The organism is Candidatus Zymogenaceae bacterium, from assembly GCA_016931225.1.
Lineage (GTDB): Bacteria > Desulfobacterota > Zymogenia > Zymogenales > Zymogenaceae > JAFGFE01.
The window spans coordinates 1-55,378 of sequence record JAFGFE010000011.1 but is presented as its reverse complement, the minus strand read 5'-3'; the positions used below and the strand labels follow the sequence as shown (position 1 = coordinate 55,378).

General features: G+C 55.2%; 47 protein-coding genes. 33 read left to right on the top strand and 14 right to left on the bottom strand.

Features of this window, described 5'->3' with window-relative positions:
- The first annotated feature begins 709 nt into the window (after positions 1 to 709).
- The 4 genes from JW885_05020 to JW885_05005 all read left to right on the top strand — a co-directional run bounded on the left by JW885_05020 (position 710) and on the right by JW885_05005 (position 4,227).
- The gene (locus JW885_05020) at positions 710 to 1,315 is read left to right on the top strand and encodes a TetR/AcrR family transcriptional regulator (protein ID MBN1881516.1); all 606 of its coding nucleotides are present in this window, start codon (positions 710 to 712) and stop codon (positions 1,313 to 1,315) included.
- An 80-nt stretch (positions 1,316 to 1,395) separates the two neighbouring features.
- Positions 1,396 to 2,679, top strand: coding sequence for an aspartate aminotransferase family protein (locus JW885_05015; protein ID MBN1881515.1), 1,284 nt, complete (start codon positions 1,396 to 1,398; stop codon positions 2,677 to 2,679).
- A gap of 99 nt (positions 2,680 to 2,778) precedes the next feature.
- On the top strand, positions 2,779 to 3,636 hold the full coding sequence (locus tag JW885_05010; protein MBN1881514.1) for an aminotransferase class IV family protein: 858 nt from the start codon (positions 2,779 to 2,781) through the stop codon (positions 3,634 to 3,636).
- A 117-nt stretch (positions 3,637 to 3,753) separates the two neighbouring features.
- Entirely contained in the window at positions 3,754 to 4,227 is a 474-nt protein-coding gene (locus JW885_05005; protein MBN1881513.1) for a DUF3795 domain-containing protein, read from the top strand.
- Positions 4,228 to 4,355: 128 nt separating this feature from the next.
- Here the strand turns inward: JW885_05005 and JW885_05000 are convergent, their stop codons facing one another.
- A complete protein-coding gene (locus JW885_05000; protein ID MBN1881512.1) occupies positions 4,356 to 4,943 on the bottom strand; it encodes a hypothetical protein in 588 nt (195 codons plus the stop codon).
- A gap of 294 nt (positions 4,944 to 5,237) precedes the next feature.
- Here JW885_05000 and JW885_04995 point away from each other — a divergent pair, with 294 nt between their 5' ends.
- Together JW885_04995 and JW885_04990 are read left to right on the top strand one after the other, a co-directional pair.
- A complete protein-coding gene (locus tag JW885_04995) occupies positions 5,238 to 5,657 on the top strand; it encodes a hypothetical protein (GenBank protein MBN1881511.1) in 420 nt (139 codons plus the stop codon).
- A 287-nt stretch (positions 5,658 to 5,944) separates the two neighbouring features.
- On the top strand, positions 5,945 to 6,997 hold the full coding sequence (locus JW885_04990) for an acetoin utilization protein AcuC (GenBank protein ID MBN1881510.1): 1,053 nt from the start codon (positions 5,945 to 5,947) through the stop codon (positions 6,995 to 6,997).
- A 182-nt stretch (positions 6,998 to 7,179) separates the two neighbouring features.
- On the opposite strand, the gene JW885_04985 is transcribed toward JW885_04990, so the two are convergent.
- The gene (locus tag JW885_04985) at positions 7,180 to 8,691 is read right to left on the bottom strand and encodes an NAD(P)/FAD-dependent oxidoreductase (protein MBN1881509.1); all 1,512 of its coding nucleotides are present in this window, start codon (positions 8,689 to 8,691) and stop codon (positions 7,180 to 7,182) included.
- A gap of 207 nt (positions 8,692 to 8,898) precedes the next feature.
- On the opposite strand from JW885_04985, the gene JW885_04980 reads away from it, so the two are divergent.
- On the top strand, positions 8,899 to 9,267 hold the full coding sequence (locus JW885_04980; GenBank protein MBN1881508.1) for a response regulator: 369 nt from the start codon (positions 8,899 to 8,901) through the stop codon (positions 9,265 to 9,267).
- 243 nt (positions 9,268 to 9,510) lie between these two features.
- Here JW885_04980 and acs read toward each other — a convergent pair whose 3' ends face one another.
- The 4 genes from acs to JW885_04960 all read right to left on the bottom strand — a co-directional run bounded on the left by acs (position 9,511) and on the right by JW885_04960 (position 14,193).
- Positions 9,511 to 11,433: an acetate--CoA ligase gene (gene acs, locus JW885_04975; protein ID MBN1881507.1), complete on the bottom strand. Its 1,923-nt coding sequence runs from the start codon at positions 11,431 to 11,433 to the stop codon at positions 9,511 to 9,513.
- A gap of 41 nt (positions 11,434 to 11,474) precedes the next feature.
- Entirely contained in the window at positions 11,475 to 12,068 is a 594-nt protein-coding gene (locus JW885_04970) for a TetR/AcrR family transcriptional regulator (GenBank protein ID MBN1881506.1), read from the bottom strand.
- A gap of 565 nt (positions 12,069 to 12,633) precedes the next feature.
- Positions 12,634 to 13,521: a hypothetical protein gene (locus tag JW885_04965; protein MBN1881505.1), complete on the bottom strand. Its 888-nt coding sequence runs from the start codon at positions 13,519 to 13,521 to the stop codon at positions 12,634 to 12,636.
- Between the two features lie 258 nt (positions 13,522 to 13,779).
- Positions 13,780 to 14,193, bottom strand: a complete 414-nt coding sequence (locus JW885_04960; protein MBN1881504.1) for a CBS domain-containing protein — start codon at positions 14,191 to 14,193, stop codon at positions 13,780 to 13,782.
- 256 nt (positions 14,194 to 14,449) lie between these two features.
- Between JW885_04960 and JW885_04955 the strand changes: the two genes are divergently transcribed.
- The gene (locus JW885_04955) at positions 14,450 to 15,304 is read left to right on the top strand and encodes a class II fructose-bisphosphate aldolase (protein MBN1881503.1); all 855 of its coding nucleotides are present in this window, start codon (positions 14,450 to 14,452) and stop codon (positions 15,302 to 15,304) included.
- Positions 15,305 to 15,476: 172 nt separating this feature from the next.
- Here the strand turns inward: JW885_04955 and JW885_04950 are convergent, their stop codons facing one another.
- A complete protein-coding gene (locus JW885_04950) occupies positions 15,477 to 18,557 on the bottom strand; it encodes a CHAT domain-containing protein (GenBank protein MBN1881502.1) in 3,081 nt (1,026 codons plus the stop codon).
- Positions 18,558 to 18,787: 230 nt separating this feature from the next.
- Between JW885_04950 and JW885_04945 the strand changes: the two genes are divergently transcribed.
- From JW885_04945 to JW885_04860, 18 genes are all read left to right on the top strand, one after another.
- A complete protein-coding gene (locus JW885_04945) occupies positions 18,788 to 20,113 on the top strand; it encodes a family 1 glycosylhydrolase (protein MBN1881501.1) in 1,326 nt (441 codons plus the stop codon).
- A gap of 262 nt (positions 20,114 to 20,375) precedes the next feature.
- Entirely contained in the window at positions 20,376 to 21,680 is a 1,305-nt protein-coding gene (locus tag JW885_04940) for a family 1 glycosylhydrolase (protein ID MBN1881500.1), read from the top strand.
- 56 nt (positions 21,681 to 21,736) lie between these two features.
- On the top strand, positions 21,737 to 22,687 hold the full coding sequence (locus JW885_04935; GenBank protein MBN1881499.1) for a potassium channel protein: 951 nt from the start codon (positions 21,737 to 21,739) through the stop codon (positions 22,685 to 22,687).
- A 105-nt stretch (positions 22,688 to 22,792) separates the two neighbouring features.
- On the top strand, positions 22,793 to 25,024 hold the full coding sequence (locus JW885_04930) for a CHASE2 domain-containing protein (GenBank protein ID MBN1881498.1): 2,232 nt from the start codon (positions 22,793 to 22,795) through the stop codon (positions 25,022 to 25,024).
- A gap of 84 nt (positions 25,025 to 25,108) precedes the next feature.
- The gene (locus JW885_04925; GenBank protein ID MBN1881497.1) at positions 25,109 to 25,879 is read left to right on the top strand and encodes an ABC transporter permease; all 771 of its coding nucleotides are present in this window, start codon (positions 25,109 to 25,111) and stop codon (positions 25,877 to 25,879) included.
- A 65-nt stretch (positions 25,880 to 25,944) separates the two neighbouring features.
- On the top strand, positions 25,945 to 26,676 hold the full coding sequence (locus tag JW885_04920) for an ABC transporter ATP-binding protein (GenBank protein ID MBN1881496.1): 732 nt from the start codon (positions 25,945 to 25,947) through the stop codon (positions 26,674 to 26,676).
- 59 nt (positions 26,677 to 26,735) lie between these two features.
- Positions 26,736 to 27,566: an MCE family protein gene (locus JW885_04915; protein MBN1881495.1), complete on the top strand. Its 831-nt coding sequence runs from the start codon at positions 26,736 to 26,738 to the stop codon at positions 27,564 to 27,566.
- A gap of 1 nt (position 27,567) precedes the next feature.
- Entirely contained in the window at positions 27,568 to 28,923 is a 1,356-nt protein-coding gene (locus JW885_04910; GenBank protein MBN1881494.1) for a hypothetical protein, read from the top strand.
- On the top strand, positions 28,920 to 30,539 hold the full coding sequence (locus JW885_04905) for a DUF4445 domain-containing protein (protein ID MBN1881493.1): 1,620 nt from the start codon (positions 28,920 to 28,922) through the stop codon (positions 30,537 to 30,539). Before JW885_04910 ends, JW885_04905 begins: the two co-directional genes overlap by 4 nt.
- 221 nt (positions 30,540 to 30,760) lie before the next feature.
- Positions 30,761 to 32,692, top strand: a complete 1,932-nt coding sequence (locus JW885_04900) for a DUF2339 domain-containing protein (protein ID MBN1881492.1) — start codon at positions 30,761 to 30,763, stop codon at positions 32,690 to 32,692.
- Positions 32,679 to 34,055 (top strand): DUF3999 family protein, encoded by a 1,377-nt coding sequence (locus JW885_04895; protein ID MBN1881491.1) that lies wholly within the window; start codon positions 32,679 to 32,681, stop codon positions 34,053 to 34,055. The genes JW885_04900 and JW885_04895 overlap by 14 nt, the downstream gene beginning before the upstream one ends.
- Positions 34,056 to 34,402: 347 nt before the next feature.
- On the top strand, positions 34,403 to 35,965 hold the full coding sequence (purH, locus tag JW885_04890) for a bifunctional phosphoribosylaminoimidazolecarboxamide formyltransferase/IMP cyclohydrolase (protein ID MBN1881490.1): 1,563 nt from the start codon (positions 34,403 to 34,405) through the stop codon (positions 35,963 to 35,965).
- Between the two features lie 34 nt (positions 35,966 to 35,999).
- The gene (gene purD, locus JW885_04885; GenBank protein ID MBN1881489.1) at positions 36,000 to 37,277 is read left to right on the top strand and encodes a phosphoribosylamine--glycine ligase; all 1,278 of its coding nucleotides are present in this window, start codon (positions 36,000 to 36,002) and stop codon (positions 37,275 to 37,277) included.
- The gene (purE, locus tag JW885_04880; protein MBN1881488.1) at positions 37,267 to 37,767 is read left to right on the top strand and encodes a 5-(carboxyamino)imidazole ribonucleotide mutase; all 501 of its coding nucleotides are present in this window, start codon (positions 37,267 to 37,269) and stop codon (positions 37,765 to 37,767) included. Before purD ends, purE begins: the two co-directional genes overlap by 11 nt.
- Before the next feature lie 43 nt (positions 37,768 to 37,810).
- Positions 37,811 to 38,227, top strand: a complete 417-nt coding sequence (locus JW885_04875; protein MBN1881487.1) for a cytochrome c3 family protein — start codon at positions 37,811 to 37,813, stop codon at positions 38,225 to 38,227.
- A 22-nt stretch (positions 38,228 to 38,249) separates the two neighbouring features.
- Positions 38,250 to 39,566, top strand: a complete 1,317-nt coding sequence (locus JW885_04870; GenBank protein MBN1881486.1) for a cytochrome c biogenesis protein ResB — start codon at positions 38,250 to 38,252, stop codon at positions 39,564 to 39,566.
- The gene (ccsB, locus tag JW885_04865) at positions 39,560 to 40,381 is read left to right on the top strand and encodes a c-type cytochrome biogenesis protein CcsB (GenBank protein ID MBN1881485.1); all 822 of its coding nucleotides are present in this window, start codon (positions 39,560 to 39,562) and stop codon (positions 40,379 to 40,381) included. The genes JW885_04870 and ccsB overlap by 7 nt, the downstream gene beginning before the upstream one ends.
- An 11-nt stretch (positions 40,382 to 40,392) precedes the next feature.
- Positions 40,393 to 41,139 (top strand): glycerophosphodiester phosphodiesterase, encoded by a 747-nt coding sequence (locus JW885_04860; protein MBN1881484.1) that lies wholly within the window; start codon positions 40,393 to 40,395, stop codon positions 41,137 to 41,139.
- 262 nt (positions 41,140 to 41,401) lie between these two features.
- Here JW885_04860 and JW885_04855 read toward each other — a convergent pair whose 3' ends face one another.
- The 5 genes from JW885_04855 to JW885_04835 all read right to left on the bottom strand — a co-directional run bounded on the left by JW885_04855 (position 41,402) and on the right by JW885_04835 (position 47,600).
- Positions 41,402 to 44,524, bottom strand: coding sequence for a PAS domain S-box protein (locus JW885_04855; protein MBN1881483.1), 3,123 nt, complete (start codon positions 44,522 to 44,524; stop codon positions 41,402 to 41,404).
- Between the two features lie 662 nt (positions 44,525 to 45,186).
- Positions 45,187 to 45,396 carry a dodecin domain-containing protein gene (locus tag JW885_04850; protein MBN1881482.1) on the bottom strand — a complete coding sequence of 70 codons (210 nt, stop codon included), beginning with the start codon at positions 45,394 to 45,396 and terminating at the stop codon, positions 45,187 to 45,189.
- A gap of 162 nt (positions 45,397 to 45,558) precedes the next feature.
- Complete coding sequence (locus JW885_04845) at positions 45,559 to 46,449, bottom strand: alpha/beta hydrolase (protein ID MBN1881481.1); 891 nt, start codon at positions 46,447 to 46,449, stop codon at positions 45,559 to 45,561.
- A 60-nt stretch (positions 46,450 to 46,509) separates the two neighbouring features.
- Positions 46,510 to 46,875, bottom strand: coding sequence for a metallopeptidase family protein (locus JW885_04840; GenBank protein MBN1881480.1), 366 nt, complete (start codon positions 46,873 to 46,875; stop codon positions 46,510 to 46,512).
- Positions 46,872 to 47,600 carry a ChbG/HpnK family deacetylase gene (locus tag JW885_04835; protein MBN1881479.1) on the bottom strand — a complete coding sequence of 243 codons (729 nt, stop codon included), beginning with the start codon at positions 47,598 to 47,600 and terminating at the stop codon, positions 46,872 to 46,874. Before JW885_04835 ends, JW885_04840 begins: the two co-directional genes overlap by 4 nt.
- Positions 47,601 to 47,871: 271 nt before the next feature.
- On the opposite strand from JW885_04835, the gene JW885_04830 reads away from it, so the two are divergent.
- On the top strand, positions 47,872 to 48,681 hold the full coding sequence (locus JW885_04830) for a metallophosphoesterase (GenBank protein ID MBN1881478.1): 810 nt from the start codon (positions 47,872 to 47,874) through the stop codon (positions 48,679 to 48,681).
- Positions 48,678 to 49,478: a YmdB family metallophosphoesterase gene (locus JW885_04825; protein MBN1881477.1), complete on the top strand. Its 801-nt coding sequence runs from the start codon at positions 48,678 to 48,680 to the stop codon at positions 49,476 to 49,478. The genes JW885_04830 and JW885_04825 overlap by 4 nt, the downstream gene beginning before the upstream one ends.
- A gap of 80 nt (positions 49,479 to 49,558) precedes the next feature.
- Here JW885_04825 and JW885_04820 read toward each other — a convergent pair whose 3' ends face one another.
- Entirely contained in the window at positions 49,559 to 50,566 is a 1,008-nt protein-coding gene (locus tag JW885_04820) for a nucleotidyltransferase family protein (GenBank protein ID MBN1881476.1), read from the bottom strand.
- A gap of 268 nt (positions 50,567 to 50,834) precedes the next feature.
- On the opposite strand from JW885_04820, the gene JW885_04815 reads away from it, so the two are divergent.
- The 5 genes from JW885_04815 to JW885_04795 all read left to right on the top strand — a co-directional run bounded on the left by JW885_04815 (position 50,835) and on the right by JW885_04795 (position 55,028).
- The gene (locus JW885_04815; GenBank protein ID MBN1881475.1) at positions 50,835 to 51,920 is read left to right on the top strand and encodes a Gfo/Idh/MocA family oxidoreductase; all 1,086 of its coding nucleotides are present in this window, start codon (positions 50,835 to 50,837) and stop codon (positions 51,918 to 51,920) included.
- An 11-nt stretch (positions 51,921 to 51,931) separates the two neighbouring features.
- Complete coding sequence (locus JW885_04810) at positions 51,932 to 52,912, top strand: hypothetical protein (protein ID MBN1881474.1); 981 nt, start codon at positions 51,932 to 51,934, stop codon at positions 52,910 to 52,912.
- A 7-nt stretch (positions 52,913 to 52,919) separates the two neighbouring features.
- Positions 52,920 to 53,816 (top strand): CoA pyrophosphatase, encoded by an 897-nt coding sequence (locus tag JW885_04805; GenBank protein MBN1881473.1) that lies wholly within the window; start codon positions 52,920 to 52,922, stop codon positions 53,814 to 53,816.
- Between the two features lie 153 nt (positions 53,817 to 53,969).
- Positions 53,970 to 54,512, top strand: a complete 543-nt coding sequence (locus JW885_04800; GenBank protein MBN1881472.1) for a permease — start codon at positions 53,970 to 53,972, stop codon at positions 54,510 to 54,512.
- 21 nt (positions 54,513 to 54,533) lie between these two features.
- Complete coding sequence (locus tag JW885_04795) at positions 54,534 to 55,028, top strand: hypothetical protein (protein ID MBN1881471.1); 495 nt, start codon at positions 54,534 to 54,536, stop codon at positions 55,026 to 55,028.
- A 12-nt stretch (positions 55,029 to 55,040) separates the two neighbouring features.
- On the opposite strand, the gene JW885_04790 is transcribed toward JW885_04795, so the two are convergent.
- Positions 55,041 to 55,271: a hypothetical protein gene (locus JW885_04790; GenBank protein MBN1881470.1), complete on the bottom strand. Its 231-nt coding sequence runs from the start codon at positions 55,269 to 55,271 to the stop codon at positions 55,041 to 55,043.
- Positions 55,272 to 55,378: the final 107 nt, after the last annotated feature.

The following is a 55,378-nucleotide window of genomic DNA, read 5'->3' as shown; positions in this document are numbered from 1 at the left end:
ATCTGGATCGGCAGGTTATGACTGTGTAACCGCCATTGACATGCCGGGAGGTACGGCCACTGTCAACTCAAGTCTCGTTCAGGACAGCTATGCAGCTAGTTCTTATTCTTCATCGACTATTTTCTTTATATTATGAACGACCGCTAAGAGCTTTTGCTTGGCTAGTGTCTACCACTCTAATTTTCCCTTCACTCTATCTGCTGACTGGTGGTCTTATTATTAATGGAAATCCTATTGATTACAGAATCGCATTCACTCTTCAATTTATTTCTTCAAAATTCATATATGACTATATACATGCACTTATGTATAGTCTTGTTGTCATGACTATGGGAAAGTTTCAATATGATGTCCTACTTGATGGCACATCAATCTACTTTTTAACTTTTTTACAATTAAGTTTTTCAGCAATTTTCATCTATTTACTAATCTCGTCTATCAAACGCAAGTTTGAAAGAAGGAAAAATTAATATAGAGAATCCACGGACGAAAAAAAGGCGAAAAAATCTCGTGGACAATACATCTTCGTCCGATGATACACCTTGGGACTGTCACCAGGATTCCCCATACGCACGATTTCCTCGTGCCCCTCTCCCAATACGAAAAAACTAAAAAAACCATTGACAGCAATCAAAAACAGGCGTACGATTCACGAATAGTTTATACGGTCGGCCAACTAATTTATATAGAAAAACACACAAAGAACAACATGGGACGGAAAAACAGATCGGAACAGAAACGCCTGGAGCTGCTCGGGCATGTCTGCGATGTAATCAGGGATGACGGCATCGAGGGCGCCACCCTCTCCCGCATCGCGAAGCGGGCGGGGGTCCACAAGAGCCTCATCACCTATTATTTTTCCACCAAGGACGAGATGATCGTCTCCCTGGTCGATTTCATCACCGACCGATACGAGGAGGCGTTCGCCGGGCTGGTCGCCGGCATCGACGACCCGGACCGGCGCCTGGAGACATCCCTTGATATCATCTTCGGCAGACAATGGACGGAAATCGTCGACTACCGCGTCTTCTATTCCTGCTTCTACCTCTCATTGATGAACGAGCGGGTCCGGGAGCGGTTCAGCCTCATGTACGATCGGCTCAAGGGATTCCTCGTCCGGGAGATCGAGCTGGGGACGGCCCGGGGCGTCATAGACGTCGAGGAACCGGAGAAGGCGGCGGTCTTCGTGATGATGCTGCTGGAGGGATTCGACTACTACTGGGCCGTGGCGGGATACGTCCGGGACGTCGAGGAGTACGGCAAGTATTTCAAGACGCACATCAAGAAATTCCTGGGCATGAAACAGGATTTATAAATCAGTATCATATATCGCCGCCGGGACGGATCGTCGCCGGCGTTCACACAACCGTTTTGTGAATACCAAGGAGGCATGATATGGGTTATTTCGGAGAGGGACAGGACGTTGTTTTCGATCACCCGGTATTTCCCAATAAGGGAAAGAGCGCGGACGACGTCGAAAAAAGGCTGAACGATATCTACGACGAAGACGCGAAGCCGGTGGACGGCCACGTAATGATCTACGCCACCACGCTCCAGGATCATTACGAGGTCAACGAAGTCTCGAAGATGGCCTTCAACAAGTATCTGAAGAAGAACATGCTGGTCAAGGAGATCGCCCACGGCATGCAGACCCTCGAGCAGGAGGTCAAGCGGATGGTGGTGGAAATCCTGGACGCAGGCGACGACGCCCGAGTGAATATCACCTCCGGGGGTTCTGAGAGTCTCTACTGCGCCATCAACGCGGCTCGTCAGTGGGCCAAGGCCACAAAGCCCCACATCACCGCGCCTGAGATCGTGGCCCCCTATACCATCCACGCCGCGTTCAGCAAGTGGTGCCACTACACCGGCATCACCCTGAACCGCATCCCGGTGGGGCCGGACTTCCGGGCGGACGTGGCGGCCATGGAGGCGGCAATCAACGAGAACACCATCATGATCGCGGGCTCCTCCCCCTGCTGGCCCTACGGTCTCTATGATCCCATCGAGGAGCTGGCGGCCCTGGCCCGGAAACACGACCTGTGGATGCACTCCGACGGTTGCCTGGGGGGATTTCTGGCCCCCTGGGTGGAGAAGCTCGGCTTTCCCATCCCGACCAAGTGGAATTTCTCCGTCCCCGGCGTGATGAGTTTGTCTGCGGACCTGCACAAATACGGGTACTCGGCGAAGCCCTGCTCGGTCATCCTCTTCCGCAACAAGGAACTGCAGGAGCACCACTGGTGCCATCCGTCGGACTGGCCGTCCGGGCCCTACAACACCGAGGCGATCCTGGGGTCGTTTCCCGCCGGGTCCATCGCGTCGGCCTGGGCGGTGATGATGTACCTGGGCGAGTCCGGATACATGAATCTGGCGAAGCGTTTTATCGAGGTGAGGAAGCGCTACATCGACGGCCTCAACGCCGTCGAGGGCGTTGAAATATGGGAAAACGACCTGACTCCGCTGCTTCTGGACGTGGGCGATCACGACTACCTCTCCTTCATGGCGGGGCTGTTTGACCGCCAGAAGTTCGTGTTCCCGGTGTACGAGCCGATGCTCATCCAGTTCATCTGCGACCCGGTGTCGGACCAGGTCGTCGACAGCTTCATCAATGCGGTGGACGAGGTGGCCAAGGGCGTCCGCGCGGGCGAAATCACCTCGGAATCCATTCTGAAATATATGTGATTACAAAATCCGCCCGATGGAACATCGCCTCGGATTTCTTTCCAAATCGATACGCCGGGACGGCCCCGGAATAACGGGGCCGCCCCGATCCGGATATATATGACACCCACCGGTTTCCTCTCGGACGAGCCGATCGGCACCCACTTCATCGACAACGGCGACATCCGCCCCATCGATGAGCTGGCCGATCGCACAAGCAAGGTCATGGGCTTCGTCTACGAGGTCGTCAGGATCATCGATGGCGTCCCCCTCTTCCTGGAAGAGCACGCGGCCCGCCTGGTCCGCTCGGCGCGGCTTACCGACACGCATCTTAAAGTGCCGGCGGAGCACCTCTCCGATTTCATCGGCGAGCTTGTGCGACACACAGGGTTGACGACCGGCAATGTGAAGGTGGCCCTGGGAGGAGGCAATCCGTCGGAAGACGTCTGTCTCATCTCCTTCATCGCCAGCCGGTACCCCGCAGACGCCATGTATCAAAATGGTGTGAGCGTCGGGATCTTTTCCGGAGAAAGACACAATCCGACCGTCAAACAGTACAACCCTGAGCTCAGGCGAAGACTCCGGACAAAGCTGGAAAAGAGCGGGCACCACGACCTGCTCTTGGAGAGCGCCGACCGGTTTCTGACCGAGGGAAGTAAACACAACGTCTTTTTGGTCGATCACGACACCCTGATCACCCCGCCGGAGAATGACGTGCTGCCGGGCATCACCCGCATGAAGGTCATCCAGATCGCCGCACGTCTTGACATCCCCCTGATCGAGACCAGGGTGCACCGGCGTGACCTGGGCGGATTCGACGCCGCCTTCCTGACCGGCACGTCGGCGAAGCTCCTGCCCATCCACACCATCGACGGCCGTTCCTTCCGGGTGGACCACCCACAGGTGAGGCGACTCATGGCGGAATACGACCGCCTCATCGACGAGTACGTACGAAACTGCCGGGCCGCCTCCTCGTGAGGAGCCGCCCCCAGGGCGGACGATCATATGCTTGCTTTCCTCACATTTTTCCGATTGGCATTCCATCCATATCGTGATACGTTTGACGTCGGTCTCGTCATCTGAAAGGATTCTGTCATGACCGATGATCGGGAAACCGTGTCATACGACACCGTCAGGGAGCAGATCGCCCCCTGCGGGCTGAACTGTGGTAAGTGCGCTCTCCACATCGACGGCGAAATCAAGCAGCTCAGTGCCGCTTTGGGCGACGCCCTGGGGCCGAACTTCGGCTCCTACGCCCAGCGCTTGTTCTCCGCCGTTGACCCGGTGTTCGAAGGGTACGAGGCGTTCCGTGCGCTCCTGGATTACTTCGCACACGGGTCCTGCAGATCGTGCCGCAGCGGTGAGTGTCCCTTCTCCCTCTGCAGGGTCCGGGAATGCGTCGTGGAGCGGGGGGTCGATTTCTGCTTCCAGTGCGACCTGTTCCCCTGCGACCGCTCGGGGATGTCCGGACCACTCCTGGAGAAATGGCGGGCCAACAACGAGAGCATGAAAGAGCTGGGGGCGGTGAAGTATTACAAAAAGGTGCGGGACCTCCCCCGATATCCATAGCGCACACGGCGCATACCGTCCATCCGATCACCCCGTGAATACCGCCGACACTCTACATAAAACCGGCGGCCGTGATGCGCCGCCGGTGGAGCATGAAATAAACTGTTTTTGGAAAGCAGGGGTTGCCGTCACTTTTTGACCAGGACGAAGTAGCAGGTCGAATCCCCCTTGGCCATACATTGTGTCTCCCGGGGAAGATACGCACCCTTCCCGAAGGCCCACTCGCTGATATACTGCATCACCCCTTCATACAAAGAACAGATCGGCTTGTCCGCGGTGTCGTTCTTGCAGAGAAGACAGTCGAACACGTCCAGGTCCGCGCCGTATTCATCGTTGGGCACGGCCCGTCCCTTTCCTGATCCTATAACCGCAAGCTCCAGCGCCTTTTGAAATTTCTCCACCGGCTCCAGATCGACAAAGCCGTCCAGCACATGTGCCGTCTCGACCGCGTGCTTGATGTTGTTATATCCGATACGGCGCCACACGCCGAGAGCACCGTTGAGACCCAGAAGCTTCTCCACCTCCCAGTAGATCTTCACCTGGTCCTCGGTGGAAATACAGGGCTCCCAGTCATAGGGCGGCGGGTCGTCCAACAAGTATTCCATTTCCACGGCTCGAAATATAATTCTCAGGGCCTTTTCGCCGATGATCTCCTCGATGGAATCCATCACCGAGTGAATCGCCATATTCGTCGCCATTTTTCCTGTTGCGGTCATGATACACCTCTCGCCCCGTGGAAATCCGAACCGAACCGCGTGTTCCCTCCCACGTGCCAGCATATTCCTTTACTATATATACTATTCCATTATATCGTATTTTACCGAAGGACCGCAAGACACGGGAGACCCTCCATACACCGAGCATTCAAAGCAAAGTGACGGCACATATTCATTCAAAACAGAGAAGGATGAGACCAGCGGATGGATATGATATACTTTATCAGTCCATCAAGATCAAGATGTTTTTCTATTTATCATGACTTTGTTTTATAAAATTTTAAGGTGTCTACAATGTTCAGAAACATTATCGTAACGGGTCTTCTGGCGGGGCTTGCGATGCTGGCCGTGGAGATGGGACTTGCATTTCTCTCGAACCTGGTGCTGCCGGGCCTGATGGCGGAATACGCCAATATCTGGCTATTCCGCGCCTGGAACGATCCGCTCATGTCCATCTACTTCGCCTATCCCTTCGTCATGGGGCTCGCCCTTGCCTGGTTCTGGAACCGGGTGAAGAGCACATTCAGGGGGAAAAGTGCCTGGGGTCGGGGGGCTCTGTACGGATTCGCCTATTGGATCATCGCAACAATACCGGGCATGGTCATCACCTACAGCAGCTTCCAGATATCGTTCCCGATGGTGTTGACCTGGACGGTTTCCGGCCTGATCGGTGCCGTGGCGGGGGGGCTGGTGTGCGCCGGAATGAACCGCTGAGGGCGTCCGTTCCTTTCGACTCCCGGGCATACGAATTTTCGGTCTCCATCGGCAAAGAAGAGGGGCGATGTACGGTTTTCCTTTGACTTGCCCCCTGCATCATATATAATTCAGGGGAGTGGATATCGGCTGATGACACCCGGCGAAGTGTTCTCAGCGAGGCCTCCGCCCTTTTATGATACACCCACGGCGTTCCCGTTCACATGAACAGCTTTTTGATATACTCTCCGGACTCATCGAAGTTTGAACTCAGCCCGGACCATCCCTTCCGACCCGAGCGGACACAGATGATGTACGATCTGTGCATGCAGTATGACCTGTTCGACCGGGATTGGATCAATATTATCGAGCCTGAGCCGTTGACCACCGATGACCTTCTTCTCTTCCACACCGAGGAATATCTTGAAACGCTGGACGCCGCAGGCGGCGGGTCGGTGGACGAGCGGACGCTCATGGCCGGGCTGGGCACCCCGGACTGTCCCATCTTCTCTGACATGTTCGACCGGCTCAACCTGGTCAGCGGCGGAACCATCGTGGGTATGCGCCGGGTGATGGAGTCGGACGGCCGCGCCTACTCCTTCAATCCCATCGGCGGCTTCCACCATGCCTATCCCGATCACGCCGAGGGATTCTGCTACATCAACGATCTGGCCATCGCCGGCAAGATCCTGAGAAGGGACGGGCTGCGGTTCGCCTACATCGATATCGACGCCCATCACGGCAACGGTGTGGAGCACGGCTTTTACGACGACGACGGCGCCCTGGTCATCTCCCTCCATCAGAGCGGCCGCACCCTCTATCCGGGCACCGGGTTCGAATACGAGTTCGGGACGGGAAAGGGACGGGGCTATACCATCAATATCCCGGTGCCCCCCGGCACCGACGACGAGCTCTATCTCAAGGCGTTTTTCGCCATCGTACCCCCGGCCCTGGAGGCCTTCTCCCCCGACGCCCTCATCGTCCAGATCGGCACCGACTCCATGCACAACGATCCCCTGACCAACCTCTCCCTGACCAACAACAGCTACAAGAGGATCGCAGAGGAGCTCTCGACCCTGGGCACCAAGGTGATCGCCACCGGCGGCGGGGGGTACAACCTGGATAACGCCACCCGGGGCTGGGCCCTGGCCTGGGCCGCCTTCAATGACATCGTACTTGAAAATCCGTACGCCGGCATCATCGGCGGGGTGATGGGCGGGCCGGACATCGAGATGGGAGACCTCACCGACCGCCCCATTTACATCACCGGTCCCACCAAGACAAAGAATACCTACGAAATCGACCGGATCATCGAGTATATTCACACGGAGATATTCCCCCTCATCGGGGCGAAGCCGTAGCGCCACCTCTTTGCCCGTAGGGCACCTCTGTGCAGATACAACAAGAAGACCGCCGTCTTCCCCGAAGGCGATACCATTGTTCCCCTATATAATTCAAATAGAAAAGCGCCTCCCGGTATTCCGGGGTGCGCTTTGTGCCTCGCCGAGACGAAACGGGGCGCTGCCGCCGCCCCAAACATGTGTTATTTTCCCCTTATAATCCGCTCCACTACCCGGTTCGCTCCGGTGATGCCGCTGGTGACGCCCCCAAAGGTCTCGCTCTGAGCCCCGATGAACCAGAGGCCCTCGACGGGTGTCTTTGCCTCGATCGGTTTTCTCCCCAACCTCGGCGTACAGCCGCCGAACGCGTGATGCGCAAGATACGTGCGCTTTCTGAAATCCTCCGGCGTGACGATTACCCGGGTTGTGGTATGCGCCCTGAGACCAGGCACGTACTGTTCGGCATACGCAAGCAGCGTGTCCGCCCACCGCTCCTTGTCCGCCTCCCACGAGCCGTTCTTTGGAAAATTCGGGGCGATGGTATAGACGGTTATCGTGTGGCGGCCCGGCGGGGCCATGTCCGGGGAAACGGCAGAGAGACAGAAGACCAGAAAGCCGTCCTTCCCTTCGTGATAGATGTCCTCTTCGAGCTCCTTAATGGCCCCGGGGATGTCGTAGGTCATGTAGTAATAACATAGAGGGGCGCCGTGCTGGTAAACCGTGGGGTCGTAATCGACACCCAGGTGCACCATGAAGACCGAATCGGTCTGGGAAAAATCATCCAGATGCTCCCGAAAGAATTTTTCCGGCAGGTGCTCCCGACCCACCATATTCTCAAACAGCTCCCGGGCGCCGCCGCTGGCCAGAACAATATCGGCGTCAATCCCGGCACCGTCTTCGAGAACGACCCCCGCCACCCTCCCCCTTTCAATGCGTACCTTTTGCACCGCGGCGCCCGTTTTGACCGCTCCGCCGAACCGCTCGATCGCCTCCGCCAGGGCGTCCACCAGGGTCTGCATGCCGCCCACCACCATCGTCCAGGAGGATCGGCGCTCGTGCCCCGGATATTCCAGGGGGGTTCGCTCGTCGAAGCAGGCCTCGGGATTGATGAAGGGTACGAAGATGGCCGGGAATTCGTTTGGATGTGTTGTGTAGTCGGCGAGCATCCCGATGAACGCCGCAACGAGCCTCTCGTCGGTGAAGTAGTGATCCATCAGGCGCTGCGCGCTCCAGTTCTTCCGCGGAAGGATCGAGAGCAGCCTGAAAAAGAATTTCAGCTTCGCGAGGACGCCCTCCTGGTTGTAGAGGGATATCACATCCATCACCCTCTCGTGAAACCGGTAATATCCATCCAGCCCCCTCCGTTCGTGGGGGAAAATCTCCTTGAGTCGCTCTTTTCTTCCATAGGGAGTCGTGTGCCGTTTCGGCCGAAACACCTCGAAATCTCTGAATACGTTTCCCCGGTAGGATTTCGAAAGAGAAACACTGTCGGCAACTCCCAGCTTTTCCAGTACCCGTCCGCCCGGTTCCCCCGGCATCAAATCCGGCACCAGCATGGGGCCGAGATCCCAGCGGTACCCGTCCTGTTCTATGGTGGCGGTTACGCCACCGACGGTATCAAACTGCTCAAAAACCGTTACGTCATGGCCCGCTTGTGCAAGCAACGCAGCGGCGGTCAATCCGGAAACTCCTGAACCGATAACAATGATCTTCATGCAACCTCCAGTTGAAAATCTTCCACACTTTCTCTGGCTATCATGACGGATGTATTTTGTCAATAGTCTGTCAAATCAAAATCGAATACGGATACATACACAAAAACAAAATTTTTATAAAAAAAATTAATGTAAAAAGTACTATGCAATATTGTATCAGGGTAGTAGAATATATATACACTGTCTATTTTCAATTGAGGTGTCGCCATGAATATCCTTGTTGTTGATGAGGATGCGGGCGTGCGAGATCTTCTCAGCGGCACCATGCGGAAACTGGGGCATGATGTTGTGTGCGTCTCTAACGGGCGCCAGGCCGTCGATCACGTCAAACAGAATCATGTTGATCTTTCCTATATCGACGTGAACCTGCCGGACGGAGACGGATTTCGAGTCCTGTGGGCGATGAGGAAGATACGGCCGAAACTGGGAGGGGTCATGCTCTCCCGTGTGGGAATGCGACGGTTGCTTGAGCAGATGCTCATGAATCCGGACGGCATTTTTTGGTGCGCCACCAAACCGTTGACGGCTGAAAGGACGGAATACATCACCACCTGTTTCGGCCAGGCGCTTCCATAGGAAGTAGTATTTACCTTTAGGAGCTGAACCCTCCCGACACAGATCGGACGATCGGTGGTGTGTGTCCAAAACCGACATGCTTCAACCGCCGTATACCGGCGCAACAAAACCTTAACCCACAAGAAGAGACGAACGATCCGGCGCCCGAAACTCCATCACGCCCGATGCGTTTTGTCCACCACAATGAAAACGGGGCCGGCTGTATTGCCGACCCCGTTTCTTTATTCTCGAATCACGATGCAACTATTTTTTCATTCCCATTGATTCCAGGGCCTTTCCCACCTCGTCAACCGTGGCACCGTCTTCGATGGTGGAGAGATCTCCCAACGCTTGTCCCTCGGCGATGGCCTTGATGACCCGGCGCATGATCTTTCCGCTTCGGGTCTTGGGCAGCGCCTTGATAAACCTGAGCTCCTTGGGCGTCGCCACCGGGCCGATCTTTTCCCGGATGAGCTGTACCAGCTCTTTCTCGATGGTCTCGGACGGCTCCACGTCCGCCTTGAGTACCACAAATGCAAAGATCCCCTCGCCCTTGAGCTCGTCCTTGACGCCGATGACCGACGTCTCCGCGACCTTCGGATGGCTGGAGATCACCTCCTCCACCTCCCGGGTGCCCAGGCGATGGCCCGCCACGTTGAGAACCTCGTCGGCCCGTCCCAGCATCCAGAAATAGCCGTCTTTGTCTTGGATGGCGAAGTCACCCGTATGGTAAAACATCTTGCCGGGATACACCTCCCAGTAGGTCTCCTTGTATCGCTCGTCTTCACCCCAAATGGTCATGAGAGTTCCCGGCGGCAGCGGTCCCTCGGCGATGAAGTATCCCTTCTCGCCCCTGGGCATCTCATTGCCCTTTTCATCCACCACCTGAAATTTATACCCGGGGGCCGCCTTGGTGGGGGAGCCGGGCTTAATGGGGAGAGACTCGACGCCGGGCATGTTGGTGAGCATGGGCCAGCCGGACTCGGTCTGCCAGTAGTGATCGATAACCTTGGTTCCCAGGGCCCCGGTGGCCCAGTGATACGTCGGCTCGTCCAGCGGCTCGCCCGCCATAAAGAAGTACTTGATGGAGCTGAGATCCCGCTCATTGAACCATTTTTCGGGGAATTTTCTGAGTATCCTGAGCGCCGTGGGGGCGCTGAAGATGTGGGTCACGCCGTATTTTTCCACCACGTCCCACCAGATGCCGGGATCCGGGTGATCCGGCGTCCCCTCGAACATCAGTGTCGGTACGCCCTTGAGCAGCGGGCCGTAGATGATGTAGGAGTGGCCCACCACCCAGCCGATGTCCGACGTCGACCAGTATACGTCTCCCTCGCCCACGTCGTATATTTGCCCCATCGAGGCGTGGAGCGCCACCATGTATCCGCCGGTATCCCGGACGACGCCCTTGGGCTTGCCGGTGGTGCCGGAGGTATAGAGGATATAGGACGGGTCGGTGGAATCAAGCTGTTCCGGCTCCACGAACAGTTCGCCGTGCTTTTCCAGGGCGTCGGTCCAGAGGATGTCCCGCCCCTCTTTCAGATTCGCCTTTCCGATACCCCGATCCAGGACGATCACGCGATCGACCTTGTGTGAGGCGTAGTCGAGGGAATCATCGACGATCTTCTTGAGCGGTACCTCTTTCCCCTTCCGGCTGCCGGCTTCCGCACAGATGAGAATTTTCGGCGCGGCGTCGTCTATCCGACCGGCCAGGGACTCCACGGAAAATCCGCCGAAGACAACGCTGTGGATGGCGCCGATACGTACACACGCCAGCATGGCCACGGCGGCTTCGGGCACCATCGGGAGATAGATAACCACCCGGTCTCCTTTTTTGACGCCCAGATTCTTCAAAACCCCGGCGAACCGATTGACCTCGCGATAGAGCTGGAAGTACGTCAAGACCCGGGAATTGCCGGTGGTGGGTGACTCCCAGATGATCGCCGCCGTGCCGCGATTGGCGCCAAGGGCGTGGCGATCCACCGCATTGTAGCAGATATTCGTCTTGCCGCCGGGAAACCAGCGATAAAACGGCGCTTTCGAATCATCCAGCACCTTGTCCCATTTCTTGTACCAGTGAAGATGCTCAGCACAACCGCCCCAGAAGCCCGTCGGATCCTCCACGGACATCTTATGCAGCGCCTCATAGGTATTATGAGGCAGAAAACGTGTGGTGTCGTGATGCATACAGTTCCTCCTTCATATTCCGATTGTTCGTTTCTATGTCTCTATACATACGGTTTCAAATTGGTATCGATCAGGTATTCGGTGATGCTCGACCGATCGTGCAGGTTTTTCAAATTCCAGCGACGCAGTACACCGAACACTGCGGAATATACCAGGAAATTGGCCCGGAGATCCGCATCGCCCCGTTCTATTCCCATGTCCGTAAGGATGTCAAAAAACCTCTCGACGATTTCGGCCTCTCGGGTGAGGATTTCCTTGAGATAATGTCTTTTCATATATCGGGCCTGGGTGTAGGCGAGCATCACCTGGTCTTCAAGCTCGAAGCAGACATCGATGAGGGCCGTGTATGTGACCAGGAGCCGACGTTTCGGATCGGCGTCGCAGGTATCTGCGGTGCTGAGCTTCTCGTAGAAGCGGTTCATGTAGTTTTCGTAAAAGAGATAGAGGATATCGTCCTTTGATTTAACGTAATCGTAAATGCTCCCCAGCCCCAGCCCCGCCGCCCCGGCGATTTCCCGTACCGTGGCGTTGGGATATCCCTTTTCGCTGAACACGGAGATGGCCCCGTCAACGATTTTTTTTCGTTTTTCGTCGACAAGGTGCTTGTCCTTGACTTTAGACTTGACCCGTTTCATCTTCCCCGCGTCCCGTCGGGTACCGTTCTGTGAGAATGCGCTTTGTTGAAAAAACGTTTACCCGTCTACTGAATACGGCAACTTATCCACAAAAATGAACGAACATTCATTCGCCGAACATCATATAAAAAAACTTCTATGCGAGTCTCTTTTCTTCACGGCTTCCGACGCCGCCCTCTCCACGTTACCCAACCTCTCTTTCTCCCTCCCCACACCCATCTCCCTTTTCCGCTCCTCCGTAACCCCCGTTTCCCCGAATGAACGTACGTTCGTCTTTCACCGGCTGTTTATATGGTGTTCCCGGTGAGATGTCAAGAAAAAAATACCGTCGTTCAAAAACACAAAATGAAGGATTTTCATACACTCGTTTTGATGTTGATGAATGGAGCTATAGTTTTTATCGCGTGGATTGCAAGAGGAATTAAGGAAATACGGCATATCGAACCTATATAACGATCCACAACACGTCCGTCACCCGGCGGGATGGATACCAAAAAAGCGGAGGATGCTGTCCCCCGCTTTTCAGCATGATACGTCCAAGGCGAAACGCCGGCTCGTATACTATTTACTGCCCGAGAAGCTGGGCTTCCAGGGCCTGCCACTCACCGGCCAAACCGTCCCACTCCAGCGGGGCGGCCTTGGCATCCTTCATTTTGAAGGCGAACGTGCAGTGATCGGCTCCGGTTGCGCGACAGGTCACCTCCCGGCACTCCACCGCCTTGTCCCCCAGTCGGGAGAGCACCCCCTTGTAGAATCCCTCCATGTAACTTGCCAGGATGCGACACGACGGCTTCTTCGCGGTAACGCCTTCGGATTCGTAGGTGTTGTCACACACCGCCACCAGCATCTGCTCGCCGTCCGGTCCTTTTGCGTAAGCCGAACGGGCCCGACACCACCCCGCAACACTGAACGTATAGGCAAACACCTTTTCGTTCTGGGATGCCAAGGCGTCATCGATGTTCTTCCAGCCGTAGTTTTTCAGGGCCGTTTCTCCCACCACCAGGCCGCCTTTTCTGCTGACGGACCTGATAATGGCGTTGGCTCCGTTTTCGTCGAGCACGTCCACCAGAACATCCTTGAACCTCTGAATGGTGAAGATATCCTGGAGAATCCAGACGGTATCGCCGAAAACGGTGATTTCACGATCGTCCTTATCCCAGGTGACGGTCTCATGTATAACGCTGCTTGCCTTGTCCACCGGCAGGATTCGCTTGTCGAACACCTGTATCAATGTACGGAAACTCAGCTTGTCGCCGAACTCACCGTTCAGTCCCACACGCTCCACAAGGTTTCTCATCATTATCGACATACCGTCTTCACCCAGGATGCCCACGATTTCGGGCAGGAATCCATCCCAAAACCCCCGGCGAAGCAGTATCACCCGTTCTTGTTGTCCGTTTCCATCCAGAAGTATGGTCCCATTTTTCGTATCCCAACGCACTGCATGAGTCATAACAGATACCTCCTGCATGTTCATATGACGTGATGTCATGTTCCGGTCATCTCCAACCAGCACGACTTGCAACATATTGAATATTACATATTAAAATTGAACCAACATGAAGGAGGATACATATTTCCATTTTATGTGATACGCCGATGATTATCGGGTGTGTCTCATCGAACTCACATATGGCTTTTTTGGATCATTTTTTTATCGGATTTGATACACTTGAAAGGCGCGTATTTCCCTCGCACATCCGACCCGTCATCATTCCCGTAATTGTCTCAGAATGTCGTCTCGAGAGATGATTCCAAGAAGGTTCATCTCACTGTCCACCACCGGGAAACTTCTGAGCTTCGTCTCCACCATCAGCTCAAGCACTCTGGTGAGGGGAGTATCGGTGGATACGGTCAGCACGCCCTTGTTCATAACGAGGCGCACCTCGTCCTCCAGGAGCCGGTCATAATGGGGGATCATCGATTGGGGAGTAAACACGAAGTGCTTGAGTATATCAAGCTTTGAAACGATCCCGACCATGCGTCCCTCTTCCATAACAGGGATGAAATTGTAATCATAGGTGTCAAACAGCCCCTCGACCCCCTTGAGTTTGGTAGTAGGAGAAACCGTGATAAGATCGGTGGTCATGGCATCCTTGACGTACAAGAGTACGAAATTTTTCATACATCACCCTCACGTAAACACAAAAATACGCCGTTTTTCCTCTCCGGTGCGCTTTTGGCGAATTAAATATCCAACCTATTTTACATACCGCATTTTGCGAGAAAAATCAACAGGAAACGGGCGGACTTGAAGTAATTGACAAATATTTTATCCTATGATAACAATACCCTGACACTTCCATGCAGGATGTCCTGCATTTTTCATGTATGCTTTTCGTATCATTCCCAACCTTTTTTATACATAAGAGGAGTCATGTATGCCCCTTATCGACGCTATCGACCAGTACCAAGACGCACGGGAAAACGGGTTCGCACTGGGCGCCTTCGACACCAATGCGGGAAACCCGGACTTCATCATGTCCATACTGGACGCCGCCGAGGAGCTGAACTTCCCGGTCATCATCCAGGGCGGGGCTCGGCCGCTTTCGGAACTGTACGACATCCGCGCCTTCGGCCGCTCCATCGCCTCCCTGGCCCAGGATCGCGAGGCCAAGGTGGTGCTTCATCTGAACATGGCCGAAAACCTGGACCAGATTCGCACCGCCCTGGACTCCGGCTTTACCTCGGTGATGATCGATGGATCGTTTCTCGATTTCAAGGACAACATCGAACTGACCCGACAGGCGGTCGAGATTGCGGAGGTATACAATGCGGCTGTGGAGGGAAAACTGGGGATACTGGGGGGACGTGAAGACCTTGAGAAAAAGGTCACCCAAACCTTTACCGATCCGGAAGAGGCCAAGACCTTTGTGAAGGAAACGGATATAGATATCTTTGTGCCGTCCTTCGGCAACGTATACGGTTCATACATCAATAAGCCGAATCTTAACTTCAATCTGCTCAAGACCCTGAAGGACTCTCTTTCCATCGGCATGACCATTCACGGGGCATCGGGGCTGTCCGACCGGGACTATCGTTCTCTCATCGAGAACGGCGCCGTAAAAATCAACATCTCCACCGCCATGCGCACCACCTACCTGAAGAACATCAAGGAGGCCATGGAGAAGGCGCCCAAGACCACACTTTCCTATGAAATTACCGCTTCGGCCCGAAAAGACATCACCAGAATCGTCGTTGAGATGATACGCCTCTTTCGCGGAAGCTGGGAATAATCACCGTCCGTCGGGCTTTACTGCGGGATTTCGACACACCATACATCTATAACGTCCGACAGGGAACGCCCCGCGATACGGGGCGTTCTTCATTATGACGGAACCGATGTGGAATGTATGATGCAAGACATGTCTACACCACGGAGATTGATGTTCCGCCGGAGTTTCCCCATCATTCCCAACTTCCCACCAGCACAAAGGGCGCCCAGAAAAAGGGGCTCTTATAATCGGTGCTCGATTTCGCCCACCGCTGGGCCTCGTTCAGGGCAGAAGACGGGGTCTGTCCTTCCTTCAGGTTTTCATAGAAACGGGTCATGACAGAGGCCGTGGAGTCGTCCGCCACCTCCCACAGCGTCACCACCATCGACGGCGTTCCGGCATACAGGAAACCCCGGGTCAGGCCGACCAGCTCGTCCCCCCCGGTCACCCGGGAAAGTCCGGTCTCGCAGGCCGAGAGCACCACAAGCATCGTCTCGTCCAGTTCCAGGGCGAACAGCTCCGCCACCGTCAGCCGACCGTCCTCGCCCCCTCCCGCCGTCAGGTATAGGGCGGAATCCAGGGGATCGGTTTCATCGAACGAGGCATGGCAGGCAAGGTGTACCAGGTCATACTCGCGAAAGAGGCTCTTCCCTCTTTTTTCCGTTGCCTCCGACCCGAGATATACCGACACATCGGCCTCCGGCTCCATGATGGCGGCGATTTTGGTCACCTCATCCTCCGCAAACGGCAGGGGACTGTGGGGCGTTTCCGGATTTCCAAAGGCGATGATTTTTTCCCCGGGATCATCCGTTCTTTTTTCGCCGATATACTCCATGACGCCGGCGCTGGGGTTTACCACCACATCGTACCGGTCGATGAGAAAGCTCTCACCGTCGGAGAGGGCGGCGAATGGCAGATAATGAAGCGGCCCGTGGGGAATGATAATGAGGGTTTCCGCATCGACCCCCTCCAGGGCCGGCTCCAGGATGAGTGCGTACAATTGCACCGACAGTGAGAGAAAGGCCTCGTCGTCAAGGTATCGAACGGCATCCCTCAGACGGGAGACCGCGTCCTCCAGGAAATCACGATTTGTATCGATGGTGAGCACATCGATGCGGCGGGGAGTGACCACAAAGACGAAGAGATTGCTTTCTCCTGTGGCCGTGAAGCTTTCATCGGAGATGAAATATTCAATCAGGCAGACGTCGTCTCCGAGGCTCTCCCGGACCGCTTCCAGAGAGGGGGGAACGACCGTCACCAGGGATGCCAGCCTCGGGTCTGTTGACTTTATTGTTTCGATGAGACGCAGATACTCCTTCTGGATGTCAAGCGACCGATCGAGGGCGTCGTGCGCCTCCCGTGTCTCTTTAATCGGCTGTGCGTCGCCACCGGCGGACGGCATGAGTGTCGCATCTTTGAGGAGTCGCCGGAGCTCCCGCTCCCGTCTGAGGTATTCACTGCCCGCTTCATCCGCCACCGTGATGGTCCGAGACGCCAGCATGTCAAGGAACGAGCGGGATCGGGAGCGCTCCATAAATTCAAACGCCTCATCATACCGTCCCAATTCGATAAGCATCGTTATGATATCCTCATAGACCTGCATTTTCCCGGACATGTAGGATGTGCGAAGCTCCTCGGTCTGGATGGTTCCTCTGACGGACTCAAGGGCGTCGATGGCGATCTCGTAATATGTCACTCCCTGTTCATAGTCTTTCAGGTTTTTATACGAAAATCCGAGGTACGCCGCCGAATAGCCGATCGTGTTAACATCGTTGTTTTCCATACCGGCGGAAAGGGACTGTTCCAGATACCCAACGGCATGTTTATATTCACCGGCTCCCACCAGCAGCATGCCGGTTATCAGCGGGTCCACCGCCAGGGGAAAATCGCTTCCCACCTCTTCAGCGATCCTGAGTACTTTCTTGTAATAGAGCGCCGCCTTGAGGCTTTTCCCCTGATTGTAGTATGCCGTGGCGATTATTCCCAAAATAATCCCCTCCCCCACCCGGTCTTCGAGCTCCCGGTAGATTTCCAGCGACTCCTCGGCATATTCCAGAGATCGGTCCGGATCATCGAGGGTGACGGTGGCCAATCCCACAAGGGACTGCGCTTCCATGGCCCGTATCCCCGCCTTCCGGTTCACTTCACGGGCGTCTTCAAGAACGGCGAGAGCCTCCCCCTGTTTTCCAAGGACAGCCAGTATCATACCGAGCCGAACGAGAAGCGTCCCCTCGGTTTCGAGATCCCCTATACTTTGGGCCAGCCCGCGGGCGTCTTCCAGGAGGGCAAGCTCCTCCTCAAAACGATTCAGACTCTCCAGGGCCCACGCCGCCCCACCGAGGGCGTCGATCTCGCCCGGGATGTCTCCCCGCTCCCGGTATTTCACCCGTATCGCCTCATAGCTGGAGAGCGCCTCTTCATATCGCCCCGCATCCCGAAGCGTTTCGGCGATGTCCATTTCCAGATCAAGATCCGCATCAATATATTCCAGCGCATCTTCGGCATGGAGGATTTCCGTGAAGTGCTCAATGGCCTCGTCATAGAACCCCGCCCGCTTCTCGGCGTACGCGAGGTTTTCCAGGCCGTCCCGAACCAAGTCCGTATTCCCGATCCGATGGGCAACGTCAACCGCGCCGGAGAAGTGTTCGACCGCTTTTTCGTAATCGCCCCGGCGCATCTCCAGAAAGCCGAGATCGGACCGTACGAAATAGACAGCGGCATCGTCCTTCTGTGCCAGGGCCGTATCCAGGGCTTCCCTATAATACGACTCGGCCCCGACATAGTCGCCGGCCCAACCGGCCAGCAGTCCCATATTCGAAAGCACATCGCACCTCAACGAATCATCCCCGGTTTCCACGGCGATGTTCATGGCTTCGGCAAGATATGCGCCGGCGGTGTCGTATTCTTCGAGAAAAATGTATGCCTTCCCGATAAACTCCAGCGCATTTCCCACGCCGATTCGGTCTCCCGTCTCCTGTTCGATCACCACGACCTCGAGGTAATACTCCACGGCTGTGTCGAACTCACGCAGTCCGAACGCGGCCAACCCCGCCCAGTTCAGGGAAGTTACAAGAGAGTCCGTATCCCCGGCCTGTCGGGACAGCTCCACCGCTCGATCGTACTCCACCAGGGCTTCGGCCGTCTCTCCCCGATCCATATATGCATGACCCCTTTCAAGCGCGCCGGCGGCGTCTGCTTCTTCGCCTTTGGCAAATCCGGTAAGCATTACGACACACACCGCCGCCAGCACCGAGACTCGATATCCACCGACCATGTATTCCTCCCCTTTTTTATCGATTCACATTATTCTCTGTTGATGAAAAGATAGCATAATACAAATCATGCGCCAAAACATTTTTGTTTGGGTGCCAACGTCCCATTTTTCTTGTGGCCGGGCCTTTTTTTTGCAATACTATTGTCTTACTACAGGTGAATATCGATACATCATACACGAGACGAATTAAAAAAAGAGACGGCAACCAACCAGGAAAGAAGGGGCGTATCATGAAGCCGATTACTTTTCCCGCCGGTTTCTACTGGGGCGGGGCCACATCATCACACCAGGTCGAAGGGCGAAATACCAACAACGACTGGTTCGTCTTCGAGCAGCTTTACGGGAAAATAACCGACGGAACCGTCTCCGGGGACGCCTGCGATCACTACTCCCGCTTCCGCGAGGATTTCGCCCTCCTCAAAACCCTCAATCACAACGCCCATCGCTTCAGTGTGGAATGGAGCCGTGTGGAGCCCGCCCGGGACTACATCTCCAAGGTGGAGGTAAACCATTACCGCCAGGTGGCCGAAAGCATCAGGGAAAACGGCATGGAGCCGTTTGTGACCCTGCATCATTTCACCACACCGATCTGGCTTGCCCGTACCGGGGGATGGCTCAATCCGGACTCGATCGAGCGATTCGAAAAATTCACACGCGTCATGGTGGACGCCCTGGGGGATATCGTCACCTTCTGGATGCCCATAAATGAGCCTGTGGTCTATACATTCCTGTCGTTCATGGACGGCAGCTACGCCCCGGGAATGAAAAAACCGCTGGCCGGATTCAACGTCATGACCCACATGCTGGTGGCACACGGCCGGGCGTACCGGATTATCAAGGAAAAATATCCCGACGCCCAGGTCGGATTCAACAAACACATGCGTATCTTTGATCCCCTCAGGGAGGACAACAAGCGGGATCGGGCGGCGGCGGCCCGAATGGATAAGGTATTCAACATGGACATCATCAACGCCCTCTTTACCGGCGAGACCACGGGCCGCATAAAGGTGCCGGCAACGGAGAAATCGACCGTCCGTGAAAGCAGTGATTTTCTCTCCCTCAATTACTACTCCAAGGACAGCATCAAGTTCAGCATCTTTCACCCCGGGACCCTCTTCGGCAAAATCGTTATGCCCGAGGGCGCGGAAACATCCCACGAGGGGGCGTACGGAGACAAGCCCGAGGGCGAATACTACCCCCACGGCATCCGGAGACTCCTGAAGATCCTCGGATCATACGGTCAGCCGGTGTACATCACCGAAAACGGCGTGTCGACCGACAACGACGCCTACCGGGTGAAATACATGGCCAACCACATCGCCGAGGCGGGCCGGGCCGTCCAGGACGGCGTGGATCTCCGTGGGTATCTCTTCTGGTCGACGCTGGACAACTTCGAGTGGAACGAGGGATACCTCATGCGCTTCGGCATGATCCATGTCGACTTTGAAACCTTCGAGCGCACCGTCAACGATTCCGCGAAGCTCTTTGGAGATATTGCGAAGAAAAACGCACTGGACGATACGATCTGCAAAAAGTACAATGTAACCGTCGAATAAAAACGCCCATACCCGGGCGTACAGCGGGGATGTGTCTGCGAGCACATCCCCTTTTTTTGTCGATGGGAGATGAAACAACAGGATCACGATCACTGTTTTTCCTTGAATAAAAAACTGGATGGGCTACAATAATGAATGACCCCCATGCAGGCCGTTTCGCACGAATTTCACGACGTACGGGACACATCGGGTGAGCGCACACATCGTATCGAGCCGATGTGATCTTTTCACTGATGAATATACCCAGCGAGGAAGAGCATTCATGACCGAATATATGTTTCCGGATGGCTTTTTGTGGGGCGGCGCCACCTCATCCCATCAGGTTGAAGGGGGCAATACCAACAACGACTGGTGGGCGCATGAACAAAAACCGGGGACGATAATCGACGGCTCCATCTCCGGTGACGCGTGCGACCACTTTCGACGCTATCCTGAAGATTTCGCCCTCCTGAAAACTCTCAATCACAACGCCCATCGCTTCAGTGTGGAATGGAGCCGGGTGGAGCCGGCGCCCGGATATTTCAGCAGGGCGGCGCTGGATCACTATCGAGACATGACGGTGGTCTTGCGCGAGAATGGGATGGAACCGCTCGTGACCCTGCACCACTTCACCACACCGCTGTGGCTGGCGAAAAAGGGGGGCTGGTCAAACCCGGAGACGATAGAGCGCTTCGTCTCCTACGCGGGGGTTGTCGCCTCGGCCCTGGGAAATGACGTCACCTTCTGGATGCCCATAAACGAACCGATGATCTATGCCTACATGGGATATATCCTGGGCACCCACGCCCCGGGACGGAAAAGCTTCCTGAAGGGTTTTCGGGTCGCCTCACACATGCTGCTGGCCCACGCCCTGACCTACCGGAAAATCAAGGAGCATATTCCCCACGCCCAGGTCGGCTTCAACCGACATCTTCGGGTCTTCGATCCCCACCGGCCGGAAAACAAGCGGGATATCGCCGTGGCCAACAGGCAGGCGAAAAGCTTCAACTGGGACATGCTCGACGCTCTCTACGACGGCGCGTCCCACGGACTCATAAAGGTCTCGCGAAAAAACAGAGACGTCATCGCGGGAGCGTATGATTTCATCGGCCTGAACTACTACGCCCGGGACCAGGTGATGTTTTCCCTCTCGAGCCCCTTTCAGCTCTTCGGCGAAACCATTGTTCCGCCGGGTGCGGAGACCTCCCACCTGGGCGAGGGGGAATACTATCCCCACGGCATCTACCGACTGCTTCGCGAGCTGAGACGCTATGAAAAGCCTCTGTATGTCACCGAGAACGGCGTGGCCACCGAGGACGACACCTACCGGGTCAAATACATGGGCCAGCATATCGCCGAGGTCGGACGGGCGATTCAGGAAGACAGTGACGTGAGGGGATATTTCTTCTGGTCCACCCTTGATAATTTTGAATGGGCCGAGGGCTACACCATGCGGTTCGGCATGATTCATGTGGATTTCGACACCCAGGCGCGTACCGTCAAACCCTCGGGAGAGATGTTCGCCCAAATCGCGAAAAACAACCACATCGATCATTCCCTCGTCAAAGCATACGGAGCAACATTATAGATACGGGATTTTTTACCTCGACCCGGAGGATCTGGTATTCCCTGGGGCTTCTGTTTTTGGTTATCCTCTTCGGAACCATCGGGTATATGTTCGTCGAGAAGTGGAACATCCTCGATTCCCTCTATATGACGGTCATTACCCTGACCACCACCGGATTTGGTGAAGTCAAACCTCTGGGCAGAGAGGGCCGGATTTTCACCATTATCCTGTTGACCTCCGGCATCCTTGTGGCGGCGGTGGCGCTGGGTTCGTTTACCCGCTTTTTGATCGAGGGTGAAATCCTGAAGTTTATGGGGAGCAGGAGATTGGCCAAAGAAATAAAAAACCTGAAAAATCATTATATTATCTGCGGATTCGGCCGCATCGGAAAGGTCATCGCCCAGGAATTTCACTACCAGAAGGTCCCGTTCGTGGTGATTGATGCAGCCATGGAAAAAATAGAGGAGCTGGCGAGGGCGCATTTTCCCGCCGTGTTCGGCAACTCCGTCGAGGAGGAGATCCTCCTCGACGCCGGCATCATGCGGGCCACGGGTTTGATCGCCGCCGTCGGGTCCGCTGCGGATAACGTATACATAACCCTCAGCGCCAAGGCCCTCAACCCGGATATATTCGTGATGGGCCGGGCCAACGATGATATCACGGAAAAACGCCTGAGGGCGGCCGGAGCGGACGAGGTGGTCTGTCCCTACGCCATCGGCGGCCGCCGCATGGCCAATTTCGTCCTGCGCCCGGCCGTGGTGGAATTTGTGGACCTGGCGGTCGCCCGAAAGAACCTGGCCCTGGCGATGGAGGAGATCAAAATCAGCGAAACCTCCCAGCTTCTGGGCAAGACCATCATCGATTCTGCGGTCCGAAACAGATACGGCGTCATTATCGTGGCCATACTCAAACCGGACGGCCAGATGCTCTTCAATCCTCCACCCAGCACCGCCATCGAGCAGAACGATGTGTTAATCGCCCTGGGAAAAATTGAGGACCTCCAATCCTTGGCCCGGGCCGAGACATAATCGTTTTTAAAAAGAGGACAATATTTCTTTCTTGATTATTCTCTAAAACTCTAATACTCTATAACTTGAGTATTCACTCCGACTTCTGCGGAAAACGAGCCTTTCATGAAAAAATTCGCCATCATCATCGGTATTGTCATCTCGATTCTTGTGCTCATTCTGTTACGGAATAACCTCTTTTACACCATCGAGAACAAGGTACTGGACTTCCGCTTCCTCCTCAGAGGACCCACACAGCCGGGGGACGAGGTGGTCATCATCGCCATCGATGAGAAAACCCTGGACGAGCTGGGCCGCTGGCCTTTCCCCCGCCGCTACTTCGCTGGGGTGGTAAAAAACCTTAACAAATGGGGCGTAAGCGTCATTGCGTTTGATATGGTTTTCGACGAGCCGGACAAATACTCCGGCATGGAAACCGTGGACTATATCCAGGAGCACATCAAGGATATCCTTACCTATGACTCGAAGTTGACGCTCTTTTTCGCAGAAACCCGAGCCACCCTGGACAGCGATTATCATTTCGCCATGGAACTGGATAATACGCCGAAAGTGGTGTTGGCGTATTTTTTTCACATGAACGAAAAAAACATCGCCCATCTCACCGATGAGGAAAGAGAGAATTACTATTATTACCTTGATAAAAAATCAAGTTTTGGTTACGTGTATAAGTCGTCGGTATATTCAAATACGGACGTTATCCCAGAGGGTGTACTGCCGGAACCGAATATCGACATCATTTCTAAATTTTCCGATGGATTCGGATTCTTCAACGTTTTCCCCGACCTTGACGGCACGAACCGCTGGACGCAGTTGGTCATGAGATACAAGGATAGGGATGTCTTCTTCCCCTCCCTCGCTTTCGAGGTGGCCCGGGCCTACCTGGGTGCCCCCAAACCCGGTATTTCCGTCGGGGAAGAGGGCGCCTATAAAATCGAGCTGGGGGATATAGAAATCCCGGTCGATCCCCAGGGCCGTATGCTTATCAACTACCGGGGAGGTCTTTACACCTACCCCTATTACTCTTTCACCGACGTGTACCATGGGAAATTCTCCGCCGACGAATTCGAAAACAAGATCGCCATCATCGGAACGGTAGCAATGGGAACCTATGATCTGCGGGTTTCCCCCTTCACCAGCGAGATCCCGGGCATGGAGATCAACGCGACCATTATCGACAACATCCTGCACCAGGATTTCCTCTACGTACCCCGTTGGGAACCGTTTTTGGTCATATTGGTCATATTGATTTTCGGCATTCTGCTCGGATTCGTCCTCCCCCGAGTAAACGCCTGGCAGGGCGCCATCGTCAGTATCATCCTAGTGGCGGGATGGCTGGGATACACCGAGTACATGTTTCGACATAATCTGGCGTGGATCGAGATCATGCCGCCTTTGCTCACCGTCGCCATGGCATATACCACCCTCACCCTGATTCGATACATCATCGTGGAGCGGGCGGGACGCCAGATCAAGAGCGCCTTCGAGTTTTACGTCCCCGAGGCGGTTGTGGATGAGATTATCAAGGATCCCTCCAAGCTCACCCTGGGTGGAGACAGGAAAGAGGTCTCCATCCTGTTTTCCGACATCGCCGGTTTCACGACCTTTTCGGAAAATCTCAGCCCGGAAGAACTGGTTCACATTCTCAACGAATACCTCACCGCAATGACCGATGTGGTCTTCACCCATCGGGGACTCCTGGACAAGTACATCGGCGACGCCATCATGGCGGTTTACGGCGCGCCGCTGGAGCAGCCGGATCATCATCTCAAGGCGTGCCTGACGGCTCTTGATATGATGAGCGAGCTTGGGCACCTGCAGGAGAAATGGAAAAGGGAAGGCAGGCCGAAGCTCGAAATCCGCATCGGCGTCAACTCCGGGTTCGCCGCGGTGGGGAACATGGGATCGGAAAAACGATTCGATTATACCGTCATGGGAGACAACGTAAACCTGGCGTCCCGGCTTGAGGGCATCAATAAAATCTACGGTACGAACATTATCATCTCCGAATTCACCTACGAGCACGTCAACGAGCTCATCCTGTGCCGGGAACTCGACCTGGTACGGGTAAAGGGAAAGACCAAACCGGTGAAAATATACGAAGTGCTCGGCAAACAAAACGGTGATCAAGAGCTTCAGAAACTGGTTCATCTCTTTGAAAAGGCGATGGCCGCGGCCAGAGAACGGGACTGGGATGTGGCCCTGGCGATCTTCAAGGAAGTGCAGGTGCAATTTCCTGACGATAAACCAACCGCCCTCTATATCGACAGGATCACTGAAGCGAAACACAATCCTCCGGAAGCAGACTGGGACGGCGTTTTCGATATCAAAACAAAATAGTCCGCGTCAACACAACGCGTATCTCGGCGTCGTCGATGCTTCCAAATGCGCCCGGAGATATTCTTCAACAGAAGGTTATCGTACATGTCTTACAAGCCGTTTATCATCCATTGGTTGAAAGATCAGTTGGCAGAATTCGGACGCATCACCATCATGTTCTATAACGCCGTCCGTTTGTCGGTGATCCCCCCGCTCAGGTTCAGAAACTGTATCAAACAGATGGAATTCGTTGGGGTGAAATCCTTCAGCATCGTGATGTTCACCGGCATTTTCACCGGGGCGGTGCTGGCCCTGCACGGGTATGAAACCTTCTCGATGATAAACATGGAGACGATGGTTGGGGGTACGGTTGCCGTGGCCATGGCCCGAGAGATGGGCCCGGTACTGGCGTCCATTATGGTCGTGGCGCGGGCCGGCTCGGCCATGGCGGCGGAGCTGGGAACCATGCGGGTGACCGAACAGATCGATGCCCTCATCACCATGTCGATCAACCCGGTCAAGTACCTGGTGGTTCCCCGACTTGTCGCCGGCATTACCATGATGCCGATACTGGCATCGATTTTTTCCCTTACCGGCTTTGCGGGATCCTACTTCGTCGGCGTAAAATTACTGGGCATCAACAGCGGCCTCTTCATGGCCAACGTCACTGAAATCGTCAACCTCGAAGATTATACCAACGGGATGATCAAGTCGGTGGTATTCGGCCTTCTCTTGACGCTGATCGCCTGCTTTCACGGCTTCAACGCCCGGGGAGGTGCCGAGGGGGTGGGCAAAGCCACCAACAAGGCCGTGGTGACCGGCTGCGTCTCCATCGTCGTGGCCGATTACTTTCTCTCAGCACTGATGTTCGGATAATCCGACCAACACCGGCGAAGCATGTTTTTGCTTTCACATTCCTTACATGAGCGTGTTATATCGGCATGATTCGTATCGTTAATTTAAAAAAATCCTTCGGAGATCAGGAGGTTCTCAAGGGAGTCAACCTGACGATTCAGACCGGCAGCATTAACGTTATCCTGGGGCGCAGCGGCGCCGGGAAGAGCGTTTTGATCAAGCACATCATCGGCCTGTTGAAGCCGGACAGCGGCGAGATTTATATCGATGACGTGGAGATTACCCAATTGGGCGACCGGCAAATGGACAAAATACGAGAGCAGTTCAGCATGCTCTTTCAGGAGGGAGCCCTGTTTGATTCCATCACCGTGTGGGATAACGTGGCGTTTCCCCTCAAGGAGCGTCTCAACCTCCCGAAAAGTGAGATCGAAAAGCTGGTGACGAAGGGCATCAAGGAGGTGGGGCTGGCCGGTATGGAACACAAAATCCCCGCCGAGCTTTCCGGGGGTATGAAAAAACGGGTGGCCCTGGCCCGGGCGCTGGTGACGAATCCGAGAATCGTCCTGTTTGACGAGCCCACGGCGGGCCTGGATCCGATTACGGAAAACTCAATCCGCGACCTGATCATACGTCTCCACCGAACTCAGAAAAGCACATACGTCATGATCAGCCATAATATTGAATTTACCATGAACATCGCCGATAAGATCGCCCTGTTATTCGACGGGAAGATCATTGCCGAGGGCACTCCGGATGAATTGTGCTCTTCGGAGAATACCGTGATTGCCCGCTATATGAACGGAAACAGTGAGCGATAACGAGGGCTTTTTTACGTAAGAATTCATGTCAACCTCAAAGAAGGAGGGGACAGAGCTCCATGGAAGACAATACCTATACGGAAGTACGGGTCGGTTTCTTCATCCTGCTTGGTATCTTTATTATTACAATCATCACCCTATTCGTCGGTGATCGCTCCCTGACCCACAAGACCGGCTACACCCTGTACGCAGAGTTTGATAATGTGTCGGGTCTGGACCTGAACGGGCCGGTAACGGTGGCGGGCGTCGATATCGGGCATGTTACCGATATCGAACTTGCCGGAGAACGGGCGCGGGTGAAGATGACGATACGCAAAGAAGTGCCCATCTATCGGGACGGTACGGCCGAGATGAGAACATACGGCGCCCTGGGAGATATGTACGTGATGATCACCCCGGGAGATCCCGTGACCGGCGAGCTTGCCGACGGGGATACCATCACCAACACGATCTCTCCGGTCGATCTCAGCGAGGTACTCAGAAATGTGGAGTATATCGCAGATGAAATCTCCGGCGTGGCCGAAAACATCAATGCGGTCTTCGGCACCGAGGAAGCCAAGGAGGACATGCGGGCGACCATCAGCAACATCCGTGAGGCATCCGAGAACATCAGGATCATGACGGCGAAGGTGAATGCAGGAGAGGGAACCCTGGGAAAATTGATGACCGATGAATCCCTCTACTACGACGTCAAGGACTCCACCAGGGCCCTGAAGGATGTGGCGGACAAGGTGGAGGAGGGAGAGGGAACCATCGGACGGCTGGTCCAGGACGACTCCCTCTACACCGAGGCGGAAAACGCCATGAGGGAACTCAGGAAATCCGCGGAAGGAATCCAGGAGCAGACGCCCATCTCCGTCATGGCAACGATCTTCGGCCTGATCTTCTGATATGATACATCCTCTTCGACATGGTGTCTGCCGGGCGGTTTTGTGCGTCCTGATGCCCGTCCTGATGTTCGGCACCGTCTCCTGCGCCACGGCAGGCACAGACAGGATAAACGCCTGGCCGCTGTTCTACTACAGCCAGGACGAGGCCCGACAGACAGTGACGGTGTCGGTGCTGACGCCGCTGATATACTTTCACCGTACCGAAGAAACCCGTGAGATCGCCCTCCGCCCGGTCTTTTCCTACTTCAGAGATGACACCGAAGACGTGACCGTCCTGGATATGGTCTACCCGATCGGGAAATACAAACAGCGGGGTCTGGACCGGGAATTCATGCTCTTTCCGATCATCAAGGACGAAACCCACGAAGTCCTTGACGACAAGCTCCGTACCAATCACGATTACTTTCCCCTCTACTGGGGGACCTCCGAGGACAATGAGCCATACGGGGGATTATTCCCCGTTTACGGAACGCTGAAAAAAAGGTTCGGCAAGGACGAGGCGATGTTCCTGTTCTGGCCGGTTTACTCGATGAGCACGGAAGAGGGATTTCGCTCCGATACATTTCTGTGGCCGATCGTTCGTGTGGTGACCGGCGAGGGGGGCTGGGGATTTCGGGTCCTGCCGCTGTTCGGTCACGAGGAGATCACCGGCAGAGAATACAAAACCACCGCCCTCTTCCCCTTCATCACGGTCAGGGGGCAATATCTGGAAACCGAGGCGCCCCTCACCGATGTGCTGGTGCTGCCGCTCTTCGCCTACCAACAATCGCCCTATTCCGAAACGATCTCCATCGTCTGGCCGTTCTCCCTGGTATCCTACGCGTATGACGAGCGGGTCAACTACCGGAAATATTCCTTCCTGTGGCCGTTTGTTACTTTTTCGACGTCGGACATCTCCAGCACCACGGAGATCGCCCCGATCTATCGCCGCTCGGAAACCATCGAGGGAGAAGACATCACCACCAGCATGTACCTGTTCTACCCGGTCTACAAGGAATATCACTTCGCATCCGAAACCAAGCGGGAGGACACCTATCGATTTTTCCTGATCGATAAGTTTCAGACCATCACCTACACCAACGGAACCAGGGCGCGCTGGGATTACCTGTTCCCGGTCTACAACCGGAGGCTGTATGAATCCGGCGTCGAACAGACGACGATTCTCTACCCTCTGCCGTTGTATGACGACGGTTTTAAAAGAAACTATCTGCCGCTGTTTGAGGTGTATTCCTCGAACATCGACGACGAGGGGACCCGGGAGATGCGGATACTGCATCATCTGTATATCAAAACAGTCCGGGATAACATCGAGTATATCGACGCCCCATTCTATTACAAGGAACGCTCACTCCCATGAGCCCCTGCATTCTCACCATCCTTCCCGACGACATGACCCTGTCGGTGGAGACCGGCACCCCGCTGGTGGAGGCGCTCAATCGCGCTGGAATTCACCTGACGCTCCCCTGCGGCGGCGAGGGCCGCTGCGGCAAGTGCCTGGTGCGGATATCAACCAACGCCCCGCCGCCGACGGAGAACGATCGCCGGTTCCTTCGGGAGTCGGTCCTGACCGAGGGACTCCGGCTGGCCTGCAGCGTTCTGGTTACGGACAGCATGGAGGTCCACGTTCCCCCGGCGCTCAGAATAAACGAGGCGGCGGGAAGCTGGGACGACGTCAGGATATCCACGGATCACTCGGAAAGTGAGGAGCGCCTGGGTCTTGCGGTGGATTTGGGAACCACCAGCATCGCCGCGGCCCTGGTCTCTCTGAACTCGGGCCGCATATACGCCCAATCCTCCACCCTCAATCCCCAGGCGCCCTACGGCGCCGATGTCATCTCCCGTATCAACGCCGTATCGAAAAACCCTGATAGCCTCAATACGCTCACACGGCTTGCGGGGGGCGCGATAAACGAACTCGCAGAGCGGATGGTCAAGCGCCTGGGAACGACTCCGGATCGCATCACGCGCATCACGGTGGCGGGAAATCCGACGATGGAGCACCTCTTTTTCGGTATCGACCCCACATCCATCGCCCTCGCCCCCTTCTCCCCGGCCTTTACCGACGCCCAGGTGAAGAAGGCGGGCGACCTGGGCCTGAAAACGGACCCGGACGCCGATGTGTACCTGTTCCCGGTAATCTCCGGCTACGTGGGCGGAGACACCCTGGCCTTCATCCATTCGGCGCGCATGCACAAAGACAGCCAGGTCATGCTGGGCATCGATATCGGCACCAACGGCGAGATCGTCCTGAGCGCCGGTGGACGGATACTGGCATGCTCCGCGGCCGCCGGGCCCGCCTTTGAGGGGGCCCAGATCACGCACGGGATGCGGGCGGACCTGGGCGCCATTGAGGGGGTCGTCATATCCGATACCGATGTCACCGTCACCGTCAAGGGAGACGTCCCGCCCAGGGGGATATGCGGCTCCGGCCTGTTCGACGCCGTGTCCGAGATGCTCCGGGCGCGGGTCCTGACCGAAGCGGGAAGGATCACGTCCCCGGGCGCCAAAAACCCCCTGGCCGAGCGCATCAGAAAGGACGAAAACGGCACCGAGTTCGTCCTCTCTTCCGCCAACCACAACGACAGCCGGATAGGCGGCATCTTGGGCATCACCCAGAAGGATATCCGACAGGTGCAGCTCGCCAAGGGGGCGATTCAAACCGGGGCAGAGATACTCCTCATGGAGGCCTCCCTCGCCTGGGAGGATGTGGACAGGGTACTCATCGCCGGGGCCTTCGGCAACTACCTCAAGCCCGAAAGCATCGTGGGCGTGGGGATCATCCCTCCGGGGCTCATTGGGTCTATCCATTTCGTGGGTGACGCGGCCCTCACGGGCGCCGCTTCCGTGGTGGCCGATGAGAGCGCCCGGGAGGAGATCGAAGCCCTGGCGGAACGTATCGAATACATCGAGCTGTCTTCGGATTCCAGATTCAACGAGCGCTTTATCAAGCGCCTTTCGTTTTCCTATACATAGCCTTACGGTTATGTATAGACAAGCCCAATCAGAGCCGTAAGGCTGTGATTGGACAGGCCCAGTCATGGCCGTGAGGCTGTGAATGGACAGGCTTGATCGGGTGGGCGGAACCGGTAGTGTCTCATCTATGCCGGACAAACCCTACCATACCACGGTTCCCGTAGAACGCGCCGGACGAATGAAAGCCCCGGCCGAACAGAGAAGGCTCGGGAGAATACCATATGGACGACAACGGACGCCGCAACAACAACAGCACGGGCGGTGACGACCGCATCGATACCATCCTCCAGGAGATGAAGCTTCTCAGGAGCGAGGTCTCTTCTCTGAAAGAGAGGCTCTCCCGCCTGGAAGAGACGGAACAGGAACGCCCTGAGCGGACGGACGACATCACCGCCGCGGACCGGGCGAAAAAGCCGGCCGCCGCCGTCCCCGCACGGAAAGAGGAAAAACCGAAAAAACCCGGCCCGGTAAAACGGGTAAAATCGGAGGGGGAGTCTCTGGAAACGCGCATCGGCGGCCGGTGGCTCAATAGGATCGGCATCGTTGCGGTGGTCATCGGTGTGGCTTTTTTCATCAAGTACGCCTTCGACAACAACTGGATCGGCCCCACCGGGAGGATCGTCCTGGGAATACTCTCCGGCCTTGGACTCGTCGGCTGGGGTCAATATCTCTACCGTACATATCGAATCTACGCCCAGGGGCTCATCGGCGGGGGCATCGCCATATTATATGTCTCGATCTTCGCCGCCCATGATTTCTACGCCCTCATCCCCTATGGGGCGGCCCTGGTCGCCGTGGCATTCATCACCGCGGCGGCGGTGATCCTCTCCGCCGTTGGCGACGACATCGCTCTTTTCATCATCGTCCTCGTCGGTGGATTCGCGACACCGCTTCTCCTCGGATTTGCAGACGACCACCAGGTGTCGCTGTTGACCTTTGTGACCGTCCTGAACCTGGGGGTCCTTGCGGCGGCCTATCAGAAAAACTGGAAGATCATCAACTTCCTGGCGTTTTTCGCCACCCTCATCATCTTCGGCCTGTGGGCGGATAAATATTACATCCATGAATCCCATCTCGTCCCCACCCAGGTGTTTCTCACCATCTTCCTCGTCATCTTTGCGGCGCTCTCATTTTCCTACAACATCACCCATCGGAAAAAGACGAGCGTGTGGGATCTCCTGCTGATATTCGCAACGGCCTTTTCGTTTTTCAGCGCCTCATACGCCAACCTGACCCCTGAATACGAATCCCTCATGGGCGTCTTCGCCGGGGGCATGGCGGCAATCTACTTCGGTCTGGGATACCTGACCCACAGGCGAAACGCCGGGGACTCTCTGTTGATCCTCGGTTTCTACTCGGTGGCACTGGCCTTCGTCATGGTGATGATACCTATCGAGCTCGACGGCGCGTGGATTACCGTGGGCTGGGCCACCCAGGCCGCGGCCCTGGTCTGGATCGGGCTGGCGGTACAGAGCCGGGCGGTGGGGATCGGCGGGCTGGCGCTCTTTCTGGTGGTGCTGGGGAGATTGTTCATCCTCGATTTCGACGTGGATATCACAGCCGAAACCTTTCGCATCATTCTCAATGAACGATTCCTGACGGCCCTGTATGTGGCCGCCGCCCTGGGCTTCGGTGTGTATATGACACAGCGCGCCCTGAAAAAAGACCCGGGCGATACGTTCCGAAAGGTCTCTGCAACAATGTTCTTCATCGCCGCGCATTTTGTGATGATCGCGGCGCTCTCGGCGGAAGCATATGACTATTTTGAGATGAAACGCGCAGCCGTGCCGGTGGTCCAGGGAGACATATATAAATTCGCCGACGCGGTTCTCTACGCCCAGCGCCTGTCGCTCTCGGGGATATGGATGGTCTATTCGGCTGTGCTTATCGTCTTCGGCATCGCAGCAAAAAACCGCACCGCCCGGATATTCGCCATCTCCCTCTTTGCCGTAACCATCATCAAGGTGTTTTTCTTCGACCTCTCCCGGCTCGAGCGGTTCTACCGCATCGTGTCGTTCATCGGCCTGGGCGTCATCCTCCTGGCCGTTTCGTACCTGTATACCCGATTCAAGGACTCCATCATCGACCTTGTCATCGGGGATGAGCAAAAACCTGTCCAGAATACGCTTCGGGAAGATAATGAAGACCTGTAATCGTGAACGAATTGTTACACCGAGCCGCGCCTCCCGTCCCACCCTTCAGGCACTTGCGGTGACGGTAGCCGCTGCAATGGCTGTGGTGTTTCTCATCGGCGCAGCTTCCACGGCGGCCCTCGCCCTCGACTCTTCCCGCTACCGGTGGCAGTCCCCCATCGCGGGAAAAACCGGAGACCTGTCCGACAGTAACTGCGGAAAAGCCGGTGGATACGTGACGTTCAACGTGACGCCGGAGATATACGATCGATCTCTTTCGGATCTCTCCGACATCAGGATCGTCACCGATGACGGGCGTGAAATCCCCTTCGTCATCTGGACCGAACGTGCCGAGAAAACATCACATCGCATCGTCTCGGATATCATCAATACCGCTTACGTTCCCCAGAGCCACACAACCTTCACCATCGACCTGGGGGATGAATACGTCAGAACAAATGCCGTCACCGTCACAACATCGTCCGTCGATTTCGTTCGCAGAGTCACCGTGGAGGGATCTCCGGACAATCGGCATTTCGCCGTCCTCACCAACGACATACAAATTTTCGACTTCACCACCGATCACGGCGTCGCCGACACCACGGTATCCTATCCCACCACCGACTATCGCTACATCCGGGTAACGCTGTGGGACAACGGGGACACGCCGCTTTCGGATGTGGGCGGATCCGTTTCCATCCGGGAGAGTGTCAAGGGAGAACGCGTCCCCCTGAACATACGAAAAATCGAGACGACCACTGATGATACAACCACCCACATCCTCGTCGATCTCGGGTACAGGCACATTCCCTCGAACGCGGTGGAGTTCGAAGCCGGTGACGCAACCTTCTCCCGGGAAGTTACAATCCGCGCCTCGAACGATCCGCCCGCCCGGGACACGTTCTCGGATGACGACTCATTTCGAGTTGTCTCAAGCGGTGTCATCCATCGAATAACCACAGAATCTTTCAAAACCGAGCGGCTTACCCTGGAATATCCCGAAACAAAGGAACGCTACCTGGAGTTTATCATACACGACCGGGACGACGCGCCCCTCGATATGACGGTATCGAATATCACGGGCGTCCCCCGGCATGTGACATTCGCAGTGAAAGAAGGGGAGAGTTATTTCCTCCTGACCGGCAACGTCCGGGCCCACACACCGTCCTATGATTTACGCACAACCTTTCCATTTTTGGACAAGTCGACGTTTTCCCCCTGCGAGGCGGGCGCGCTCAGGGAAAATCCGTACTACGTTCCGAGCCGGGAGATACCGTACTCGGAACGCTACCGGATGTTGATATGGGTCGCCCTGGGTCTCGCGGCCCTGGTCCTGGGGATTGTCGTCATCCGCGCCATGCGGCGGACGGTTAGATCTAAATAGCGGGTCTTTTCATGGACTCTTAAAGAGAGGGGGAGCCGCGTGATTTTCAGGATATTGAATTCTTGATTTTCACACCAATTCCTGTTATAAAAGCGGTTCCGCCTGCAAAGATAAGTCGAAAGTGGACCGCCCGTTCGGCATGAGCCGGGAATCATTCCCACTTTTTACCGCAGTGATTGCCTCGGCTATTGCCGCAGCGATTACCGGGCAGGCCGGAGAGATTGGACCGGCGGCGAGTAGATCCACATCGCTGCGACATATGTGATACGAAGACCATCAGCTTTGCCGCTGCAAGTGCCGGAAAAGCATAACAGGCGGCGCGAACAACGATTGAGGAGTGAAGGTACATGGCTCTCATCAAAACAGCACTGATCAGCGTCTCTGACAAAACCGGAATAGTCTCGTTTTCCCAGGAGCTTTCCGCCATGGGCGTTTCGATTATATCAACCGGCGGTACCGCGAAACTGCTTTCTGATAACGGCATCTCCGTCACCGATATATCCGACTACACCGGATTCCCGGAGATGATGGACGGCCGCCTCAAGACCCTGCATCCGAAGGTACACGGAGGACTGCTGGCCGTCCGAGACAATACCGCCCATATGGAAAAGGCATCCGAGCATCAGATGACCCTCATCGACATGGTGGTGGTCAACCTCTACCCCTTCGAGGAGACGGTGGAGAAAAAAGACGTGACCCTGGCGGACGCGATTGAAAACATCGATATCGGCGGACCCACAATGCTCAGGGCCGCGGCAAAAAACAACCGCTTTGTCACGGTCATCGTCGATCCCGCCGATTACGATCGCGTTCTCGGTGAAATGAAGGATAACAAGGGGGAGGTTTCAGAGTCAACGAACTTTGAGCTTGCCAAAAAAACCTTTACCCGCACCGCGGCTTACGACGGGGCGATTTCCAATTTTCTGACGTCCCTCGACGAGAATAACAAGCGCATCCGCTTCCCCAAAAGCATCACCTTCCAGTTTCAGAAGGTTCAGTCTCTGCGCTATGGGGAGAATCCCCACCAGCAGGCGGCCTTCTACGCGGAGCATGAAAAATACCCCGCGACCCTCACCTCCGCCAAGGTGCTCCAGGGCAAGGAGCTCTCCTACAACAACATCATGGACACGGATGCGGCAATGGACGTGGTCAGGAATATCGAAAAGCCCGCGGTGGCGATCATCAAGCACGCCAATCCCTGCGGGATGGCCATCGGCGGGGAAAGCCTGGCCCAGACATACAAAAACGCCCGGGAGACCGACCCGATCTCCGCGTTCGGCGGCATCGTCGCCCTGAATCGACCGGTGGACCAGGAGACCGCGGAAGCCCTGGCCGAGACGTTTCTCGAGGTGGTTGTTGCCCCCGGTTTCTCGGACGAGGCAAAGGATATCCTTGCAGACAAGAAAAACCTGAGGCTCCTGGTGGTGCCGACGGGACCGGCGGGAGACGAGGACGGTTTCAACTTAAGAAGGGTCCACGGCGGGCTCCTGGTGCAGGACTGGGATACCGCGTCAATCGACGTCAGAAAGGCGAAGGTGGTCACCAAGCGGGCGCCCACGGAGGAAGAGTGGAACGCCCTGGAGCTGGCGTGGCGGGCGGTCAAGCATGTGAAGTCGAACGCCATCGTATTCGCCAACGAGCACCAGCTTGTGGGTGTGGGCGCGGGCCAGATGAGCCGGGTCGATTCGGTGAACATCGCAAAAATGAAGGCGCAGCTTACCACCGAGGGCGCCGTCATGGGGTCAGACGCCTTTTTCCCCCATCCGGACGGCATAGAGGCCGCGGCCCGGGCCGGAATCACGGCGGTTATTCAGCCCGGCGGAAGCATCAGGGACGACGATGCGATCAAAGAGGCGGACAAACACAACATGGCTATGGTACTGACCGAACAGCGACATTTTCGTCATTGACAAAGCCGATATTCGATAGATGACGAGGTAAACCATGAAGGTACTGATCATTGGCGGAGGCGGCCGGGAACACGCCCTGGCCTGGAAGCTCTCCCAGGAACAGCGGATCTCAAAGATATTCACCGCTCCGGGAAACGGCGGCACATCAAAGATCGGAACGAACGTCCCAAGCAAGGTCGATGACATCGACTACCTGGCGGATATCGCCGTCCGGGAGGAAATCGACCTGACCATCGTCGGCCCCGAGGAACCGCTCACCAAGGGCATCGTCGATACGTTTACGAAACGGGGTTTGAGGATATTCGGCCCGAATAGATCTGCCGCCCGAATCGAGGGAAGCAAGTCCTTCAGCAAGAACCTCATGAAAAAGTACAACATCCCCACCGCCGAATTCGACGTATTCGACTCTCCCGAAGACGCCCGTAACTACATCATCAATTTCGGCCGTCCCATGGTCATCAAGGCCGACGGCCTGGCGGCGGGCAAGGGTGTTCTGCCGTGTCATACGCTTCAGGACGCCGTCGACGCCGTGGATCGCATCATGGTCAAGAAGGAATTCGGCGCCGCGGGCAACCGGTTGGTGGTGGAGGAGTTGCTGAAGGGAGAGGAGGCCTCGTTTCTGGCGTTCAGCGACGGCGAAACGGTCCTGCCGCTTGCCACCTCCCAGGATCACAAGCCGGTATACAACAACGACAACGGCCCCAACACCGGGGGCATGGGCGCATATTCCCCCGCGCCGGTGATCACAGACGAGCTTTTCGAGCGGACCATGCGGGAGATCATGATCCCCACGGTTCGGGCCATGAAGGCGGAGGGGCATCCGTATGTCGGCATACTCTACGCGGGATTGATGATCTCCAAGGGGGAGCCGAAGGTGCTGGAGTTTAACGCCCGCTTCGGCGATCCCGAGGCCCAGCCGCTTTTGATGCGCCTGAAAAGCGACCTGAGCCCGATCATTGACGCCGCCATCGATGGAAAGCTCGCAGGCCACACTCTCGACTGGGATCCCCGTCCTGCGGTCTGCGTGGTGATGGCAAGCGGCGGTTACCCGGGCAAGTACCAAATCGGGCGACAGATTTTCGGCGTAAACAGGGCCGAGTCATTAGACGACGTGGTCGTCTTTCATGCGGGCACCACCATGGTGGGGAAATTCCTCAACAGCGCCGGCGGCCGGGTGCTGGGCGTGACGGCCCTGGGAGAAGACCTGAAGGGCGCGATAGACCTCGCCTATGAGGCGGTTGATCTCATCGACTTTCACGAGGCGCACTACAGAACCGACATCGGCGCGAAAGGATTGAAGTATGGCTCATGAACAGGTCCTGATCGTCATGGGGAGCGCATCCGATCTCCCGGTGATGCAGGAGGCGAAGAAAACCCTGGATGAGCTCAATATCTCCGCTCAGATGCGTATCGCCTCGGCCCATCGAACCCCCGATGCCACCGATGAGTTGGCGAAAGCCGCAAGAGATCGGGGGACACAAGTCATCATCGCCGGCGCAGGGTACGCCGCCCACCTGGCGGGGGTCATCGCCTCAAAGACCACCCTCCCGGTCATCGGCGTGCCCCTGGCCTCTTCGGATCTTGTGGGCGTCGACTCGCTCCTCTCCACGGTACAGATGCCGCCCGGAATCCCGGTGGCCACCGTGGGCATCGGAAAGGCCGGCGCGAAGAACGCGGCGATCCTGGCGGCGCAGATCATCGCCGTCACCGACGAGAGCGTACAGAAGGCCTTGGAGGCCCGGCGGGCCGAAACCAGAGACTCCATTCTCCAGGCGGACAAAAAACTCCGTGAGACCGAATAGTCCACGGGTTGACATGCGCCTGGTTTGAAGTAAAGGAATAATTGTGGCTCCTTCACGGACGAAAAAATCGGGGGTGACGACGCTGACGATAGGTATCGTAATAGCTGCGGCGATTGCTTTCGGCTGGGCCCTGACTCTGGCCCAGGGAGACGCCGGCTCAGGCTCCGCCCTCATCACCCTGGATGAATATGACAGGGGCACAGGCCCTGTGACCTTCATCCACGAAGAACACGGCGCCACCGGGACATCCCCGCCGTCGTGCAGGATGTGTCATCACACATCAAACCTGGGTGAGACTCCCCCCGCCTGCGGTGAGTGCCACGTCTCGCACCCGAATGACGATACCCCTTCGACCCTGGCCGCCTTCCACCTGTCGTGCGTCGGGTGTCACGTCCGGGAGATCAAAGAAGGAAACAGCTCGGTGGAGATCACCTGCACCTCCTGTCACCGATCGGATTGATATTTTTTCCAGGAAAACGACCATGTCTTCAATCATCAAGGAATCTCTGGCATATCTGCGCTCCGTTAGGTTCACCGTCGTAGTGCTGATCCTCATCGCCGTCGTGAGTGCCGCGGGAACTCTGGTGGGTCAAAATCAGTCCCCGGAGTATTACGTCTCCCGGTTCGGCCACCGGGGATATCATATCCTCACGTCTCTCTCCATAACCGACATATACCACAGTGTCACCTTCAACGCCCTTCTGCTCCTGCTGATAATAAACATCATCCTCTGCACCGTCGCCTTCGCCCCCAGGCGACTGCGGGCGGCCCTCTCCCGCACCGAGCCCCGATACGCCCCGACAGTGAGCGAAACGTTCTCCTCCGAAAAGGATGTCGGGGCCATCACAAAAACCATACGGCGGGAGATGTCCCGACCGTCCCGCAGGCTCGCGGAATCATCGGAGGGCGACACCATAACCGTCTCCGTCTTCCCTCGCCCGATGTTCTCCCTGGGGGCGGTCATCGTGCACGTGAGCATCCTGTTGATTCTCCTGGGGGGACTCCTGTCGTTTTTGTTCGGCTTTTCCGGCGATATGGCCCTTCGGGAGGGATCCGCCACGGACGTTATCGTGTTCAAAAACACCGCCTACAGCCTCGATTTCTCGATCAGGCTCAATGAATTCATCCTCGAACAGTATGAAGACGGCACTCCGAAGGAGTATATCAGCAACATTACATTCATAACGGACACGGAAACCGAAGACGCCTCCATCATGGTGAACCATCCCGCCGAATTCAACGGGGTGCGGTTCTACCAGATCAGCTTATGGATGGACCTCGAGCGGGCGATAATGGAGATCACATCGACAGACGGCACAACGCTCTATTCCGGGGACATGTTCCCTCTCATCCCGGTATCGCTGTCCGAACGAGACCTGTTGGTGATGATCGTCGATTATTCCCCGGACCTTGCGGGCACGGGACCCGCCGTGCACCTGTTCGTTCAAACCAGCGGCGGAGAATACGGCCTCTGGGTCTCTCTGGTCGAGGGGGCCGTGGAGATACCGGGGTCGGACGGCCTCTACATCACGCTTACGGACTACTTCCAGGTCCCCTATTCCGGGATATCCGCGGTCAGGCAGCCGGGGCTCCCCTTCATCTGGATCGGTTTCATTCTGATCTGTATCGGCTTTCTCTTTCCATTAATGGGCACGGGCCCGCGTTTTAAGGCGGTCATCGAAAAGAGTGGCGAGGGATCCTCGTCTCTGACCGTTTCCGGCGCCCCGGGACGTATCAGTATCGGCTTCGATGACGCCTTTCACACCCTCGTTCACCGCATCAAGGATACGCTATGCTGAGCTCGGAAATACTCACGTATGTGACGTTCGTGTACGGACTTTCGTTTCTTCTGTTCATGCTCTTTCACCTGACAAAGCGAAAGGGTTTCGTTACGGCCGGGGATATCGCCGCCGGACTGGGGGCGATCGCCCATCTCACAGCCCTTATCATCCGCTGGATCGAATCGTACCGGATTCTCGAGAACGGTCACGTACCCCTGACCAATCTCTACGAATCCCTCATCGTCTTCTCCCTGTTTCTGACCCTGACCTATCTGATCTTTCGCCTGAAGACGAGATATTCGTTTCTGGGCACGTTCATGATGCCCCTGCCGCTTCTGGCCCTGGCCTATGCGTCCCTGATGCCGGATGTGGAGCGGAGCATTCGCCCGCTGATTCCGGCGCTCCAGAGCAACTGGCTGACGGTTCACGTACTGACGTGCTTCTTCTCCTACGCCGCCTTCGCCTTCTCCTTCGTGGTGGCGATCCTTTACCTGTGGCGAAAAAACAGGGAGGAGAGCATCCTCCCTCCTGAGAAGACCCTGGACGAGCTGATTTACCGGGGAATCCTCGTGGGGATGCCGCTTCTGACCATCGGCATCATCACCGGATCCGCATGGGCGCACTACGCGTGGGGGTCGTATTGGTCATGGGATCCGAAGGAGACCTGGTCCCTGGTGACCTGGATCGTGTACGCCCTGTTTCTCCATGCGCGGCTGATGGCCGGATGGCAGGGAAGGCGCACCGCACTCCTTTCGATCATCGGCTTTCTCGCGGTGTTGTTTACCTTCTTCGGCGTCAACTTCGTCCTGGCAGGTCTTCACTCATATCTATAGGGGGAACTCTCATGATACGAGACCTTATCAGTTCAGGAACCCTCGCCGTCGCCCATCGGGGGGATCCGCTGGTCAAGCCCCAGAACACCGAATCCGCCTTTCGATCGGCGCTGGCGTACGACATCGACATGATAGAGACTGATATCAACCAGACCAAGGACGGCGTCCCGGTGATCATTCACGACCAATCGGTGGATCACCTGAGCGACGGAACGGGCCTGGTTGCGGATATGACCCTCGCACAGATCAAGAAGCTCGATTTCGGCTCGTGGATGAGCGAAGCGTTTGCCGGCGAGCGGATCATGACCCTCGACGAGCTTCTCGAACTGATCGGAAACACCGATGTGGCCCTGAACCTTGAAATCAAGAGCGGCCCGATCGTTTACCCGAAAATCGCCGAGAATGCGCTTTCCCGCATACACGATCACGCCATGAGCAACCGGGTCATCATCAGCTCGTTCGACCACCGCCTCGTCAAAACAATCAAGTCCATCGACCCGAAGGTAATGACCGCCATCCTCTACCACGCAGGACTCATCGACCATATCGCCCCCGCCAAAAACGCCCTTGCTGACGGTATCCACCCGGAGCACGGCACCGTCACCGGGGAGCTGATCGATGCCGCAAAAGATGCGGGGCTCTTCGTCAACACCTGGACCGTGGACGATGCCGGGCGTATGCGGGAGCTTCGCGACATGGGAGTATCGGGGATCATCTCGAACCTCCCGGCCCTCCTCGTCGACACCCTGAAACGATAGATCCGCGTTTAATCCCACACATGCGGAACGCCCCGGCGGTATCCCACCGGGGCGTTTCAATGCCACACGGACGACAATCAATCGCCGTCCGTTTTTTCCAGGAGATTACTCCTCAAACAGTATACAGATCACATCATAAATACTTGTATTTACTGGTGCTTTCTAAACTAAATAAAGCTCTTCCAGAACTGAACCAAATTATCTAAAAAATGTTACGTGAAAAAGTTACGATCTTCCTCAAACTCTCGGACTAATTTACTGATTAATCCAGTATTTTTCTGATATCCTCAAGAAGTTCGGATACCAGAAATGGTTTTGGACGAAAACCGGCAGCTCCATCATCAAGCAGCTTTACTCGCAACTTTGGGTTCACATATCCGCTTACAAAGAGAACTTTTACGTTACCATTAATCTTCTTAAGTTCTTGAAATACTTCCTCTCCGTTTATGTCCGGCATTTTAATATCAAGAATCACCAATTTAATCCGTTCTTGATGCTCTTTAAAAGCCTCGATGCCCGTTCGTCCTGAATTGGAGGTAATAAGCTTATAGCCGGCATCTTCAAGAGCATCCTTCATGGTGGATAACACAATACTTTCATCGTCGATAACAAGTATGGTTTCCGTGCCGCCTTTCAGAAAAACACTTCTCTTTTTTCTGATTTTTTCTTTCTTTTGGGATGCCGGTAGATACACAGCAATTTCTGTACCCACCTCAGGTGTGGTTTCTATATGTATTAAACCTCCATGGCCCTCAACAATACCGTATACAACACTCATCCCGAGTCCCGTTCCACCACTGTTCTCCTTAGTCGTGAAATAGGGCTCAAAAATCCTTCTCTGGGTATCATCGTCCATGCCGATACCGGTATCTGTGATTCTCAGGCAGATAGCTTGTCCCATTATCTTGCATAATCGGCCCTGTTTTATATTTTCAGGTATATTCTCCATTGAAGTCTCTATCTTCAATACACCGCCCCGCGGCATTGCCTGTTGGGCATTCATTGCAAGATTCATGACAACCTGGTTCAACTGTGATTCATCGCCCTCTACGGTCTTGAGATCTTCGGCGGTCGTTATCTTGATTCGAATATTTTTTTCAAATGTTTTTGATATGAGCTCGTATACTTCTCTAACAACTCGATTGAGATCTATCGGTTTGACCTGCTTTTCTTGATGTCGCGTATAGGTTAACAGTTGAGTTGTTAGATCGGAAGCCCTAAGTGCTGATGACTCGATATTGTTTAGTCCCTTGAATAAAGGATCAGTCTCGTCCACCTTTGTTTTCAGGTAGGAGGCATATCCAAGAATAGCCACCAAGAGATTATTAAAATCGTGGGCGACACCCCCGGCCAGCGTGGCGACGGTTTCCATTCTCTGTACTTGGTGCAGCTGTTTTTCTATTCTCTTGTATTCGGTCAGGTCCGTGATGGAAACGAGAACTCTTGAATAGGTATCTTCGTGCCCGGGAGCAGTTGTCCATCGAATGGCAATATCCATGATGTCGCCATCCAGTGTCATATTTACCGTTTCACCATCAAAAAAGGTCTTGCCCTCCGCAATGGCTAACAACTCCTCCCTCGCAAAAGCATACGCATCCTCGTGAAAGACATTATGGAGCCCTCTGAAAAACTCCTTTTTGTCTTTTGCCTTGTACATCCTGACGGTCGTATTATTAATATTCAATACCCTTACCATCTCAAAGCATGAATTCACTTCTTCAGGATGTTCTTCAAAATGTTCTCGAAAATTAGATATTCCAGATGCCCTGAGGTTATCAATATGCTTTTTTACTTCTGAGAAGTCCTCAACCCAGAGGGATATTGGGGATTCCTCAAAAAGTGTCAGATACTCCATCTGCGATTTGATGAGGGCCTGCTCAGCGTTTTTCCGCTCGCTTATGTCTCTGACAACCGCCAGTATACGATCTACACCGCCGATGGAACCCTTTTTGAGATTCACCTCGACCCATAATAATTCACCTTTTTTTGTTTTTGCGCGCCATTCAAAAAGCTGTGGCCCTTCGGTATCAGCTCTATGAATCCATTCAAGAGATTCTTTGCTCGTGTATGGCGGAGTCCCGGCACTGATGTCTTCCACCGTGAGTGCCAGGGCTTCTTTGTAAGAGTATCCAAAAATCTCACACATCGCAGGATTGACGTCGAAAATTTCGCCGGTATTCGCATCGTGCACAAAAATGGCTTCGTTTGTAGCATTAAAGATTTCACGGTAATTTCTTTCAGAAGCAATCAACTCTTCTTCTGATTTCTTCTTTTCAGTTATATCTTCAGAAAACCAGATAATTTGTGCCACTTCTTTGTTTTCGTTTTTCTGTGGTATGTAATGGAGCCTGATCCAGCACAAATCACCATCGGGTCGGTATATACGATATTCAACATCAAAACTGACGGAATATCTTTCGATGAATAGCTTTACAACTCGATCCTGGTCCTCCTTGTGGATCATGTCAAACCACTTCTGCGGATTTTCATATTGGTATTCAACTGAGTACCCGTAGATCCGTTCATATGCGGGATTTAGATATATGATTTTTTGAGACTCCAGGGAGTATAAACCGAGCGCCAGGGGCAGGGATTCGGCCAGTGTCTTGAAATTTTGCTCGCTCTCACGTAATTGATGCTCTACCGTTTTTTGTTCCGACACATTCCGAGCTACGGCGATGATCATCTGTTCATCTGTCATTGGCAACGAGTTCCAAGACAGCCAACGATAACTCCCGTCTCTGCATTGATATCTGTTTTCGAAGGTAAATACTAATTGTCCGTCCTGGAGCGAATCCGCGGCGGATATTGTGCTTGCCCGGTCATCGGGGTGTACAAATTCAATAAATGGTTTGCTCATCAATTCCTTCTCAGACCATCCGAGAACAAGGGCCCAGGTCGGGTTCAGGAGCTTAAAGTATCCATCGAATCCTGCAATACAAAGGAAATCAAGTGAAAGGTTAAAGAGAAGATTCTTTCCCTTATTAAGGTCGGAATTATCGGTAATATCATCTGCTATACAAAAAACGCCACTGATATCTCCCGCATGATTTTTCATTAAAGAGTTTTTCCATAAAAGAAGCCGCTTATCTTCATCCTTCCTGACCACATAATTTTCTACTCTTTCTGGAAGCTCTATCTTACCCGAAAGTACATCAAAAAATGCCTGCCTTATAATCTTGCCCTCAGTTTCCGGAAGACAGGTCAGAAACCAGTCTTTTCCGAGGATTTCATTCCTGTTCCTCTGTAATATCTCTTCCCCTTTTCGGTTGATGAACGCTGTCTTTCCTTTATCGTCGATTATAAGTATGAGAGCATTCGCAGCGTCGAGGGCAGACTGAATATCCTTACTCGAGATGGAATCTGGATATGATGTCATTTGCATTAATATTCTCTATACTTGAGATAAGAAAAGGCGCAAGCACACTTTTTTTCTACATTATTATACCCCTTAATAGCATAGATACAGAATTTTTAGTGAAATTCTTTCTAAATTTGTCATATTTACACACAGACAATACGGCATAGTCTCTTGATTATAAAGTATGGCTAATTGATTTATTGTTTCATCTTAGTGATGAATTTATCTAAGGGTGTTTGCATATCTACAAAAAACACTGGGGTGTTTAGAATGAAAGCATGCTCGATCAAATGAGGATTCGGTTACGCCTGGTACTCCGAGAACTCGAGTTCCCCAGATATACGGCATTGCATACATTCCAACGGACATTCGCCAGTCGAGCAGTAGCCAAAAGAGTATCTCCTTCAGTTTTAAAAAGAGATCCTCGGACATTCCAGTTTCGAGACGACACAACGATACTACGTGCATGTAATGGGAAAAAGGGTAGACAATGCCGTCCGTTCAATGGAGTTCAAAAGTCCTCTTGTTTCAGGAGAGGAACCGTCCCAAATAATTACCTTTCCAAAACCGAAGAAACAGGTCGAATAGTTGACCTGTTTCCTCAGTTTTGGTTCAGTTTTTGGTTCAGTTCTTAGTCGAATCTATAACCATCTATTATGATTCGTTTTCTGTTTCTTTTTTCAATATCATTCTTCCAGCAGGAAGATGATATCCATATTGACACGATACTCCTCGATCTCATCGTCTTGCACGTGAATACGAAATTCCTTGACCTTCACGCCGACGATGTTGCGAAGCGTCTTGGTGGCCCGCTTCAGCCCCTTTTTTACGGCATCGTCAAAGCTGACGGTGGAGCCGGCGATGACCTCGGAAACTCTCGCCACTCGTTCACTCATACAATACCTCCTTTAAAAGCTCGATAATGACAACATATTTTTGCACGATTGCATCCGTATTCCATAGATAACCCCGCCCGGTACAGATCACGGGCTTCTCACGGCAATTCATTATAAAGGAATGCCGACAACCTTGTAAACAAAGTTTTTTTGCCTTCTCCCTCAGTCCTTTTTCACGTCCATCGTCTTCTCGATAAAATCATGTACGGCCGCCGTCACCTCGTCGCCCTCGTCCCCCAGTGCTCTGTTGACGGTGATGTGGTTCTTTTCCAGCGCGTGGTAGAGCGTCACGTCACCGCCCACATTCGTGAGGCGATCCGCCAGAAGCTCCGCCTGGACACAAGACTCCTCACGATCCCGGACGTATATGATGAGAAACGGGGGCGGCGATTCATCGTCCTCCACGTGAAGCATTGGCGATGCGTCCCGCCAGACTTGGGGTTCGTCGGTGAACGGAGGCAAGAAATGCTTTTCATACAACCTCCCGGCTCCGGAGAGGAGCAGGGGAATATCATAACCCGCACCGTCCAGGAGGATCACCCCCGAAATGATATCCGGGCCCAGTCCCTCGACCGCGAGCCTTCGTTCGTCCAACGTCGCCAGGGCCGCCAGGTGCGCCCCCGCCGAATGGCCCATCAGGAAGAATCGATCCGGATCGCCGCCGTATTCATCGATATTACGATACACCCACGCAACGGCACGGGCCACGTCCTGGATATGCACCGGATGTATCACCTCGGGGGAGAGCCGGTAGTTCACGCTGACGAAGACAAATCCGTTTTCCGTGAAATAGACCGCCTTGTCGCCGACGCGCGTTTTATCCCCGATCTGCCATGAGCCGCCGTGAATGAACACCACCACGGGAGACGGCCCATCCGCTTTCGGTGTGTAGACATCCAGGCTCACCAGATTTTCATCGCACCCGTCGCACCCGCCGTAGACGATATCCGGGTAAAAAATATACTCGGCGCCGGGGGATGCGGTCGCCACGGCCAGAATAAGCACGATGAGCACCGCGCATAGGGGCGGAACGCCGGCTTTCACTTCCCGCACACACATATCACACACCCTTTCTTAAAAAGGAATAAAAGCACCCGTGCGTATCGTGCCATGTCAGGTGTACTCGGCAAGCTCCTCTTCGCTCATACCGAAGTAATGGCCGATCTCGTGCAGCAGCGTCGCCCGAATCTGTTCCACCAGCTCCCGTTCAGTCCGGGCCACACGCTCAATGTTCTCCTGGTACAAGACGATCTCCGACGGCATGACGGGCCCCGCATGAAACGAGCTGACATGACCGAAGGGGAGACCCCGGAACAGCCCCAGGAGGCTTCTGCGATCTTTTAATCCCACCGACGCCAGGTCCTCGCGATTCGGGTACGGTTCCACGGTGATGACCAGGTTATCAAGGCGCCGGGAAAATTCCTCGGGGAGCTCCGAAAGAGCCATGGTGACATATTGCATGAATGGTCTCGACCTCATAATACCGTCTCCTCGCACTCCACCGACCGATAATACGCACCCCAGGAGAGGAGCTTCACCAGATCGAGCTCGTATATATCACCGGTTCCCTCCCGCGGGTGCACCACGATCTCGGTCGTACCCGGCTTCAGCGCCGGGGGGAAAAAACGGAAGAGCGTTATGAAGTATCGATCGGTGTGGGCAAGATGCATCCGCTCCAACTTTTCTTTCATCCGATCCAACTGCGTCTGCGGCATCGGTATGTCGGAATGGGTAAAGAGTGGATCGATTGGGGAAAACCGTACCGACGAAAAACCGTACTCACTCGCCAGCTCCGTGAAGTCGAAAAAGACCTCAGGGACGAAATGAACGTGGTTGTGGGAATTGAGAAATGTGGGCGGAAACCCCAGCCCGAGAAACTCCTCGATTTCCACCCTCGACGCCTCCAGCACCTTTTGAATCAGCCGGGCATCCCCGAGCCGCTCTCCTGCCTTTGGGTGATGCGCCCCCATCCAGAACTCTTCCGTCAACCCGAAGATATCCTCCACATCCACGTGAAGCCCCACCGTCACATCCGTCCACGTCTGTGCGATTTTCACCGCCTCCCGGGACGCCGGACGTTTCAGCATGAGTGATACGTGATCCAGCACCCCCGCATTGACGGCGCGCGCCACCCCCCGGTTTGAGGCATCGGTTATGCCGAAATCATCGGCTACGACGACATAGCGATATGTTTCCCTGCTCATCAAATTATAGTATCCGAGGGGAGTACGGCCTGTCAAGGCGAATGGAAATCCTCCCGGTAAAACGACCGGAAAAATTGCTCTGATGGCTCAACTGTCGCCCGTGACGCTTGCACATACCTGTACGTCTGTGATATAACCGGATAATCGCTCCAACCGGGACGGGAGCCTCTCAATTTGAGGGTGCTCTCGAATCGTATATCGAGGTATTTTTCGTATCGATGCACGGCAAAAGGTGCATTCACACATCCCCGGACGCGAAGGGAACAACCATATGCGAAATGGAGAAATCGTCCTCGCCGCAGATATTCACGGCGCCTACGAAGACCTCGCCCGGGCGCTTCACCCCGACGACACCCTGATCATCGCCGGGGACACTCTCACCTTCATGGACTTTGAAGATTTTTCCAAGGCCATCCTCTCTGCGGCCTTCACACCCGAGGAGCTTGCCGCAGGCATCAAGGAAATGGTCACCGGCAACCTGGATCTGATCCGGGAGGCGTTCAGGGAGATCACCACCCCCGGAGAGGAAAAGTATCAGCGAATGCTCCCCAGGATAACGGCAGAATATGAGGCGCTGGCTGCCATCCTCCCCGAGGAGAACTACATCATCTACGGCAACGACGACTACCCGGCCGTCATGAAAGAGATGCTCGACGGAGCAGGCCGGATTGTGGAGAGCGGGGTCGTCAGGCTTTCAGGTCGAACGATCGGGATGGTTTCGGGCCTCCCTTCGGGCCCTCGCACCATCGGCTTTCCGGGAGAAATCACTCAGGATGAATACAAAAGAAGGATCGAGTCGCTGGGACCGGTGGACGTCATCGTCACCCACGTCCCGCCGGTGGACGATGATCTGACTTTTGACGTGATCCCCAAGCGAAACGAATCATCAAGTACGGCCCTCTTGGAATATATCCTCACCCACCGGCCGTCTTACGCCTTTTTCGGCCACGTGCACAATCCACGGATTCAACAAAAACGGATCGGCGATACCGAGGCGATAAACCTCGGATTCTTCAAGAAGCGAAAAATCGTTACCAGGCTTCATCTTGAAACCATGAGCATCCGGGAAGTGGAGATATGAAGATTCTCATCACCGGCGTCATCGTCGGCTCGACCGGAAGGAAGGCCCTGGCCCGATATCTGGAATACTTGTCTGAGAAAGACGAGAAGCCGGATTTTGTGGTGGCGAACGGCAACTTCGCCGCCGGAGGCATTGGCCTGTCGGAGGACGCCTCCCGGGAGATGTTTGACGCCGGGGTGGATGTGATTACCACCGGTGAGAACGTGTGGGACCAAAAGACCCTTCAGGATATCATCGACACCCAGCCCCGTATCCTCAGGCCCTGCAACCTGCCGGAAAACAGCCCCGGGAAAGGGACCGTGGTGGTGCCCGCGGGACCGGGCGGCGTCCCGGTGGGTGTCATCAACCTCTCCGGCTATTCCTTCATCCAGCGGATACTCCCGGATAACCCGTTTCCGATGATCCGCGGCATTATCGATACCATCAGGAGCGAGGCGCGGATTATCATCGTGGATTTTTTCTCCATCCCCAGCGCGGAGAAGGCGGCTATGCGGCATTTCATCGACGGCGAGGTGACGGCCCTCATCGGCACCGGCACCCTGGTGATGACCGCCGATGAATCCGTCACGAAGCTGGGTACCGCGACGATCACCGACATAGGCCTTGTGGGGGCGTACGATTCGGTGGCCGGATTTGAAATTCAAAAGGAGATCATGCGCTTCACCACCGGTATGAAGGTCTTCTCAAAACCCGCCGTGGGCGCGGCGATCGTCAATGGAGTTATCATCGAGATCGACGAAACCGACGGCGCCGCCCGATCGATCCTCCCCATCAGGCACATGATGCCTCGCGGCTGATCACATAAAAAAATCACACAAAAAACAGCGGGGAGCTCTCACCGCTTCCCCGCTGTTTTTTTTCGTGTATCGATGGGGCCTTATGTCTCTTTCACATTCTTCTCGGAGAGTCGTCTCTGATAGGCCGCCCAGTCTTCGAAATTTTCCCTGATCGCCTCAAACTCCGCCTCGTTGTCGATATCCAAGGCGCCGCCTCCATAGTGGGTTTCCACGGTCTTGAAACGGGTCCCCAGGATGATCCCTATCAACCGCTCGACGTCCGAAAGGTGTATCAGCCGCCGAAACAGGTTTGTCAGTGGATATAATCCCTTCGACGTAAAGGACATGCACATCTGAAACAATGCAAAATAATAAAGGGCCTTATAACTCCCCTTCTCGGTACGGAGTATCTCCACAACCAGTTTGATAATGTCCTTCCACTCCCTCTGGTGGCGATATTCATACATCTTCTCGATGTATATTTTGTTTCTGAGCCTCAGCAGCGCCCCGAAATGCATATTGTTCTGGCGGTAATTCTCCTCTTTGAAATGAAAGTATGCATGCCTGATGCCCTTTCTCTTCTTCCTGCGATCCGGGTAATAGTGGTGGAGGGTTTCGTCGCTGGTAATTCCGGCCTGGTAGTCATATGTGTCCGGCTCGACGCCCTCCAGGAATTCGTCGATCTCATAGGGGGTCAATAGCGGCATGTCACAGGAAAGGGCCAGTACCTTTTTATCCGCAAAGGGCGTGTTGAGATAGCTGTCCGGATCGGTCCCGACGGTATGTCCGGGTATCGTGGAGAGATACCCTTTCAGTGCATTTTCGATCAGGTTGTTCCACTGCTCGAGGATCACCACGTTCCCGCCTCCGGTCAAGGACGAATCACCCGCCAGGGCGCTTTCGAGACGATCCTTCGGTCCGACGATGTAGATATCTCGGATATGGCGGGAATTCTTGAGTGCTTCGATAATATATCCAATGGTCGGCCGGCCCTTGATGGTAAGAAGCGCCTTGTTCTCATTAAAAACTTCTCGGCTTCCCTTCCCATCACCCGCCAGGATCAATGCGTCGTAGGTGGTATACAGATCTGTTTTTCCGTCGTCGGCCATATTCGTCCGAAGTCTTGTGTCTCTTCGGGAATATATAGCAAAGGGTAATAAAAAAGTCAACCATTTCCGGTCACTTCGCCATGAATCGAAGTCCCTTTCACCCCCGACGGATCAGCTGCATGCGGGCGACGGAGGTGTCTTTCCCACTACCCACGGTCTCTTTTCCTTGTGAGGTCAGTCATTTTGTGGTAAATTTATATGGATACGGAGGATAGATTCTATCCCCCCTTTTTTTTCATCCACCTGACGGCAGCGTGGAGCAGAATCAATGACGGACGTGACAATCGGCATCATCGGCGGGGGACTTCTGGGCACCGCCCACGCCCTGTGCCTCAAGGGTATCGGGGACTCGGGCCTGATAGACCTGGATGTCCGCTCGGTGTACGACCCGGACATCACGAAGGCGGAAAACCTGGTGACGTATATGGGGGTCGATCGCATCGCCTCATCTGCCCGGGAAATCATGGAAGACACACGCATAGACGCGGTGTTCATCGCCACACCCACGGCCTTTCATAAGGATCTGGTTATAGAGGCGGCCCGGAACAATAAGCACATCTTCTGCGAAAAACCGCTGTATATCGATCTTGAGGGGGCGTGTGAGATGTCCCGGGCGGTGAGTGACGCCGGCGTGACGGGGGGCGTGGGGTTGGTGCTTCGCCATTCCCCCACATACTCGTACATGCGATCGATCATCGAGGAATCGGACACCGGTTCACCCATCCTCATCGCCATGCGGGACGACCAGGTCCTTCCCGTCCGCGGGGTGCACGACTCCCGCTGGCGGGTGGAGACCGCCGTCGCCGGGGGCGGAACCGTTATCGAGCACAGCATCCACGATCTGGACATCCTGACCTCCTTTTTCGGCGCTCCCCATATCGACCGGGCGCTCCTTCGCTACCGGACGGGTCATCGGGGAATCGAGGATTACGCCCGGGTGAACATGCGGTTTCAAAACGGCGCCGAGGGGGTATTGATGTCGATCTGGCACGACATGGTCACCCGGGTCTCCAACCGCAGGCTGGAGGTCGTCTTCGAGCGGCTCTTTCTGGGCACCGATCACGACTTCATCGGCCCGGTGGAGGTCACTCGGGGAGACGACGAGAAGTGTTTCACGGGCGAGAGAGAGGTCCTCGCCCGCTTTCTGGACATGCAGTCTTTTTCCGACCCGAAGGCTAAAGGCTTTTTCGAGGCCCAGGATTATCGGTCCATCGGCTCCTATGTCATGGAGGACTACCGATTCCTCGAGGCGGTGTGTGAAAAAAAACCGTACTCCCCCGGTTTCGAGGACGCCGTGGCCGCCCACCGTCTGGTGGACGAGATTTACAAAACCGCAGAACGCATCGAATCATGAGGATAAAAAAGATGAAAAATCGCCGACCGAGAAAGGCTCAAACGAACGAACGCTCATCCATCCCCGGCGGACGGATTGTTTTCTCTCTGTGCATGTACGCCGTGCTGTCGCTTTTTGCCGCGGGCGTTCCATCAATTGCGTCGGCCCTGGACGAGCCGATCGCGGCGTCCCCGGAGCCGATTCTTCTCACGGTCCTCCCCGCCCCCAAGGAATACGCCCTGAAGCACCTGGCCCTGATGAATCCCGGGGACCTTTCGGATCTGGGAGTCATGGACGGCGCCGTGATAGAACTTTGCATCGAGTCGGATATCCCGAACGAGACATGTGTTCGGGTCAGGGCGCTGCCCACCGCCGGGGTCAACCGGGGGACGATACTCCTCGACTCGTTCGAGGCCGATACCCTGGGCGTGGAAGCGAAAAAAAAATATACATTCTTCATCACTGCCACGGATTCATCCCGTCTCGATTACGACTACTTCCCCCTCTATCCCGGCTTTTCCTGGTTCCTCCAGGGATTCGACACCCCCGGCGACACCTATACCGTCATCGCCCGGGAGGGGAACCGGGTGACCGTTCGCCTGGAATCGGTTCCCTACACGCCGGAAAAAACCAAGAACCTCGATCCGGTGGTGTCCGAGGTGTTTTATTACGTGGACGAAACCGGGGTCTGGCGGGACGAATTAGGAGAGAGGCTCTATCTCCTGAAATTCCCCCTGGCCGAAGGCGCCTCGTGGGAGACGTTCGATCTCATCATGGGATACCCGGCGACGGCCGAGATCGTCGACATGAACTACTCCATCACCCAGAGGGGAAAGACCTTCGATGAGTGCGTCGTGGTCGTCCTGACCGGCACCTTCGATCTCGACGCCCCCGATACACTTCACACGCTGGAGATGGCGTTCGCCCCGGATGTGGGACTTCTGTACCACGAACCGGGGGAGCGGTGGGCCTTTTCAAACGACCTGACGCTCCAGCGCCGATGGAAGGAATAGCCGGAATATGTCCCTCATTACCGTCGATCCAAATAGTATAAAAAATCCCCGCACATTCGCCGATCTGATCGTCCGGCGGCTGGGCGAGCATCCCCATGACTTCATAGAGAAACAGAACACCATCAGCGAGGAGTCGAAAAAAGGGGTGCGGTTCGCCACGTCCGGCGTCTTGATGCTGCTCCGATACAACGAATCGGGCGACTGCGATATCGTACTCACCAAGCGCTCGCCCCATGTGGTTCAGCCCGGAGACCTCTGCTTTCCCGGCGGGCACCTCTCCCGGCGGGATCACCGGCACGGCGCCCTGGTCTCCTGGGGGCTGTCCCCCCTGGTGCGGGGGCGGGGCCTTTCCGTGGGCCGACGTGTGTCGGGACGGCGCGGCTTTCGCATCGCCGCGGATTATCTGGTCACGGCCCTGAGGGAGGCATGGGAGGAAACCGGCCTCCCATATAGGAGCGTCCGTTATCTGGGATCGCTTCCCGCCTACGGCCTCACCTCCTTTCGCCGGGTCATCTACCCCTCGGTGGGCCTTCTTACGGGACGCTGGCCGGTCGCCATCAACTGGGAGGTGGATCGGCTGGTCTACGCCGGGCTCGACGCCTTCCTGGACGAGCGGAACTATCACTGGATCGACTTCGCCGTCCCCGACGACATCAGGAAGGCCTCGGGCCGGGACCAGTGGCGGTTTCCGGCGCTGACCATCGACGACCACGACGGCCGGGAGATACTCTGGGGCGCCACATTTCACGTCATCCTGAGCTTCCTCTACATCGTGCTGGGGCTTACCTTCCCGGACATCCCGAAGGACCGCCTGGTCACAAAAGAGATCCCGGAGAACTACTTCACCGGCGGATTTAAAAAGAGTCTCACAGAAGGATTCAAGCGACAGCAGGAGGAATCGTAGCGGCATCTCCCCCGCCGCCTTTCGATACGGATTTCCCATTGACACCGGCACCGGGAATGGATACTATCGACCCGAAAAGCCGGTCGATGCAAAAACGCACCCCCGGCACATCGACAAGAGAGACCAAACCACATCGCACCGCACGTGATCGGCATGAATAAACCACAGAAAAAAGGAAGATCGCCCATGCTTATACCCACGATCATTATGGGTGTTCTGGCCATCGTCCTTCTGGCCGTCGGATACTTCCGGGGCGAGGGCGAACACATAGGCGGCGTCACCAGCGGGATGAAGCTGTTTCTGGAGATCACCCCGCTTCTCATCTTCGCCTTCATCATGGCCGGCATGATCCAGGAATTGGTCCCTGCGGAGACGGTGGCGAGATGGGTGGGGGGGGAATCCGGGTTCCGGGGAATCATCATCGGCACCCTGGCCGGGGCCGTCACCCCCGGCGGGCCGTACGTGAGCATGCCCATCGCTGCGGGGCTGTTGCGCTCCGGGGCGGGCATCGGCACCATGGTGGCCTATCTCACTGCCTGGTCGGTGTGGGCCATCTCCCGCATGCCCATGGAAATCGGCATGATGGGATGGAAATACACGCTCATTCGCTTCGCCTGCTCGTTTTTCTTCCCCCCCATTGCCGGGGCGTTGGCTCAGTTCCTCTTTAGCGGGGTGAAGCTCGATGTCTTCGGATAACGGAAAGGATACGATTTGCCCATGAAATCGATTATAAGAAAACTTCTTTTCATGATCACGATGCCGGCAGTGCTTTTTCTGCTCGCCTGTCCCGGGGAACGCGCCGGCGGCGGAGAAGATGCGGCAAAGGCCCTTATCTTCGACAGCGGCGGGGCGTATCACATTCAGGGACTGGGCGCATGGCGGGCACTGCTCACGGGAGACGGTGTTTTGAGCATCTCCCATGAGACGGCCGGGGACGTTGTCGATTACGGGGACTTCACCCTCACAAACGATGAGGCGGCGCGCCTCTGGGACGCGGTGACGGCGCTGGATATCCCCTCCATGTCCCCGGAGGACCGCCCCGGCGTACCGGACGAGGTGCGGTATACCTTTATCCTTGAGGACGGGGAAAACACCCATGACGTTTCGGTCTGGATCAACGACGCCCGGGACATGCCCGGCATGGATGAATTCCTGACTCTGCTTTCCGACCTGATAGAAACATACACCGGCGAGAAACCGGTGCTGAGGTGAGGGGTTATTTGATTAGGAATCTGATGCTTTAAAGTCCACGCCCGCCTTGATGGCCTTTTCCTTGAGGTAGTTGACAAAGGCGGACGCCGCCACCAGCATGAAACTTGCGTCCTCTTTATTAACATCTGAACCTTCACCAAAAAAACCATGCCTGATGCCGCCTTCGTCGCTCGTCCAGCCGTAGATTTTATCGAATCCCTCTTTCAATGCTTGGTGAAGATCAATTATTTTATCCTTCTCCATTTTTTCAAGAGCCTTCGATAATGTGCGGTAGTCACGAGTTGTGTTGACAGTTTGCCTTCCTGCAAGACGGTTCTACTATACTACGCTACGCTTTCCTCGGCTACCGT

What these genes read in the sequence shown, in the direction of transcription:
- JW885_05020 (MBN1881516.1), top strand. Translation starts at nt 710, where the DNA reads ATGGGACGGAAAAACAGATCGGAACAGAAACGCCTGGAGCTGCTCGGG.
- JW885_05015 (MBN1881515.1), top strand. Translation starts at nt 1,396, where the DNA reads ATGGGTTATTTCGGAGAGGGACAGGACGTTGTTTTCGATCACCCGGTA.
- JW885_05010 (MBN1881514.1), top strand. Translation starts at nt 2,779, where the DNA reads ATGACACCCACCGGTTTCCTCTCGGACGAGCCGATCGGCACCCACTTC.
- JW885_05005 (MBN1881513.1), top strand. Translation starts at nt 3,754, where the DNA reads ATGACCGATGATCGGGAAACCGTGTCATACGACACCGTCAGGGAGCAG.
- JW885_05000 (MBN1881512.1), bottom strand. Translation starts at nt 4,943, where the DNA reads ATGACCGCAACAGGAAAAATGGCGACGAATATGGCGATTCACTCGGTG.
- JW885_04995 (MBN1881511.1), top strand. Translation starts at nt 5,238, where the DNA reads ATGTTCAGAAACATTATCGTAACGGGTCTTCTGGCGGGGCTTGCGATG.
- JW885_04990 (MBN1881510.1), top strand. Translation starts at nt 5,945, where the DNA reads ATGATGTACGATCTGTGCATGCAGTATGACCTGTTCGACCGGGATTGG.
- JW885_04985 (MBN1881509.1), bottom strand. Translation starts at nt 8,691, where the DNA reads ATGAAGATCATTGTTATCGGTTCAGGAGTTTCCGGATTGACCGCCGCT.
- JW885_04980 (MBN1881508.1), top strand. Translation starts at nt 8,899, where the DNA reads ATGAATATCCTTGTTGTTGATGAGGATGCGGGCGTGCGAGATCTTCTC.
- acs (MBN1881507.1), bottom strand. Translation starts at nt 11,433, where the DNA reads ATGCATCACGACACCACACGTTTTCTGCCTCATAATACCTATGAGGCG.
- JW885_04970 (MBN1881506.1), bottom strand. Translation starts at nt 12,068, where the DNA reads ATGAAACGGGTCAAGTCTAAAGTCAAGGACAAGCACCTTGTCGACGAA.
- JW885_04965 (MBN1881505.1), bottom strand. Translation starts at nt 13,521, where the DNA reads ATGACTCATGCAGTGCGTTGGGATACGAAAAATGGGACCATACTTCTG.
- JW885_04960 (MBN1881504.1), bottom strand. Translation starts at nt 14,193, where the DNA reads ATGAAAAATTTCGTACTCTTGTACGTCAAGGATGCCATGACCACCGAT.
- JW885_04955 (MBN1881503.1), top strand. Translation starts at nt 14,450, where the DNA reads ATGCCCCTTATCGACGCTATCGACCAGTACCAAGACGCACGGGAAAAC.
- JW885_04950 (MBN1881502.1), bottom strand. Translation starts at nt 18,557, where the DNA reads ATGGTCGGTGGATATCGAGTCTCGGTGCTGGCGGCGGTGTGTGTCGTA.
- JW885_04945 (MBN1881501.1), top strand. Translation starts at nt 18,788, where the DNA reads ATGAAGCCGATTACTTTTCCCGCCGGTTTCTACTGGGGCGGGGCCACA.
- JW885_04940 (MBN1881500.1), top strand. Translation starts at nt 20,376, where the DNA reads ATGACCGAATATATGTTTCCGGATGGCTTTTTGTGGGGCGGCGCCACC.
- JW885_04930 (MBN1881498.1), top strand. Translation starts at nt 22,793, where the DNA reads ATGAAAAAATTCGCCATCATCATCGGTATTGTCATCTCGATTCTTGTG.
- JW885_04925 (MBN1881497.1), top strand. Translation starts at nt 25,109, where the DNA reads ATGTCTTACAAGCCGTTTATCATCCATTGGTTGAAAGATCAGTTGGCA.
- JW885_04920 (MBN1881496.1), top strand. Translation starts at nt 25,945, where the DNA reads ATGATTCGTATCGTTAATTTAAAAAAATCCTTCGGAGATCAGGAGGTT.
- JW885_04915 (MBN1881495.1), top strand. Translation starts at nt 26,736, where the DNA reads ATGGAAGACAATACCTATACGGAAGTACGGGTCGGTTTCTTCATCCTG.
- JW885_04910 (MBN1881494.1), top strand. Translation starts at nt 27,568, where the DNA reads ATGATACATCCTCTTCGACATGGTGTCTGCCGGGCGGTTTTGTGCGTC.
- JW885_04905 (MBN1881493.1), top strand. Translation starts at nt 28,920, where the DNA reads ATGAGCCCCTGCATTCTCACCATCCTTCCCGACGACATGACCCTGTCG.
- JW885_04900 (MBN1881492.1), top strand. Translation starts at nt 30,761, where the DNA reads ATGGACGACAACGGACGCCGCAACAACAACAGCACGGGCGGTGACGAC.
- JW885_04895 (MBN1881491.1), top strand. Translation starts at nt 32,679, where the DNA reads ATGAAGACCTGTAATCGTGAACGAATTGTTACACCGAGCCGCGCCTCC.
- purH (MBN1881490.1), top strand. Translation starts at nt 34,403, where the DNA reads ATGGCTCTCATCAAAACAGCACTGATCAGCGTCTCTGACAAAACCGGA.
- purD (MBN1881489.1), top strand. Translation starts at nt 36,000, where the DNA reads ATGAAGGTACTGATCATTGGCGGAGGCGGCCGGGAACACGCCCTGGCC.
- purE (MBN1881488.1), top strand. Translation starts at nt 37,267, where the DNA reads ATGGCTCATGAACAGGTCCTGATCGTCATGGGGAGCGCATCCGATCTC.
- JW885_04870 (MBN1881486.1), top strand. Translation starts at nt 38,250, where the DNA reads ATGTCTTCAATCATCAAGGAATCTCTGGCATATCTGCGCTCCGTTAGG.
- ccsB (MBN1881485.1), top strand. Translation starts at nt 39,560, where the DNA reads ATGCTGAGCTCGGAAATACTCACGTATGTGACGTTCGTGTACGGACTT.
- JW885_04860 (MBN1881484.1), top strand. Translation starts at nt 40,393, where the DNA reads ATGATACGAGACCTTATCAGTTCAGGAACCCTCGCCGTCGCCCATCGG.
- JW885_04855 (MBN1881483.1), bottom strand. Translation starts at nt 44,524, where the DNA reads ATGCAAATGACATCATATCCAGATTCCATCTCGAGTAAGGATATTCAG.
- JW885_04850 (MBN1881482.1), bottom strand. Translation starts at nt 45,396, where the DNA reads ATGAGTGAACGAGTGGCGAGAGTTTCCGAGGTCATCGCCGGCTCCACC.
- JW885_04840 (MBN1881480.1), bottom strand. Translation starts at nt 46,875, where the DNA reads ATGAGGTCGAGACCATTCATGCAATATGTCACCATGGCTCTTTCGGAG.
- JW885_04835 (MBN1881479.1), bottom strand. Translation starts at nt 47,600, where the DNA reads ATGAGCAGGGAAACATATCGCTATGTCGTCGTAGCCGATGATTTCGGC.
- JW885_04830 (MBN1881478.1), top strand. Translation starts at nt 47,872, where the DNA reads ATGCGAAATGGAGAAATCGTCCTCGCCGCAGATATTCACGGCGCCTAC.
- JW885_04825 (MBN1881477.1), top strand. Translation starts at nt 48,678, where the DNA reads ATGAAGATTCTCATCACCGGCGTCATCGTCGGCTCGACCGGAAGGAAG.
- JW885_04820 (MBN1881476.1), bottom strand. Translation starts at nt 50,566, where the DNA reads ATGGCCGACGACGGAAAAACAGATCTGTATACCACCTACGACGCATTG.
- JW885_04815 (MBN1881475.1), top strand. Translation starts at nt 50,835, where the DNA reads ATGACGGACGTGACAATCGGCATCATCGGCGGGGGACTTCTGGGCACC.
- JW885_04810 (MBN1881474.1), top strand. Translation starts at nt 51,932, where the DNA reads ATGAAAAATCGCCGACCGAGAAAGGCTCAAACGAACGAACGCTCATCC.
- JW885_04805 (MBN1881473.1), top strand. Translation starts at nt 52,920, where the DNA reads ATGTCCCTCATTACCGTCGATCCAAATAGTATAAAAAATCCCCGCACA.
- JW885_04800 (MBN1881472.1), top strand. Translation starts at nt 53,970, where the DNA reads ATGAATAAACCACAGAAAAAAGGAAGATCGCCCATGCTTATACCCACG.
- JW885_04795 (MBN1881471.1), top strand. Translation starts at nt 54,534, where the DNA reads ATGAAATCGATTATAAGAAAACTTCTTTTCATGATCACGATGCCGGCA.
- JW885_04790 (MBN1881470.1), bottom strand. Translation starts at nt 55,271, where the DNA reads ATGGAGAAGGATAAAATAATTGATCTTCACCAAGCATTGAAAGAGGGA.